The sequence below is a fragment of the Streptomyces sp. NPDC044704 genome (genome assembly GCF_056433525.1).
In genome coordinates this window covers 82,083-137,885 of sequence record NZ_JBWKGY010000005.1, presented here as the reverse complement: position 1 = coordinate 137,885, position 55,803 = coordinate 82,083, and the positions used below count along the sequence as shown (strand labels likewise).

Below are 55,803 nucleotides of genomic sequence, written 5' to 3'. Positions count from 1 at the left end.
GGCGAGCGCGGCGGCTATCCCGCCGGGTGAACGCCGCCGCCCCGAGAGCGGGGCCGCGACCGCGAACACGGCGACGAAGGCGGAGGCCAGCGCCCACCACGGCACGGCGGCGCAGGAGGCCACGGCGTGCCCGACAGCGGACAGCACGACGCAGACCGCGGCGAACACCGCGGCCCGGGTCGTCCGGAGCCCGGCTCCGGTGCGCGTCGTGTGGGGGGCAGTCATGGCCGGGCCATCATCGCACTGCGCTTAGGCCCTGCATACGGCAGGTACGGAAGGGACCCGTGCGTTCCGGCCTCCGGTCAGGCCGGGGTCAGCGAACGGGCGGTGCGCGCCCTGCGGCGGCCGCCGCGTACACCGCTCCGTGGGAATGCCGCATCGGCCGAATGAGGGCTCCGGCGGCCGCCGGGCGCTTACGGCCCGCCCGGGGCGGCAATAGGTAACCGTATGAGCATCTGGTGGTCTCTCCACTTGAGGCGCGAAGCCGCGAGCGTGCCGCTCGCCAGGCGACTGCTGCTGGGGACGATGGAGACCGCGGGGGTGGACCCGGACATCTCGTTCGACCTGTCGCTGGCACTGAGCGAGGCGTGCGCGAACGCGGTGGAGCACGGCGGCCGTGTCGCCGGCGCCGGCTGCGGGGTTCCGGGCGCGGGCGCCCACGACGGTTCCGGCGTCCCCGACGGCTGGGCCGACGCCGAAGGTGCGGGCGACGCGGACGACGCCGACGGGTCCGGGGCGTACCACGTCACGGCCTATCTGGACGGGGACCGCTGCCGCATCGAGGTGTCCGACTCCGGTCCGGGGTTCCCGGCCGCGACGGTGGCCCGCCGCAGACCCTCCCTGGCCGAGCACGGCCGCGGCCTGCACCTGATCGAGGAGCTCGCCGACCACGTCCGCTTCCGCAACCGGCCGGGCCGGGGAGCCGTGGTGAGCTTCGACAAGATGCTGAAGTGGCGCGACGACGCGCTGCTGAAGGTGTCGTAGCCGCCGCTTCCGTGAACGGAGCCGGCGCGGACGCGCCGGTGGGCGGGACCCCGCAGGAGGTCCCGCCCACCGTGAGCCGAAGGGGCGTCAGCCCTTGAGGCGCGCCATCCAGGCCTCGACCTCGTCCGAGGTGCGGGGCAGGCCGGCCGACAGGTTCCGGTTGCCGTCCTCGGTGACGAGGATGTCGTCCTCGATGCGGACGCCGATGCCCCGGTACTCCTCGGGCACGGTCAGGTCGTCGGCCTGGAAGTACAGCCCGGGCTCGACGGTCAGGCACATGCCCGGCTCCAGCGTGCCGTCGACGTACGCCTCGGTGCGCGCGGCGGCGCAGTCGTGGACGTCCATGCCGAGCATGTGGCCGGTGCCGTGCAGGGTCCAGCGGCGCTGGAGGCCGAGTTCCAGGACGCGCTCGACCGGGCCCTCCAGCAGGCCCCACTCGACGAGCTTCTCGGCGAGGACGTGCTGCGAGGCGTCGTGGAAGTCGCGGAACTTCGCCCCCGGCTTGACGGCGGCGATGCCGGCTTCCTGGGATGCGTACACCGCGTCGTAGATCTTGCGCTGGATGTCGGTGTAGGTGCCGTTGATCGGCAGGGTGCGCGTGACGTCGGCGGTGTAGAGGGAGTGGGTCTCCACACCGGCGTCGAGGAGGAGCAGGTCGCCGGAGCGGACGTCGCCGTCGTTGCGGACCCAGTGCAGGGTGCAGGCGTGCGGGCCGGCGGCGCAGATGGAGCCGTAGCCGACGTCGTTGCCCTCGACGCGGGCGCGCAGGAAGAAGGTGCCCTCGATGTAGCGCTCGGACGTGGCCTCGGCCTTGTCGAGGACCTTCACGACGTCCTCGAAGCCGCGGACCGTGGAGTCGACGGCCTTCTGCAGCTCGCCGATCTCGAAGGCGTCCTTCACGGCGCGGGCCTCGGAGAGGTAGACGCGCAGTTCCTCGTCGCGCTCCTTGGTCACCTTGTCGGTGAGGGCGGCCTCGATGACGGAGTCGTGCCCGCGCACGTTGCGGACCGGGCCCTCCGCCTCGGTGAGGGCGTCGGCGAGCTCGCGGACGTCCTTGGCCGGGATGCCCAGGAGCTGCTCGGCCTCGGCGAGGGAGTGGCGGCGGCCGACCCACAGCTCGCCCTGGCCGGACAGCCAGAACTCGCCGTTCTCGCGGTTGGAGCGCGGCAGCAGGTAGACCGTGGCGGTGTGGCCGGTCCCGCCGGTGGGCTCCAGGACCAGGACGCCGTTCTCGGTCTGGTCACCGGTGAGGTACGCGTACTCGGTCGAGGCGCGGAAGGGGTACTCGGTGTCGTTCGAGCGGGTCTTCAGCCGGCCGGCCGCGATGACGAGGCGCTCGCCGGGGAAGCGCGCGGACAGGGCGGCGCGGCGCTCCGCCGTGTGCCCGGCCTGGGCGATGGGTTCCAGGCCGCGCAGCTCGGTGTCGGCCCAGCCGGTGCGCATGCTCTCCGCGAGTTCTTCGCTGACGCCCGGGTACAGCCCGTTCTTGCGCTGCTTGTGCTTCTTCTGGGGCTGCTCTTCTTCCGGGGTCTCCGGGGTGAGCTCGTCAGCCACGTCTTCTCCTCAGCTGCTACGACATGCAGGTACCGGGTATGGACCTCATCCATCGTATGTGCGAAGAGAAGACGTCCGGCGGGACCTGTGACATATCAGTCAAACCGGACGATCGTCTTCCGGGGCCTCCCCCGAACGGCGGGTTCCCCCTCAGTCGAACCGGACGGCGAGCAGGACGACGTCCTCGTCGGGATCCGCGGAGGGCGCGGCCGGGTCCTCCCCCGGCAGTACGGTCCGCAGGATGTGGTCGCAGATCGAGGCCGGGTCGTCCCGGGCGGTACGGGGAACCCCCGCGGCCGCCGCGTGCAGCCGGGCGTACGCCCGGTCCATGGCGTCGCCGGTACGCCGCAACAGCCCGTCGGTGTAGAGCAGCACCGTTTCTCCGGGCGCGGGCTCGATCTCCACGCTCGGGGCCTCCCAGCAGGCGAGCATCCCCAGCGGCGCGGAGAGGGTGGTCTCCACGTACTCGGTGCGCCGCTCGCCGATGAGCAGCGGCGGGGCGTGCCCGGCCCCGGCCAGGACGATCTTCCGCGCGGCGGGCTCGCAGTAGGCGAACAGCGCGGTCGCCGAGCGGGCGGGCTCGGTCAGGCGCAGCAGCAGTTCGAGGTCGGACAGCACCGCGACGGGGTCCTCGCCCTCCATGACGGCGTACGCGCGCAGCGAGGCCCGCAGCCGACCCATGGCCGCGACGGCGCTCGGGCCGGAACCGGTGACGGATCCGACGGCCAGTCCCATGGCGCCCTCGGGCAGCGGGAGGGCGTCGTACCAGTCGCCGCCGCCGCGCGGTCCCGTGTGGTGCCGGGCCGCGAGCTGCACCCCGGCGATCCGGGGGAGCCGGCTGGGCAGCAGTTCCTCGGCGACGGTGGCCAGCCGGACGCGGGCGCGGTCCACCTCGACCATCCGGGCCAGGTGCTCGGCGGCGTGCCGCACGTACAGCCCGATGAGGTCGCGCTGCCGCTCGTTCGGCTCGGCCTGTTCGTCGTAGAGCCAGACCGCCGCGCCGAGCCGGCCGGTGGCGTCGGCGGTCAGCGGCAGCGCGTAGCTGGCCGCGTAGCCGAGCCGGGCCGCGACCTCGCGGTGGCGCGGGTCGACGGGGGGTTCGTAGCCGCCGGATCCGGGGGCCGCGGGCGCGCTGTCCGGCTCGGGGAGCACCTCGGAGCCGCCGTGGGCGTCCGGGAGTCCGTCGAGGATGCGGCCGTAGGAGGTGGCGCTGCGCGGCACGGTCTCGATGTGGCCGAGGTCCGCGCGACCGAGGCCGAGGCCGATGGTGGTGGTGGGGCCGAGGCCGTCGGAGGGTTCCAGGACCACCAGCCCCCGGCGTGCGCCGACGAGGGCGGCTCCGGCGCGCAGGAACTCCTGGAGGGAGGAGTCGAGGTCGCGGGCCCGGGCGAGGCGCTCGGTGAGCTCGTGCAGGGTGGTGAGGTCGGAGACCATGCCCGCCAGCCGGTCCTGGATGACGCTGCTCGCGGCAGGCGGAGCGGCCTGGGCGGGGGTGGTGCGTACGGGCGTGGAAGCGGGCGTGGGCGCCGGAGTCTGCGCTGACGCTGTAACTGCTGGATCGATTCCAGCCACTTTCGGCAGATGCGGGGCGCTCATGGCGTCCGCCTTTCCACCTGGTGCGATTCGCCATATAGCATCGCAAACCCCCAGATCGTGCTGCGCCGCCATCAATGGATCCACATCTACACGCACACGAGGAGCGATGTCCAGCATCGGACCAGCGGGAATCCTGGTGTCCGTGGGACGACAACTCACGGTCCAGCCAGGGCTAAAACTTGGCCGGAAAAAGCTGGAAGCGGACGGTTTTTGCGATCGACTGGGCGGGCGTCGTAGTGGCTTCGGGTACGTAATCGGTGGTGCCCAGGGTCAGTTGACGCCTCCCGGCACCGCCGGGAACCGCCCGGCACGGGCCGTCGTCCTTAGCGGCGGCAGCCGGTCTCGACACCGGTGCGGGTCGCGCTCCGCCCCCGCCGGACGTTTGATGGACCCGTAAGAAAACTGCACGAACCGTGTGAACCTGCTTCCGGCGGACAGTGACGCGAAACGTGTACGTGTGGTGAAACACCGCTCACATGGTGTGATGTGGCCCCTCGGCGTTCAACGGAAAGGAACGAGCGCTCATGCGCGAGATCCTCGGAAGGCGTCTCCAGCGGCTCCGCGACCGGTGGAAATCCCCGCGCGCCGTCTCCCGCTCCGCCTCGTCGCCCGAGGCCGCCGCGGGCCCGTCCCTGCTCGACGGGGCGCTCACCTGCGCCACGGTCTGGCAGTGGCCCATCCTCCCGGGCGTGGGCCGGGCCGGCGCCGAGAGCACGCGGTGCGCCTGCCCCGACCCCGACTGCGTGGTGCCCGGCGCGCACCCCTTCGACCCCGGACTGCTCGCCGCCACCACCGACGCCCGGATGGTGGCCTGGTGGTGGGCCAGGCGGCCCAGCGCCCCGGTGCTGCTGGCCACCGGTGGGGCGGCGCCGTGCGCGGTGAGCCTGCCGGCCGTCGCGGCCGCGCGTGCCGTCGGACGGCTGGACGCGCAGGGCATGCGGCTCGGGCCGATCGTCGCCTCGCCGACCCGGTGGTCCCTGCTGGTGGCCCCCTACTCGCTGGAGCGGCTCGGCGAACTCCTGTACGCCAAGGACCACGTGCCCTCCTCGCTGCGCTTCCACGGCGAGGGCGGCTACCTGTTGCTGCCGCCCTCGACCGCTTCGGGCGGCGGGCAGGTCTGCTGGGAGCGGGAACCCGCCGTGGGTTCCGGGGGTCCGTGGCTGCCGGAGGTCGAGGCGGTCGTGGACGCGCTCGTCGAGGCGAGCACCGGCGCCCCGGGCGGCGGAAGCCGGCTCGCGTACTGAGCTCGGCGGCCGCATCACTCGTACGGGTGCCAGGAGGGCCGGTTTCCAAGGGAATTGGGCGCGGGGATCTCCGCGCCCCTTTCCGGCGTCGCTATCTTCGGCGAATGAATCTCCGCCTGATCGGTATCGGCGCCGGTGTGCTGATCATCTTGTCGCTTCCTCTCGCCGGGGCGATCGCCGGGCCGGATTTCGCCGGTCAGGATGACGGAAAGGGCGGGGGTTTGCTCTCCTCGCTCGGCCTTTCCGACCCGTCCCGTACGCCGGACACCGCGCGGTCCGCCGAAGGTGCCGCCCGCCCGGCGCAGCCGGGGCCGGCCGAGCAGCCCCGTACGGATTCCCGCTGCGGTCCGGAACTCTCCTCCCCGCACGGGGTGGAGGCGCAGACCTGCGTCCTGGAGAGCGAGGGGCAGACCTGGGGCCGCAGTTACTACCGGAACACCAGCGGCCGGATCCTGGACGCCGTACTCACCGTCATGGGGCCGGCGGGGCGGACGGTACAGATCCGCTGCGCCGTGGGCGCGGGCGACGAGCCGGGTCTGTGCGAAACGCCCCGGGGTGAGTCGGTGGGTAAACCGGCCGACTACTCGGCCGTAGCGGAATTTGCAGTTCCGGATGATGAAGGGCAACTGCTCCTGCGGTCCGGGAGCAACTCACCGGAGCCGGGCGACGGTTGACCGCCGCCGGAAATGGAAGGGCCCGGTCGCTGGCGACGGGGGATGCACCAGCGACCGGGCTACAAGAACGGTAACAAGAGATCGCCGGTACGCAAATTCGATCTCTGATATTCGGACACCGATTTGCAGGCGATTAGCGGGAGTTGTGACGCCGGTCACCGGTCCCGCGGGGCCGGTGCGTCAGCTGAGCGTCACCTGGCGGTTCGTGAGCCCGCCGCGTGCACGGCGCTCCTCAGGGGTGAGCGGGGCGTCCGTGGCCAGGGCCGCGGCGAGCCGCTCCGCGAACTCGGCAGCGGGCTTCTCCACGTCGTCGGCGGAGACCCCGGTCGGCAGGTCCCAGACGGGGACGACCAGGCCGTGCGCACGGAAGGAACCCACGAGCTTCGTGCCCTCGCCGAGCGAGGAGGTGCCCGCCGCGTGCAGCCGCGCGAGGGCGTCGAGCAGCTTCTCCTCGGGGTGCGGCATGACCCAGCGCAGGTGGTTCTTGTCCGGCGTCTCGCACCAGTAGGCCGAGTCCACGCCGGCCAGCTTGACGGTCGGGATGGCGGCCGCGTTGGCTCGTTCCAGCGAGGCGGCGATCTCCGGAGAGGCGGCCTGGGCGCTTTCCGACTCCGGAATCCAGAATTCGAAGCCGCTGTGCACAACCGGCTCGAAAACGCCCTCCGGGTCCAGGAGATCCTGAAGTCGGCTGCCCTCGGCCGGAACCCGACGGGCCGGAACCGGCGTACCGGGTTCCGCGACGAGCGCGCGCTCCAGGGTGTCGGCCATGTCGCGGGCCAGGTCCCCGGTGGTCGAGTCGTTCTGCAGGCCGAGCAGGACGGAGCCGTCCTCGCGGCGCAGGGCCGGCCACGCCATGGGCAGTACGGTGACCAGCGTGACGGACGGGACGCCCTCGGGCAGCCCGCCCTTGAGGGTCAGCGGGATGGTGGCGGCGGGCACGAGTTCGCGCAGCGCCACCCAGTCGCACTCGCCCGGCAGTCCCTCGAACGGGCGCTGCACGTGCTCGGTGACGGCGTGCGCGGCGGCGGCGCCGTGGCAGGCCTTGTAGCGGCGACCGGATCCGCACGGACAGGGCTCGCGCGCGCCCACCACCGGGATCTCCCCGTTGTTGAGCTGCGGCTTCGCGGTCTTCGCGGCGGGGCGCTTCTTGGCCATCGTGGGTGTCTCCCGGTTGCGGCGGTACGGCGGTGTCTCTGGTCGCGAGCCTAGCCGTTCGTACCGCCGGAACCGGTGGGGTGCGGCCGGGAGCACGGTCGGCGTGCGCTCCCGGACGGCCGCCCGCGCGGATGACCGGTGCGGAGGGGGACCCGGCGGGATCCGGAGAGCGGGATCCGGGCGGGGAGTCCCTCGGATCGAGGGGGGTCCGTGAGGGGGATCCGCCTCACGGATCCAGATCGTCGAAGGCCGATGTGAAGCCGATGGCCGGGGCAGTGACGCGCGTAGCGAAATCGTCGTGCCGCGCCCCCCGGGCGACGATCACCCACACGGTGACCTCACCCGCCGCTCCGTCCCGGACGCCCCAGTCCTGGGCCAGGGCGCTGATGATGTTCAGCCCGCGGCCGCCCCGTGCGGTGACCGAGGGCGTGGCCGGGACCGGGCGGGTGGGTCCGCCGCCGTCCGTGACCTCGACCGTCAGCCGTCCCGCCTTGTCGACGCACCACGCGGCGCGTATCTGCCCGTCGCCGATGTCCCGCGCGCCCAGCGGCCGGCCGTGGCGGCAGGCATTGCTGAGCAGTTCGGAAAGGATCAGTACGGCATCGTCCACGACCGATTCGGACACGCCGCTGATGCGCAGTTGTTCGCGCATGCGGTGTCTCGCCTCCCCCACGCCCGCAGGACCATGGGACACGTCCATGCACGAAGACGTGGGCACTTCCTGTGCCATCACCAACGCCACCCCCGGAACCTCCTTAGCCCCACGCCATGGTCTGGATGCCCCAATGGCCTGGACCGGAAACCGCCGCGAGCGGGCCCTCTGACGCATTCATGACCAGTGACTGCGGAGCGGATGCGCCGGAGCACACCCTGTCACGTGCGGGTCTCGTGTGACGGGTGGGCAAATGGGGACGTCAGCGTCCTAGTTGTGACAGAACCTGACGTGGCCTGTTCGTGATGATCGCTTCTACACCCAGATCAGCGCATAGCTGAACATCTTCGGGTTCGTTCACGGTCCATACGTGCACGGAATGCCCCGCGGCCTGGAGCTTGCGGATGAAGCCGGGGTGGTTGCGCACGATCCGCATCCCGGGCCCCGCGATCCGCACCCCGGCGGGCAGCCGGCCGTCGCGCATGCGGGGTGAGATGAACTGCATCAGGTACACGGTCGGCACCGTCGGGGCGGCGGCCCGCACCCGGTGCAGGGAGCGGGCCGAGAAGCTCATGACCCGCACCGGGTGCGGGCCCTCGGCGGGCGGGGCGTCGAGGCCGAAGCGCTTGAGGAGGAAGAGTAGGCGTTCCTCCACCTGTCCGGCCCAGCGGGTGGGGTGCTTCGTCTCGATCGCCAGCTGGACCGGCCGGCCCGCGTCCGAGACCAGCTCCAGCAGCCGCTCCAGGGTGAGGACGGAGGTCCGCTCGGGGTCCGCGTCCCAGTCGGGGGACTCCTCGCGGTCCTTCCAGGAGCCGAAGTCGAGGGCGGTGAGGTCGGCCAGCTCCAGCGCCGAGACGGCGCCGCGGCCGTTCGACGTACGGTTCACCCGGCGGTCGTGGACCAGGACCAGATGGCCGTCCGCGGTCAGCCGGATGTCGCATTCGAGGGCGTCGGCGCCGTCCTCGATGGCCTTCCGGTAGGCGGCCAGGGTGTGCTCGGGGGCATCCTCCGAGGCGCCGCGGTGGGCGACGACCTGGATGGGGCGCGGCGTTGCGTGGGTCACCCGGTCATGGTGCCACCGAGGAGCGCCGACGCGTCGGGGCGAGTCCTGGGGATGCGCCTGAAATGCCGGAGATAAAGGATGGGGGAGACGCACAGGTCCGGCTTACAGTGCTCTGACGGGTCATGGGAAAGGCTTCGCCCTGGAACTTGTGCGGCACGTCGAACGTTTAGCCGAACCGATGTCGGGACGATATCGGTCGATTTCCAGCAGCTGTGTAAGCCGTGTGTGACGAGGAGAGAGCGCTGTGAGCACCGAGAACGAGGGCACCGCGGCCCCGACGCCCCCCGCGGCCCCGTCCGCACCCGCAGTGCCGGTGGCCGCTTCCACCCCCGCCCAGGCCCCGGCGCCGGCCGACGCGGCTCCGGGTGCTCCGGCACCGGCCGCCCCGGCTTCCGTACCGGGCGCCGAGCAGACCCAGCAGCTTCCGCCCACGCCGGCAGCTCCGGCAGCTCCGGCCGCCCCGCCGTACGCTCCGGAACCCGCTCCGGCCCAGGGTTACGACCAGGCTCCGGCCCAGGGCTACGCCCAGGCTCCGCCCCACGGTCAGCCGGCCCCCGCGGCCGCGTACGGCGCCGAGGGCTGGCCGCCTCCCCCGCCCGCGGTGCCCGCGTACGGGTCCGGCGGCCACGGTGGCGGCGCCTGGGGCGCCCCCCTCACCACCGACGGCACCCCGCCCCCCAAGCCCAAGGGCAAGGGCGGGCTCATCGCGGGCGTGCTCGTGGCGGCCCTCCTCGCGGGCGGCGTCGGCGGCGGCATCGGCTACTGGGCGGCCAACCGGAGCAACGACGGCTCCGGCTCGACCACCATCAGCGCGGGCAACACCCCGAAGGACCTGAAGCGGGAGGCGGGCTCGATCGCGGGCCTCGCCGCCTCCTCACTGCCCAGCGTCGTCACCATCGAGGCCTCGGCCGGGGACGGCGAGGGCGGCACCGGCACAGGTTTCGTCTACGACGAGCAGGGCCACATCCTCACGAACAACCACGTGGTCGCCTCCGCGGCGAACGGCGGCAAGCTCTCCGCCACCTTCTCCGACGGCAAGAAGTACGAGGCCGAGGTCATGGGCCGGGCCCAGGGCTACGACGTCGCCGTGCTCAAGCTGAAGAACCCGCCCGCCGGTCTCAAGCCGCTGGCGCTCGGCGACTCCGACAAGGTGGCCGTCGGCGACGCGACCATCGCGATCGGCGCGCCCTTCGGCCTGTCCAACACGGTCACCACCGGCATCGTCAGCGCCAAGAACCGCCCGGTGGCCTCCGGCGACGGCTCCGGCAGCAAGAACTCGTACATGAGCGCCCTCCAGACGGACGCCTCGATCAACCCCGGCAACTCCGGCGGTCCGCTGCTCGACAGCCGCGGCGCGGTGATCGGCATCAACTCGGCGATCCAGTCCGCGGGCAACGGCGGCTTCGGCGGCGGTCAGGCCGGGTCCATCGGCCTGGGCTTCGCCATCCCGATCAACCAGGCCAAGATCGTCGCCCAGTCGCTGATCAAGACGGGCAAGCCGGTCTACCCGGTGATCTCGGTCTCCGTGGACCTCCAGGCGAAGGTCGACGGCGCCAAGATCTCCGAGCAGGGCGCGGGGGCCAACGAGCTGGTCGACCCGAACGGCCCGGCCGGCAAGGCGGGCCTGAAGCCCGGTGACGTCATCACCGAGTTCGGCGGCAAGCCGGTCGACAGCGGCCCGACCCTGATCAGCATGATCTGGACGTACAAGCCGGGCGACACGGTCAAGCTGACCTACCAGCGCGACGGCAAGCCGACCTCGGTCGACATCACGCTCGGCTCGCGCGTCGGCGACAAGTAGCACCGCGGCCCCGCCGGTGGACCACGCGTCCAGACGGCGGGGAGGCTGGCTTGATGGGAGGGGCCGTGGGCGGGATTCCGCCTACGGCCCCTCCCAACATCTGCTTATGCTTCGAGGGTGTTCGATTCACGGCACATACGGACATTCCATGAAGTGGTCGCCGCGGGGTCCTACTCGGCGGCCGCCCGGGTCCTGGGGTACACCCAGCCCGCGATCACCCAGCAGATGAAGGCGCTCGAACGCGCCGTCGGCACCCCGCTGTTCACCCGCGTGGGCAGGAAGATGAAACTCACCGAGGCCGGCGAGTCCCTGGCCCGCCACGCGGAGTCCATCCTCGGCAGCCTCTCGGCCGCCGAAGCCCAGCTGAAGGCCTACACGCGCCTGCGCACCGGGCGCGTACGGGTCTGCGGATTCCCCAGCGCCAACGTCACCCTCGTCCCGGAAGCCCTCAGCGGGCTCGCCAAGAACCACCCCGGCGTCCAGGTCGAACTGCTCGAAGGGGAGCCTCCGGAGTCACTGCGCCGGCTCCAGCGCGGGGAGTGCGACATCACCCTGGCCTTCACCTACCCGGGCCTCCACGAGGAGGTTCCCGAGGACGTCGCCGAGGTCAGGCTGCTGGAGGACCAGCTGACGGTCCTGCTGCCGACCGGCCATCCGCTCGCCCGCCGCCGGGCGGTGCACCTGGGCGACCTCGCCGAGGAACGCTGGATCGCCGGCTGCCCCCGCTGCCGGGCGAACCTGCTGCACGAGTGCGCGGAGCTGGGCTTCGTCCCCGACATCCGGTTCGCGACCGACGACAACCTGGTGGTGCAGAGCCTCGTCGGACAGGGTCTGGGGGTGGCCATGATGCCCGCGCTGGTCCTGCCCTCGCTCTCCCTCAACCGGGTCTGCGGCCGCGTGCTGGAGCCGGCCGCCCGCCGCCACATCGCCGCGTACGTGTACCGCGACCACCTGCGGATCCCGGCGACGGCCGTGGTGCTGGACGAGCTGAAGCGGGTGGCCTCGAACCGCGTCGGCTGCTGACCGGCAGGGGCCGCGCGCCGCCCGATCCATAAGCGGGGCTTGGGATTTCAGGGCAGAACTGTCGTTGGACGTGATGGTCGGGCGGGCGGACGCTCGTCCCATGACCACCACCACGCCGGCCCGTACGACAGCGAGGATGGCCGCCCTCGTCAGTGACATACGCAGGGTCGTCGACCGGGGCCTGGCCCCCGACCTGACGGCCTACCTGGTCGGAGAACGCCTCGCCCCGCACCTGGGCACGCCCGATCTGCTCACCCCCGGACAGCGCGAGGGCCACCCCGACCGGTACCGGCAGCACATCCTGCACACCGAGCCGGACGGCAGCTTCTCGGTGGTCGCCCTGGTGTGGCTGCCCGGCCAAGAGACCTCCATCCACGACCACGTCTCCTGGTGCGTCGCCGGGGTCCACGAGGGCTCGGAGAGCGAAATCCGCTACCGGCTCGCCCCCGCCCCCTCCCCGACGGCGCCCGCACGGCTCGTGGCGACCGAGCAGGTGGTCAACGGCCAGGGCGACGTCTGCGGCTTCGCCCCGCCCGGCGACATCCACAAGGTCCGCAACTCCTGTCGTACGACGGCGATATCCCTCCACGTCTACGGTGCCGACGTGGCCCGCCTGGGCAGCAGCGTCCGGCGGGTCTACCCGGAGCCGGTGGACTGATGGCCCTGCTGAACCGCACCGTCCACCGGCCGGCGCGGGTGCGGCTGCTCGATGTTTCACGTGAAACGTCGACGTCCTGGCCGGGGTTGCTCCTGGCCGCCGCGGGCGCCCTGGTGGCCTGGTGCGTGCACCTGCTGGTCCCCACGGTGCCGATGCTGACCGCCGCCGTCGTGCTGGGGATCGCGGTCGCCCACCTCCCGGGCCTGCGCACCGTCGTACGGGGCCCCGCCCGCCCGGGCCTGTCCCTGGCGGGCCGGCGGCTGATGCGGATCGGCATCGTCCTCCTCGGCCTCGGACTGGGCCTGGACCAGGTCGTCCGGCTGGGCTGGGCGACCGTGGTGATGGTGAGCGCCGTGGTCGCGGCCACCTTCTTCGGCACGCTCTGGCTGGGCCGCCGCCTCGGGCTCCCGGGTGACCAGCCCCTGCTGATCGCCACCGGCTACTCGATCTGCGGTGCCTCGGCGATCGGTGCGGTCAGCCAGGTGTCGGGCAGCGACGAGGAGGACGTGGCTTCCTCGGTGGCCCTGGTCACCCTGTGCGGAACGCTCGCCATCGCGGTCCTCCCGCTGTTCCAGGGCCCGTTGGGGCTGTCCGACCCCGCCTTCGGCCGCTGGGTGGGTGCGAGCGTCCACGACGTCGGCCAGGTGGTGGCGACCGCGCAGACCGCGGGCCCCGGCGCGCTCGGCGAGGCGGTCCTGGTCAAGCTGATGCGGGTGGCCCTGCTGGCCCCGCTCGTGGCGGCCGTGGCCTTCTCGCTACGGGCCCGGCGACGCGGGGTGCGCACGTCCTCGGGCCGGCGGCCGGCCCCGGTTCCGCTGTTCGTGGCCGGGTTCCTGGCGGCGGCCGCGCTGCGCGCCACCGGCACGCTGCCCGACGTAGCGCTGGACTGGGCACACACGGCCCAGGAGGGCCTCCTGGCGGCGGCCCTGTTCGGCCTGGGGAGCGCGGTGCACCTGCCGACGCTGGCCCGGACGGGCGGGCGGGCCGCGCTGCTGGGGCTGGGGGCGTGGGTGATGGTGGCGGGGGTCTCGTACGTGGGCGTCGTGCTCACCGTATGACGCTTCGAAGCAGGGGGAGTTGGCCAATTCCTGGCCGGAACCGACCGAACGTTCAGGCTGCCCCCTGACATCTCGCGGCCCTCGTGCGACTCTGCCCCCGCAACCGGAACCACCGAACACCGCACGGCCAGAACTGCCGCACAGCCAGAACCACCGCATTGCCAGAACTGCCGCACAGCCGCACAGCCGATCCGCACCGACAGAGCTCTTCACCCCCACCCTGCCCGGGTCCGACCGGTCCGGGCACGGCAGAAGGAGTCCTGCGTGAATCGTCATCGCACGGCGGCGTCCGTCCTCCTCGCCACGGCCACCCTGCTCGCGGGGGCCCTGACGGCGGCCGGCCCGTCGGCCGCCGCGGAGCAGCCCGCCTCGTTCCGGCAGCAGCACAGCCAGGGTTTCTGGACCGCGGAGCGGATGCGTGAGGCCGTCCCGCTCGACGTGACGGCGGCCCCCGGTGCCGTCCGTACGGCGCCCTCGCCGGCCGGTCGGCCGACCCTCGTGGCCCCCACCCCCGCTTCCGGTCCGGCAGCCGGCCTGGCTTCCTCCCCCACGGCGTTCCCGCAGCCGGGTGGTGCCTGGACGGGCGGCGGGGCGGTCGTGAAGACCTCGGGCCGGGTCTTCTTCACCATGGGCGGCCGGACCGCCTCCTGCTCCGGCGACTCGGTCACGAGCGCCAACGGCAGCACGGTCATCACCGCCGGCCACTGCGTCAAGTACCAGGGCGCCTGGCACACCAACTGGGTCTTCGTCCCGGCCTACGACAACGGCAACGCGCCCTACGGCCAGTGGCCCGCGACGAAGACCTTCGCCACCGACCAGTGGGCGGCGAGCGAGGACATGAACATGGACGTCGGCCTCGCCGTCGTCGCACCCCTGAACGGCCAGAAGCTCAGCCAGGCCGTCGGAGCCCAGGGCATCCTCTTCAACGGGGGCTACAACAAGAAGATGTACTCCTTCGGCTTCCCCGCGGCCGCGCCCTACGACGGGACCAAGCTCGTCTACTGCAGCGGGAACAGCAACAAGGACTTCCTCCTCACCAAGGACCACGGCCTGGGCTGCAACATGACCGGCGGCTCCAGCGGCGGCCCCTGGTTCCAGGACTTCAACGAGGCGACCGGCCTCGGCACCCAGGTCTCGGTGAACAGTTTCGGCTACACCTTCCTCCCGAACCGGATGTACGGCCCGTACTTCGGCAATGAGGCCAAGGCGGCGTACGACAAGGCCCAGACGGCCTGACCCACCCCACTCCCACCCCGCTCGGAACACCCACCCCACCCACCCCCACATCCCGGTACTCTGTACCGGCCAGGTGGGTTGCCCGAGCGGCCTAAGGGAACGGTCTTGAAAACCGTCGTGGCAGCGATGTCACCGTGGGTTCAAATCCCACACCCACCGCAGGTGAACGACCCCTGACCAGGTCCAATGGTCGGGGGTCGTTCCTTTTCGCGTGACTGCTAGTGACCGAGCTTCCCCGTGGGTTCCCGATGGATCGGGCACGGGAGGGGCACCCGGATGGAGCAAGGGGGCACGGTGGACGAAGATCAGATGGCGCGGGCTGTGACGCGGGGCATGCACCAATATGACGCGGATCAAAGGGCGGTGGACCGTCGCCGGGTCCGAAAGATGGCTGTCTACCTGTGGCTTGCCGCGCTTGCCACGGGGCTCGTAATCCTTGGCTCTTTCGGAAAGCTCGGCTTCTAGCTAGCCCTTCGCCCGCGCTCCCGCCGGCCCTCCCCTGTTTGTCCGCCCTGTGGGCGACTCTGCCTACACACTGCACGCGCAGTCACAACCGGTGGCCGCGCGTGCAGGAGGCTACGTCCCAATCGGAGAGAAGATGCGTGGCGTGGATCGCACCTCTGTTCGAATTATTGCCGTGTCGGACAAGGTCAAGGACCTGCGGCCCGAACGTCCGTCATTGGCGCGGTAGTTGTCCGGGGCGGTCCGTGACTCCCTGGGCGACGATGGCCCGCGTGGACACCGTCTCGCCAGCCTTGCCCCAAGCGCTGTCTTTGAGCACGACCGTGCGGGAACCCAGCAGGCGCATGCTCTGCTTGTCGAAGATCCACTCAGTGCGCTCGTCCTTGTGGACCCGTGCGACCGCAACGCCCGTACGACCTGCGGCGTCCGTCGCCTCAGGCGCCAGGACGACACCCGGAATGCGCGCCGCCGCGCGGTAGAGCGCCGCACTCAAACCGGGCGGGGCCTGAACCCGCCCCAGCATGTCCCCGATGGCAACGAACGCCTGCTGATCTGGCCCGGTGGTCGAACCGGAGCCGGCGCCGTGCTGCTTCTCCGTGTCCTCGTAGATCAGCTTCAACAGCCGGTCGGGATCGGTCGGCAGCGATTCGAGGAATCGATAGGTCGGGGCGTTGAAATTCGGCGAAACCTCGGGGGGATACGTCTCGGACCCCGTTGCTGTGCGCTCCGCCCACCCTGCCGAGCCGTCGACCGAATGCCAATATTCGGCAGAGTCATCCGAGGGGATTCGCTCCATCTTCCCCCCTCCGCCCGGGATCTCGGAAAGGGTGACGGACTGTCCCACGGTCTTCGTGTACAGGAACTGCCCGTCGCGTACCACCGGAGCCGGCGCGGATCCGGCCGCCAGGGCGACGCGGTCCAGGAGCTGAACGGCCGCAGGCTCAAGGCGGGCGGCCTTGGCGGGTTCCGCCGGAGTGTTGTTGCTCAGAGTGAAGGTGACGGCCACCGCGCACGCCGCTGCCACCACCCCCAGAGAAACGACGAGGGGGCGCCTGGACCGCCTGCGTGCGGTCTGCTCCGCTTGTGCGATTTCGCGCATCAGATGCGCCTTGATCGGGCGTTGGGCGCGGAAGGGCAAGTCTCCATCGGAGATCCCGCCCAGGCGCCGCAGGAGTTCGTCGTGCTCGGATCGTTCGTTCCGTGCGTCATCAGCGGCGTTCACAGGTGCCCCTCCCGTGCGGTGCGAGACGTGGGCGCACGCCCCGCGGCTTGGTCCGCGGCCAGATTGGCGGTGGTGAGTTTGCGAAGGCGGCTGCGCGCCCGTGACAGCCGGGAACGAACGGTCGATTCACCGACACCGCAGGCCTTTGCCACTTCGCCATGGCTGAGTCCGGACCACACCGACAGGACGAGGACTTCACGGTCAGCACGTCGGAGCTGATCCAACGCGGCCAGCGCGGCCGCCGCCTCCGCCGTGTCCGTGATCCGGGACACCACACGGTCGGCCGGGTCCGGGACGGCATCCGGCAGGGGTAAGCGAGTCAGCGCCTCGCTGTGCCGCCGCGCGGCCCGACGGGTGTTGCGTATGACATTGGTGGCGATCCCGAGTAGCCAGGCGCGGTGACTTGTGACTCCGTCCAGCTTTCCCCGCAATCGCCATGCTTCGAGGAACGTGAGGGAGACGATGTCGTCCGCCCCCGCACGGTCGGAAGTCATACGGACGACATGCGCGTACACCGCGTGGGCGTGTGCGTCATAGAGCTCCGCGAACAGTTGCTGGTCCACACCCAGTAGTGTCCGCTCGCGGAAAGTCGCTGCATGTGACGTCAGTCACACCCTAAGGATGGGTTGGATCCGAGGTCTGTTCCATGCCGATACGTGGTGATCTGGGCGAGTGCCCCGGATGCCGCAACGCCACCTCAGGCTGTCCGGAAACCATGGCTATGACCTGATGATCACTTGAGGGGGTCTTATCTCGCTCATATGGTCATTTCCGACCGCATAGGTGAACAATCACAGCAGGGGACGCAGGTGGAAGACGGGCGAACAGCCGGGGTAGTCCTGGGAATTGCGGGCTTTAACGCGGCCCTGACCATTGCAGCAGCCGTCGTCACGTGGCAGGACGGCCCCACTCCGTGGGCGGCCGCAGCCGCGAGCTCCGTACTCGTCTTCCTCGTGCTTCTTCGCAAGCGCTGATGGTCGCGATCCGTGCGAGCAACTTGGGCATGTCCGTGATCAAGGAGTAGACGTTCCCTTGAAGCTTCCTTACCGCATAGCCGCCGCCGTCCTGGCCGGCCTGGCCCTCGTCGGTATGACCGCCGCGTAGAGCCACGCGTTCGCCCCTTCGGCCTTCACCTCCGCTTCCTTCGCGGGCGACGTCTCGCCCGAAACCGCTGCGCTGGCCAAGAACATTCAGGCACTAGGGGTCAGGTAGCTGGGGGTTCACATCCCGCACTCACCGCCGGGTCGGAGGGTGGGCAGCCGAATCGGGTGCCCGTCCTCCGTGTTTGGCTCTCGCTTTGGTGCGCTGCCATCGGTGCGGGAGTGGCCTTACCCGTTCTGACCTGGGGTTTAGCTGTCGGAAGATGCGGACGGGGAGACTGCGGCGCAGAATCGTGGCGATGGGGGTCCAGCGGCGACGGTGCCGCGTCCACTGCTTCTTGTCGAAAGAAGGAAGGTAACCCCATGGCTCTCGGAACCAGTCGAATAGGACGTAGGTGCACGATCGCGTGCGCATCCTCGCTGCTGATGCTGGCGGGAACCGTCGGCACCGCCGCGGCCGCCACCACGACCACACCCGCGCAAGCGGGCACACGGGCGGTGCTCCCGCAGGTGGCCGACCCCAACAAGGTCCTCCAGCTCGTCAACGAGGCGCGCACGGCGGCCGGTTGCCAGCCGCTCACGGTCGACCCCGCCCTCACGGCGGCGGCCCAGGAGTACGCCAACGACACGACCACCAGCCACACGGGTTCGGACGGCTCGAAGGTTGAGGACCGGCTGAAGAAGGCCGGGGCGACCTTCTCGGCCTCCGCCGAGAACATCGCCTGGGGTTCCGGCGACGAGAAGGTGCACGTGGACGGCTGGCTCAACAGCACGGGTCACGCGGGCAACATCAAGAACTGCAACTTCACCAAGACCGGCGTGGCGGCGTCGGGCGACAGGATCGTCCAGGTGTTCACCAACTGACAGGGACACCTGCACCACGGTGATGGGCGGCCCCCGACCGGATCGAACCGGTCGGGGGCCGCTCGCGTCAGGCGAACCAGACGACCATGCGGACGCCCTCGTCGCCGTGCAGGGCGGCCAGGGTGCGCATGACCGACCAGACGGCGCCCCAGTCGTGATCGGGGACGGCCTGTCTGCGGGTGAGGCGGCCGATGCGGAAGAGGCGGTCGCCGTCGGGCCACTCCGTGCCCTCGGGGTAGGTGCGGCCCGCGCGATAGAGGGCGCGGGGGTCGGTGATGCCGGCGAGCTCGGCGAAGCGGCTGAGGCCTGAGTTCCGTCCGTGCAGCCGCCAGGTCCCGTGCGGGGTCAGGCGGTACTCGTGGACGCAGTCGTCCACCTGGTCGGAGACCTCGTCCCAGTCCGCGGCCTCCAGCTCCGCCCAGGTGATCCAGGAGGCCCCCTTCACGTCCGGGCCCCAGGGCTCCATGTCGGCGAGGGTCTCCGGGGACACGTCGGGCGGCAGGCCGCGCTGGTCGGCGAGGGGGCGGAAGGAGGCGGTGTCGCGCATGCCGAACAGGGATCCGAAGGCCACGTAGGAGCGTCCGTTGTAGAGGTGCGCGAGGTCGATGGCTCCGCTCCAACTGCGGTCGTCCTCGTCCAGCCAGCGGTCCCAGCGGCACTCGATGAAGCCGTTCAGGTCTACGCCCATGCCCGGGATCGTTCCCCGTCGGGGTAACCGCGGCGAGGAGTTTTCCGGCTTGCGGGACGGGCCCCGGCGTGCGGGGCCCCGACGACAGAGCCCGGGCCTAGCGCTCGCGGTCCAGGGCGAGGGCGTCCCAGTCGAGGGTCAGGAGGGAGGGGTCGGCCGCGTCGCCGTCGGGGATCCGGGGTTCGTCCTGGAGCCAGGCGACGGTGAGCGCGGAGTAGTGGAGCGCCGGGTCGAGTCCGGAATCGACGGGCACCGAGGTGAGCAGGGCGACGCAGGTCACCGCGGGCAGGGTCTCCAGCGGGCCGAAGGCCCCACCGGGCAGGTCCGGCAGGTCCCGGCGGGGCGGAACGAGGTGGGCCGGGATGCCGGGGAACGCCTGCGCGGCCCGGTGGAGCAGCCCGCTCAGGTTCAGGTCGTTCAGGCGGGCGAACGGGTAGCCCTCGAGCATGTCGCCGTAGGTCGTGCGGAGGCGGATCTCGGCGACCTCGGCGGTCCGGCCGGAGGCGAGGCGGATATGGGACAGGGGCACGGTCGGGTTCCTCGGCGTGGTGGAAGGGCGGGTCGGCTCGGGGTCGGAGGTGTGTCCCACCCGCGACACCTAGTCGCGGAGCGCGTACATCTCCCCTACTCCGAAGGCGTTTTCCGGCTGGACGGGCATGCTCCACACCCGTTCTGTCGAGCGCCCCGGTGCTGGTCGTTCCATGATCTTGTCAGACCTGGATTTATGCCTTTTGGGCCTTTCGAGTGGTGTTTGTCGGAAGATCGGCGCGCGTCGTGGGGGCGGTCCGGTTGCGGCCACATCATGACGAATGTATTCAGATCCACCCGTCGGAACATCGCGAAATGAGGCGCTCGTCATGAACAACCGCAGCACCGTCACGTCGATCTGGACCACCGTCCTCGCCGCTCTCGTGGCGCTCCTCGGCCTCCTCGGCCTCGCCGCGAAGGCGGCCCCGGCGGCGGCTTCCGCGGTTGCCGTCCCCGCCGCCCCCGCCGTGCGCCGGCCGGCCGTCGTGGCGCGCCGGACGTGGCGGGCGATGATGCGGGGCGGATCGCTCCCGCCCACGATCAAGCAGCGGATCCGGGCCGAGGCCCACGGCAAGACCCCCTCCGTCCGCCGCTCGACCACCGCCGCCTCCCTCGCGGGGGCCACGAGTACCCCGGCCGGATCCGAACGAGCCGCGACCGTGACGACCTCACCGGCCGCTGTGGCGCACCGGAGCGGCGCGGGCCGGGAGCGGCTGGAGCTGGCGGCGTAGGAGAGCTCGCGCAGGACAGCCCGCGATGGTGCGGGCCCGGGAACCGTCCCGGAAGCGGAGTACGGGCGAGAGCGCGACCGCGAGTGCGCGGCAGCAGGACCGCAAGCGGCACAGGACGAGAAGCGGAAGCAGCAGGATCCGCAGGATCCGCAGGATCCGCAGGACCAGAAGCAGCAGAGCCGGCAGTACCGGCAGTACCAGCAGGATCGGCAGTACCGGTGTACCGGAGCAGCACGACCGGACGCAGCGGGGCCAGGCCCCGCAGGGTCGGGCGCAGGGGACCGGAAGACGTGGGGAACCAGAGCCGGCACAGGTTTGTCCGGGGTCGAAGACGTAGAAAGACGCAGGAAGTCGTAGGAAGACGCAGGAAGTAGAAGTCGCAGGAAGGCGAGGCGCTGGAGCCCGGTCGGTCACGGCCGTGGATCGCGTCGCGACGTGCCCCGGGAGTGGGTACGGCGGGATCGCCCCGGCGGGCGCCGGGGGCGTGCAGGGGGCGTGAAGCTTGGTACCGCAGGGCCGCAGGCCCGGGAGACGGTGGGGTTCCCGGATGGCGCGGCCCTTTTTGGCATGTCCGGGATGCGGAGGTTTGGCGTAACGCTTCCTCCCTTGTGCGGCAAGGGTTTCGCCGGGTTCCGGGGCGCTGAGCAGGGGCGGCGGCGGAGCGAAGAGGGTTTATCCGATGTTGGTCATGCTTGCGGGGGAATCGGCGGCTGCGGGGTGGTTCGCCGGGGATTCGGTGGGCAACTCTGGTCTCGCGACGTCGTCACCACACGGAACGACCGAGGCGGCCGGCCAACTGCCTCGTAGTACACCCGACTTCGGTTTTCTGGAGGATTCAGACATGGCAAGCATCCGTACCGCCCGCGTCATCGCCGCTGTCGCCGCTCTCCCCCTCGCCGTCGCCCTTTTCGGCGGGGTCGCCTCGGCCGACAACGGCTCCTTCGCGAACGACGGGTCGAATGCGAGCGTCGCCAGCATCATCGGCAGCGGTGTGGGCGGCAACAACAACGGCAACTCCTCCACCTCGCAGCAGGTGGCCACCGGCTCCGGTGCGTCGAACCAGAACAACACCGCGCAGGTCAACGGTTCGGCCTTCACGGCGATCCATCAGGCCAACTCGAACATCGCGGTGAACTTCTTCCCCTGGTGACCCGGTGCGCGGTGACCGCGTGACCCCCTGACCGAGTGACCCCGTGACCCGGTGCCCCGTGGCCGTGATCGTGGTCGCCGCAGTTCCGCGGGCCGCGCCCGCGCCGCATCAGCGCAGCGCCACCGACCGTTGAGAGCGCCCGTACGACCGGACCGGCTGGGGTCCGGTAGTGCGGGCGCTCCCGCGCGTCCGGGCCCCCGCCGTCCGGTGGGCACGCCCCGTTCTTCCCGGTGAGCTCCCGACGACCTTGACATCCACACCAAATCTGACGGACAGTCAGGTTCACTCGTCGATGTGATGCCGGGAGGCCCGCGCCGTGCACCTCGCCCCGACCGAAGGCCAGTTGCGGCTGCGTGCCGAACTGCGCGCCTACTTCAGGAACCTGCTGCCGGACGGGGTACCCGAAGAGCCGGCCGCCCAGCGCGCGGTCCTGCGCCGCATCGGCGCGGACGGGCTGCTCGGCCTCGGCTGGCCCGAGGAATACGGCGGCCAAGGCCGCGGCGCCGACGAGCAGTTCGTCTTCTTCGACGAGGCCTACCGGGCGGGCGCCCCCGTCTCGATGGTCACCCTCAACACCGTCGGCCCCACCCTCATGAAGTACGGGACCCAGGAGCAGAAGGACTACTTCCTGCCCCGGATCCTCCGGGGCGAACTCGTCTTCGCCATCGGTTACTCGGAGCCCGAGGCGGGCACCGACCTGGCCTCGTTGCGCACCCGCGCCGTCCGCGAGGACGACGCGTGGGTGATCGACGGCCAGAAGGTCTTCACCTCCAACGCCCAGAACGCGGACTGGATCTGGCTCGCCTGCCGCACCGACCCCGAGGCCCCGAAACACAAGGGCATCTCGATCGTCCTGGTGCCGACCGACAGCCCCGGCTTCGGCTGGACCCCGATCGACACCGTCGGCGGACTCACCACCACGGCCACCTACTACGACTCCGTCCGCGTGCCGGCCGGCCACCTCGTGGGCCCCGAGCACGGCGGCTGGGGCCTGATCACCAACCAGCTGAACCACGAGCGCGTCGCCCTCGCCGCCATCGGCATGCAGGCCGAGGACTTCTACGAGGCCGCGCTCCGTCACGCCCGTACCCCCGATCCGGTCAGCGGTGAGCGTCCGGCCGATCTGCCCTGGGTGCGGTCGCGGCTCGCCGAGGCACACGCGCGGCTGGCCGCCGTACGCCTCCTCAACTGGCGCCTCGTCCAGGACGTGGGCGCGGGCACCCTCGCTCCCGGCGACGCGAGCGGGGTGAAGTTCCTCGGCACCGAGTCCACCGTCGAGGTGTACCGGATGTGCCAGGAGGTGGTCGGCGAGGAGGCCCTGATCAGGGGGCCCGGGGCCTACGCGGCGGGTGAGCTGGAGCGGATGAACCGGGCCGCCCAGATCAACACCTTCGGCGGCGGGGTCAGCGAGGTCCAGCGGGAGATCGTCGCCATGATGCGGCTCGGCATGAAGGGGAGGAAGCGATGACCGGGGCACAGGCCGCCGAGGAAGCGGACCCGTTCCACCAGCGGCTGAGGACCTTCGAGGGGCGGCCCGCCGCCACCGGGGGCCGGGCCAAGGACGCGGTCAACGAGCCGATGATCCGCCACTGGTGCGAGGCCGTGGGGGACACGAACCCGGCCTACTCCGGGCCCGGCGCGATCGCCCCGCCCACCATGCTCCAGGCGTGGACCATGGGCGGACTGTCCGGCCACACCGACCGCTCCGCCGCCTACGAGGAACTGTTCGAGCTCCTCGACGGCGCGGGCTGCACCTCCGTGGTCGCCACCGACTGCGAGCAGGAGTACCTGAGGCCCCTGCGCCCGGGGGACGCGGTGACCTTCGACGCGGTGATCGAGTCGGTCTCGGCGCGCAAGACGACCAAGCTGGGCAGCGGGCACTTCGTGACGACCCGGATGGACGTCCACGCGAACGGCGAGCTCGCCGGTACGCACCGCTTCCGCATCCTCAAGTACGCCCCGGCGAGCACCGCAGGGCGCAGCGCCACGAAGCCGGGCGCCACGAAGCCGGTCACCGCACGACCGAGCACCGCGAACCCGGCCAAGGCAAACCCGGCCAAGGCAAACCCAGCCACCGCGAACCCGGCCGCCGCGATCCCGCCCCCCGCCCCCGAACGGCCCGCCGCCCGCCGGCCCCGCCCGGTGATCAACCGCGACAACCGGGGCTTCTGGGACGGGATCGCGGAACACCGGCTCCTCATCCAGCGCTGCACCGCCTGCGCCACCCTCCGTTTCCCCTGGCTCCCCGGCTGCAACGCGTGCGCGAGCCCGGACTGGGACACCGTCGAGGCCTCGGGCGCGGGCACGGTGTTCTCGTACGTCGTCATGCACCACCCGCCCTTCCCGGCCTTCGACCCTCCCTACGCGGTCGCCCTCGTCGAACTCGCCGAGGGAGTGCGGATGGTCAGCAACATCACCGGAGTCCCCTACGACAAGGTGCGCATCGGCATGCCCGTTCAGCTGGAGTTCCTGAGGGCGGACGAGGAACTGGAACTGCCCGTCTTCCGGGGGAGCGAGGGCTGATGGACTTCCACCCCACCGAGGAACAGGCCGCCGCGGCCGGTCTCGCCGCCCGCGTCTTCGGGGACCTCGCCACCCACGAACGCCTCGCCGCCGCGGGGACCGGCAGCGACGCCGAGCTGTGGAAGGCCCTCACCACCGCCGGGCTCACCGCCGCCGTCGAGGACGTGGGCCTGCTCGGCCTCGTCCAGCTGCTGGAGGAGCAGGGCCGCACCACCGCCCAGGTCCCGTACGCGGCGACCTGCGCGTACGGGATCCTGCCCGTCACCCGGCACGGCAGCGACGCGCAGCGCGCCCGGCTGCTGCCCGCGCTGGGGACGGGCGAGGCCGTGGCCTGCGGGGTCTTCCCCGCGCGCGGCCGCGTCACCGCTTCGCCGCAGGGGAGGCTCAGGGGCACCGCGCCCTTCGTGCCCTGGCTGCGGGACTCCACGCACGTCCTGGTCCCCGACGCCGGCCGGAACCTGTGGCTCGTACGGACCGACGCCCCGGGCGTGCGGATCTCCGCGGTGGAGACCACCGCCCCCTGGGCGGCCGGACGCCTCGACCTGACGGGTGCCGAGGGGGAGCGCCTCGGTGAAGGCCCGGAGGCGTACGAGGACACCCTCGCGGTCGCCCGTACCGCCTTCGCCGGTCTCCAGGCGGGCGTCTGCGCCGGCTCGCTGGCTCGGGCCGTGGAGTACACCTCCATCCGTGAGCAGTTCGGCCGGCCGCTGTCCACCAACCAGGCCGTCATGCTGCGCGCCGCCGACGCGTACATGGACACCGAGGCGATCCGGGTCACCGCGTACGAGGCGGCCTGGCGCATCGACGAGGGGCTCCCGGCCCGCGCCCACGCCCTCACGGCGGGCTGGTGGGCCTCGGAGGCGGGCAAGCGGGTCGTCCACGCGGGCCAGCACCTCCACGGCGGCATGGGCGCCGACCTGGACCACCCGGTGCACCGGCACTTCCTGTGGGGCCGCCAGCTGGACGCCTACCTGGGCTGCGGCAGCGAGCTGCTGGCCGAGCTGGGCACGCTCCTGTCCGAAGAAGGCACGGGACCGGACGCGGGGCCCGTGGCCGTCACGGTCCCCGCCCCGACCACCGAAGGGGACGACGCGTGAACGCCGGCGACATGCCGCTGAAGGCCGGCGACACGCTGGCCCCGCTGGAGATACCCGTGACCCGCACCCTGATCGTCGCGGGCGCCATCGCCTCCCGCGACTACCAGGACGTGCACCACGACGCCGAGCTGGCGAGGCAGAAGGGCTCCCCCGACATCTTCATGAACATCCTGACCACCAACGGCCTGGTCGGCCGGTACGTGACCGACCGGCTGGGCCCGCACACCGTCCTGCGCAAGGTGGCCATCCGCCTGGGCGCCCCCAACTACCCGGGGGACACCATGACCCTCACCGGCACCGTGACCGCCCTCGACGGCGACACCGCCGAGATCGGGATCGTCGGCGCCAACGGCCTCGGCCGGCACGTCACCGGCACGGTCACCGTGACCCTGCGTCCGGGGAGCGCCGCATGAGCGTGCGTACCCGCGACGACCTCGGCGGCCGGGCCGCCATCGCCGGGATCGGGGCGACGGAGTTCTCCAAGGACTCCGGCCGCAGCGAGCTCAAGCTCGCCGTCGAGGCGGTGCACGCCGCCCTCGACGACGCCGGGCTGACCCCCGCCGACGTGGACGGCATGGTCACCTTCACGATGGACACCAGCCCCGAGATCACCGTCGCCCAGGCGGCCGGCATCGGGGAGCTCTCCTTCTTCTCCCGGATCCACTACGGCGGCGGCGCGGCCTGCGCCACCGTCCAGCAGGCCGCACTGGCCGTCGCCACCGGCGTCGCGGAGGTGGTGGTCTGCTACCGCGCCTTCAACGAGCGCTCGGGCCGCCGCTTCGGCTCCGGCGTCCAGCAGCGCGAACCCTCGGCCGAGGGCGCGGCCCTCGGCTGGTCCCTGCCCTGGGGCCTGCTCACCCCGGCGTCCTGGGTGGCCATGGCCGCCCAGCGCTACCTGCACGCCTACCACCTCAGCCCCGAGGCCTTCGGCCACGTCGCCGTCACCGACCGGCGGCACGCGGCGAACAACCCCGCCGCCTACTTCCACGGCAAGCCCATCACCCTCGCCGACCACGCCGCCTCGCGGTGGATCGTGGAACCGCTGCGGCTGCTGGACTGCTGCCAGGAGACCGACGGCGGCCAGGCGCTCGTCGTCACCACCACCGAGCGGGCCCGGGACCTGCGGCAGGCGCCGGCCGTGATCACCGCCGCCGCGCAGGGCGCCGGCCGCCGCCAGGAGGGGATGACCTCCTTCTACCGCGACGACCTCACCGGCCTGCCGGAGATGGACGTGGTCGCCCGCCAGCTGTGGCGGACCAGCGGGCTGCGTCCCTCGGACATCGACGTGGGCATCCTCTACGACCACTTCACCCCCTTCGTCCTCATGCAGCTGGAGGAGTTCGGCTTCTGCGGTCCCGGTGAGGCCGCCGACTTCGTGGCCGCCGACGCGCTGCCGCTCAACACCCACGGCGGCCAGCTCGGGGAGGCCTACCTGCACGGCATGAACGGCATCGCCGAAGCCGTCCGCCAGGTGCGCGGCACCTCCGTCAACCAGGCGGCGGGAGCGGAGCACGCCCTGGTCACCGCCGGAACCGGGGTCCCGACCTCCGGGCTGATCCTCGGCGCCGACCGCTGACCCGCCGCCCCGGTGCGCCCCGACCCACGGGACGCACCGGGGTTCAGGCTCCGCAGAACGACTGGGTCCGCACGTACCCACCCAGGTTCTCGTCGTCGGTGCCGAGCAGCGCCCCGTCGGACCCGGGCAGGCATTCCACGGCCTCGACCTTGTACTGGGGGAAGGTCGCGAGCAGCCGCGCGGACGCCGCGAGGGTGACCCGTACGGTGCCCGCCGCCGACACGGTCACCCGGCCCGCGTCGCTCACCGCGGAGTCGAACGGGCCGTCGTCGCCGGCGTCCGCCGCCGAGCTCACGATGATCCGGCCGGAGCCGGTCACCGAGAGGTCGGAGACGTGCCGCGTTCCGTCCTCGGTGGGGTACGGCGCCCGGTACGGGCGGCGCGTCACCGAGCCGAACTGCGGCTGCCCCCACGGGGCGAACGTCAGGGGCGCCGCGTAGACGGTGGCCGGGCGGGCCGCGCCCGCTCCGCGGTCCGCCCACAGCGCGGCGAGCCTCCCGTTCTGCGAGACCAGCGCGAAGCTCTCGAAGTCGTCGCCCTCGCCGATCCCGGGCAGCGGGGCGTAGTAGACGACCGTCGCCGTGTCCCCGCTGACCCGCAGGCGGTAGACGATGCCGGTGCTCGCCAGTGCCACGTACTCGCCCGGCATCCCGGGGACCGCCTCGATGGCCTCCAGGTCGACGGGCTCCGCTCCGACCCAGGCGAGCGGGGAGACGTCTTCCGAGCCCTCCCGGTGGGTGATCCGGGACAGCCGCGGCCGGCCGGAGCGCTTGTTGTCGTGCACGACCAGCGCATGGACCCCGGAGCCGTCCTCGGTACGGCCCTCGTACGCGAGGCCGCTGACTCCGCTGAGGGTGTCGTCGCCGACCTTCTGCCAGGGGCCGTCCGCGGCCCCGGCCGGGGCCGCGCAGAGTACGGCCAGCAGCGTGGCCGCCGCGGAGAGCCAGGTCGTGCGGCGCAACATCGGAAGTTCCACTGGGGTCGCTCGCCTTCTTCGTCCGGCAGGCGCGAGAGCACGCGCCGGCGCCAGGCTATGGATCTTGGTGGGTGCGTTCCCAGCGGCGATTGGGCCGTTCGCCGGAGCGCGCGGGCGCACTCGGCGGGGGACGGTGGCGACCGCCGCCCTCCACCTTCAGGAGGTGGGACACGGCCCGGCCCTACAACCTGAGATGGACCCGCCTTCGGCACCTGCGGGCGATCCGGGGGGCGCCGTCCGCTTCTAGCGTGGAGCCATGACCACGCCTGTGTGCACGCTCGCCTCGAACCCGACGCCGTACCCGTCGTTCTCGGCGTACGTACGGACCCGCGGCACGGTCCTGATGCGCACCGCGCGCTCGCTCACCGCCAACCCGTGCGACGCCGAGGACCTGCTCCAGACGGCACTCGCGAAGACGTACGTGGCCTGGGACCGCATCGAGGACCACCGCGCCCTGGACGGCTACGTCCGGCGGGCCCTGGTCAACACCCGTACCTCCCAGTGGCGCAAACGCAAGGTGGACGAGTTCGTCTGCGACGAGCTCCCGGAGAGCGAGGAGCCGCCGGCCGCCGACCCCGCGGAGGCGCAGGCCCTGCGCGACGCGATGTGGCGCGCGGTGACCCGGCTGCCCGACCGGCAGCGGGCCATGGTGGTCCTGCGCTACTACGAGGACCTGAGCGAGGTGCAGACCGCCGAGGTGCTCGGAGTGTCGGTCGGCACGGTCAAGAGCGCCGTCTCCCGGGCCCTGGTCAAGCTCCGCGAGGACCCGGAACTCACCCCGGTGCGCTGAACGGCGCTGTTTCACGTGAAACAACCGCTGTTTCACGTGAAACAGCCCTTGTTTCACGTGAAACAGGAGGTCGGCCCCACACCGCCACACGCGACTGCGCACAGTGATCGGCAGAGCCGTTTGTACTCCCGGGTAGTGACATACCGCGTGGTACGTGCGCAGAATCTTCCCATTGTCGCGACGGAGCGACAGCGCCCACCGGGAGGACGCCCGTGCTCAGCACCATGCAAGAGGTACCGCTCAACATCAGCCGGATTCTGGAGCATGGCCGGAGGGTCCACGGCAAGTCCACCGTGACCACGTGGACGGGCGAGGCAGAGCCCCACCGCCGGACGTTCGCCGAGATCGGAGACCGCGCCGCACAGCTCGCCAACGCCCTGCGCGACGAACTGGGCGTCGAGCCCGGAAGTGTTCTGGCGACACTGATGTGGAACAACGCGGAGCACGTGGAGGCCTACTTCGCGATCCCGTCCATGGGCGCGGTCCTGCACACGCTGAACCTTCGGCTGCCTCCCGAGCAGCTGGTCTACATCGTCAACCACGCCGCGGACCGGGTCGTCCTGGTCAACGGAACCCTGCTGCCGCTCCTCGCGCCGCTGCTGCCGCACCTGCCGACCGTGGAGCACGTCGTCGTCGCGGGCATCGGCGACCGCTCCGCGCTCGACGGCCTCGGCGTGCGCGTGCACGAGTACGAGGAGCTCATAGAGGGCCGCTCCACCCGCTACGACTGGCCCGAGCTGGACGAGCGCCAGGCCGCGGCCATGTGCTACACCTCCGGCACCACCGGGGAGCCCAAGGGCGTCGTCTACTCCCACCGCTCCATCTACCTGCACTCCATGCAGGTCAACATGGCCGAGTCGATGGGTCTGAACGACAGGGACACCACCCTCGTCGTCGTCCCGCAGTTCCACGTGAACGCGTGGGGCCTCCCGCACGCCACCTTCATGACCGGCATCAACATGCTGATGCCGGACCGGTTCCTCCAGCCCGCCCCCCTCGCCGACATGATCGAGCGCGAGAAGCCCACCCACGCGGCGGCCGTCCCCACCATCTGGCAGGGGCTGCTCGCCGAGGTCACCGCCAACCCGCGCGACCTGACCTCGATGAAGCAGGTCACCATCGGCGGCGCGGCCTGTCCGCCCTCCCTGATGGAGGCCTACGACAAGCTCGGCGTCCGGCTGTGCCACGCCTGGGGCATGACGGAGACCTCCCCGCTCGGCACCATGGCGCACCCGCCCGCCGGGCTGAGCGCCGAGGAGGAGTGGCCCTACCGGGTCACCCAGGGCCGTTTCCCGGCGGGAGTCGAGGCCCGTCTCGTCGGCCCCGGCGGCGACCACCTGCCCTGGGACGGCGAGTCCGCGGGCGAGCTGGAGGTGCGCGGCACCTGGATCGCGGGCGCCTACTACGGGGGCGTTTCCGGCGAACCGGTCCGCCCCGATGACAAGTTCAGCGCCGACGGCTGGCTCAAGACCGGCGACGTCGGCGTGATCAGCCCCGACGGCTTCCTCACCCTGACCGACCGGGCCAAGGACGTCATCAAGTCGGGCGGCGAATGGATCTCCAGCGTCGAGCTGGAGAACGCGATCATGGCCCACCCGGAGGTCGCCGAGGCGGCCGTCGTCGCCGTCCCGGACGACAAGTGGGGCGAGCGCCCGCTGGCCACCGTCGTCCTCAAGGAAGGCGCCACCGTGGACTACGCGGGACTGCGCGCCTTCCTCGCCGGTTCGATCGCCCGGTGGCAGCTGCCGGAGCGCTGGGCCCTCGTCGAGGCGGTGCCCAAGACCAGCGTCGGCAAGTTCGACAAGAAGGTGATCCGCAAGCAGTACGCGGACGGCGCCCTGGACGTCACCACCCTCGCCTGACCGCCGTACCGGAAGGCGGGGCGGGTCAGCCGCGCGTGAGCCACGGCCGCAGCAGCCTGCTGACGGCGGGCATGGCCGCGTAGGTCATCAGGGTGCTGAAGACGACCGCGAACGCGGCCGTCCGCAGCACGAAGTGGAGGTCCACCAGGTACGGCCCGAGCACCGCGTTGCCCGCGAGCGAGATCGGGAAGATGGCCAGCCCCGAGCTGATCGCCATCTTCCACCGCGGCGGCGCGGGCCGGGTCGTACCCGGCTTGGCGAACCAGGTCTCCATGCCGTGCAGTTCGCGCCGGGCTATCTCGGTGTGGTGGTGGCCGAGGCAGTTCGAGAACCACTGCGCCCGCTCGGGCGAGTCCTGCCAGCGCTGGAACGCCTCCTGGTTGCGGAAGCGGTGCACGAGGAACCAGGGGCCGCCCTCCGCCGCGGGCCGGAACAGCCCGTACCCGAGGTGGTCCGGGAAGCCCGCCGCCGTCTCCAGGATCCCGTGCGCCCAGGCCTCGAACGTCTCCTCGTGGCCCGGGTCCACCTGCCGGGCTATCAGGAGGTTCACCTCGCCGTTGTCGGCGGGGACGGTCTGCTCGGACGTGTTGGTGAGGGCCATCGGCCCAGGATGACTAGTTGGTGCCGATCTTGGCCAGCAGGTCCACGATGCGGCCCTGCACGTCGGCGGTGGTGGCCCGCTCCGCGAGGAACAGCACGCTCTCCCCCGAAGCCAGCCGCGGCAGTTCGGACGCCTCGATCCCGGCGGTCGTGTAGACGACCAGCGGGGTGCGGTTCAGCTGCCCGTTCGCGCGCAGCCAGTCCACGATCCCGGCCCGCCGGCGCCGGACCTGCATCAGGTCCATGACCACCAGGTTGGGCCGCATCCGGGTCGCCAGTTCCACGGCGTCGGTGTCGGCACCCGCCCGCGCCACCTGGAGGCCGCGCCGCTCCAGCGCCGCGGTCAGGGCGGTGGCGATCTCGACGTGCTCCTCGATCAGCAGCACCCGCGAGGGGTGCTGCTCGCTGTCGCGCGGCGCGAGCGCCTTCAGCAGCACGGCCGGATCCGCGCCGTACGCCGCCTCCCGCGTGGCATGGCCCAGCCCGGCCGTGACCAGGACGGGCACCTCGGCGGCCACCGCGGCCTGGCGCAGGGACTGCAGGGCGGTCCGGGTGATGGGACCGGTCAGCGGGTCGACGAACAGGGCGGCGGGGAAGGCCGCGATCTGGGCGTCGACCTCCTCACGGGAGTGCACGATCACGGGGCGGTAGCCACGGTCGCTGAGGGCCTGCTGGGTCTGCGCGTCGGGCGCGGGCCACACCAGCAGCCGACGCGGATTGTCCAGCGGCTCCGGGGGCAGCTCGTCGTCCACGGGCCGCGGTACGGGCCGGTTGACCACCTCGACGGCGCCACCGGGGCCGTCCAGCGGCTCCGGGCCCTCGGCGGAGCCCGCCTCGGGTGCCCCTATGGCGAAGGCGCGCCCCTGGGGGGCCGGTTCGGACAGCCGGCGCCGCCGGCCGGAACCGGATCCGCCCAGGCCCGCGCCGGAGGTGTCGCCCGCGCCGGGGTCGACGGAGATGCCCTGGCCCAGGGTGCCGAGCGCGCGCACGCTGATCGGCTGCGCGGCGGCCGCCGGGGCGTCACCGGGCCGACGGGCACCGGGCAGAGCGGCGGGGCCGGGGGCCTCGTCGTCCTCGGCGGCGGTACGGGCCGCGGGGACGGGCCAGGCCGGGGCGGCGGGCAGCCCGCGGCGCCGGCCGGTCGGGTGCGCGGGGTCCTCGGCGCCCTCGGCGGCGGCCTCGGGGGTCTCCGGCTCGGCGCCGGCGGGAGCGCCGAGCACCCGGCGGCCACGGCGGCCGCCCGGCCCGTCGGCGTCGGCCTCGGCGGGAGCGGGGGCCCCGCCTGCCATGGCGGGGGTCTGCGGGGAGGCGGGGGCCGGCCCGGCGGGCAGTGCGAAGCCGCCCTCGGGCGCGAGGGGCCGGGGCGTGGCGGGGGCCGCGAGCCCGGCCGCCGGTACGGGACCGCCGGGCTGCGCGGGCGCGGCGGGCGGACCGCCCAGCGCCCGGCGGCGTCCGGCCGGATGCTCGGTCACCGGAACCGGGGGCACCGCCGGTACGGGCGGCAGCGCCGGCATGCCGGTGCCCTGCGGGGGCACGGGCCGGCCGGCCCCGCCCCGCGCGGCGTCCGCGCTGCCGTCGCCGTCCCGGCCGCGCCGGCGCCCGGTACCGAGTCCGGCGGGGTTCACCGGGGACTGCGCGAGCTCCGCCGGACCGGAGTCGGCGGGGCTGCCGTCCGCCCGGCGCCGCCCCGACGGCAGCGCGAGCGCGCCCCCGCCGTCACGGGCCCCGGGGGCCTTCGCCTCGTCCGCCCCGTCCTCCAGGAAGGCGTCGACTCCGCGCCGGGCCCGCCGCCCGCCGGGGCCGGGGGCGCCGTCGCCGCCCTCGGGAGCCGGCGGCTCCTCGGGGGGCTCCGGCAGGGTCACCGTCCCGGCACCCGTCCCGAGCGGCAGCTCCAGTACGTACGCCCCGCCGGGCGCGCCCGGAACCTCCACCGTCTGGAGGACCCCGCCGTGTGCGGCGACGATGCCCCGTACGACCGGCTCGTGCACGGGGGTGCCGCCCTCGTGCGGGCCGCGCACCTCGATCCGTACGACCTCGCCGCGCTGGGCGGCCGCGACCACGATGGTCGAGTCGCCGTAGCCGCTGCCCTGGGCGGTCTTGCCGGTGGCGTCCACCCCGGCGACGTCGGCGACCAGGTGCGCGAGGGCGGTCGCGATGCGCTCCGCGTCCACCTCGGCCTCGATGGTCGGGGCGTGGACGGCGAACTGCACCCGGCCGGGGCCGATCAGCTCGACGGCGCCGTCGATGCCGGCCGCGACGACCGTGTTGATCAGGACGTTCTTCTTCTTGAGCTTTTCGGCGCCGGCGTCGAGCCGCTGGAAGGCGAGCACGTTGTCGACCAGCGCGGTCATCCGCGAGTAGCCGGCGGCCAGGTGGTGCAGCAGCTGGTTGGCCTCGGGCCACAGCTGTCCCGCGTCGTCGGCGGCCAGGGTGGCCAGTTCGCCGCGCAGTTCGTCGAGGGGGCCGCGCAGGGACTCGCCGAGGACGGCCAGCAGCTGGGCGTGGCGCGCGGCGAGGGCGTCGTAGGCCCGCCGGTCGGTGAAGGTCATGACGGCGCCGACGAGGAGTTCCCCGTCCCGTACGGGCGAGGTGGTCAGGTCGACGGCGACGGGCTGTCCGGCCTTGTTCCACAGCACCTGCCCGCGGACGCGGTGCTTGCGGCCGCTGCGCAGGGTGTCGGCGAGCGGGGACTCGTCGAAGGGGAAGGGGGAGCCGTCGGCGCGCGAGTGCTGGACCAGCCCGTGCAGCTCGCGGTTGCCGAGGTCGGTGGCGCGGTAGCCGAGGATCTGCGCGGCGGCCGGATTGACGAGGACGACCCGGCCCTCGGTGTCCGTGCCGACGACGCCTTCGGCGGCGGCCCGCAGGATCATCTCGGTCTGCCGCTGGGAGCGGGCCAGCTCGGCCTCGGTGTCGACGGTCTCGGAGAGGTCCCGTACGACGAGCATCAGCAGCTCGTCACCGGTGTAGGCGGGCTGGGGCTCGCGGTAGGCGTCGCGGCCGTCGAGGTGGGCGCTGGTGACCTCGACGGGGAACTCGGTGCCGTCGGTGCGGCGCGCCGTCATCCGCTTGGGCTTGGAGCGGCCCTCGTCGTTGTCGCCGGGCCGGCGCATCGATCCGGGGATCAGCTTGGAGTCGAACTCCGGCAGCAGATCAAGTACGCCGCGTCCGACGAGCCCGGTGCCGGGACTCTCCATGACCGCGAGGGCGATCGAATTCGCGTTGACGACCGTGCCGTTGGCGTTGACGAGCAACAGCGCGTCCGGAAGGGCGTCGAGTATTGCTGCGAGGCGAGCAGCGCCTCGGGATGGCCTGCTGCTCACGACGAGCTTCCTCCCTGACCACGACTACCGGCATGTCACGGGAGGAGTCTAAGGGCACCGTCCCGCGGCGAGGTGGCGGATGGACGGGGGAAACCGTGCATCCGCCGCATCCTCCCAGGTCAGGCACTCGCACTCGGAAGCACAGGTTCCAGGTCGTTCCACCGGGCGATGTCGCATCCGTTCTTCCGGCGGAAGGTGCTGTCCACCTTCTCTCCGCGCCAGGTTCCGGTGACGCGGGCGGTCGCGGGACCGCCGTTCTGGAAGGTGCAGAGCTGCCGCTTCGGCTCGGGGGCGAAGGGGTTCTTGCCCTGCCGGGCGAACTCGTCGAGGCGGGCGCAGGCCTTCTTCGCCTCGGGGTGGCTGCCGCCGACGGGGTCGCACTCCAGCCGGTACTCGCCGTCGAGGAGGTGGTTGCCGGTGTCGGACACGGCGATGGTGAGCCGGTCGGGGGCGGCCGTCAGCAGTCGTGCCACCGGCAGGGACGGCAGCGGTGGCAGGGGGCCGGCGACCGCGGCGGCCAGGGCTGAGGTGACGGCGAAGGCGGCGAGACGCAGCATGGGGCACTCCAGGTCGTCCGTACGTCGTACGCCTCACCAACGACGCGCGCGCTCCGACGTTGCGTGCGGCCCCGGGGGTGTGCGGCGGACGTGTGCCGCACGTGTGTGCCGTCCCGGGGTGCGCGCACGCGGCTTTCGAGGCGGGGGGCTTAAGGCTTTGCCCTGCGGGCCCGGCTCCTTGTACCGTGGGAGCGGATTGGTGAGCGGCCCTGCGGCTGTGTCATCATCTGCACGCACCCTCGTACGCGGGGGTGTGCTGGAGGCGTCGCCTAGTCCGGTCTATGGCGCCGCACTGCTAATGCGGTTTGGGGCTTACCCCCCATCGAGGGTTCAAATCCCTCCGCCTCCGCACTCACGAAGCCCCGGTCCTCACGGACCGGGGCTTCGGTGCGTTCGGGGCACCTCGTCCGGGCACCTCGATCGGTTCGGGTCACCTCGGCCGGGGCACCTCGGTCGGCTCGCCTCGATCGGGTCGCACGCGCATCGGGCCGCTCGCGCGGGCTCCGGCGCGGCGACGGGCCCTGGAGGGTTTCGGCCGCCCCTGCGGGGGTAGCGCGAGCGCGGACCAGGCTTCCCCGAAGACGTACGGACGATCTTCTTCCGGGGCGTTTCCGCAGGTCAGGCGTGGTGGAGCTAATGGATTTCGCGTCCCGCCGAGGTCCATGTATTGTTGTTCTCGCAAGGCCAACGGGGCGCAAAACCCCGAGAAGCCCAAGCACTCGTAGCTTAACGGATAGAGCATCTGACTACGGATCAGAAGGTTGCAGGTTCGAATCCTGCCGAGTGCACAGCAAACGAAGGCCCCCCGGACATCGTCCGGGGGGCCTTCGGCGTCAGCCGGTACGCCCTCGCCCCCAGCCCCCGAGGACTGCGCATGACCGTGCACACCGCCACTCCGCTCACGCGGACGATCTCCGCGCCCGAGCGGGTCTGGTACGCCTCGTACGGGTCGAACATGCACGTGGACCGCCTCGCGGCGTACATCGCCGGCGGCACCCTGCCAGGGGCGGAGCGCGTCTATCCGGGCTGCCGCGACCACCGGGGGCCGGAGCGTTCCCTCGCGGTGGAGCTGGAGGGCTGCCTCTACTTCGCCACGGAGTCCACCGTGTGGACGGGAGGCCGGGCGTTCTACGACCCGGCGGCTCCCGGGCTGACGCGGGCGCGGGCGCACCTGGTGACGCCGGAGCAGATGTCCGACATCGCCGCCCAGGAGATGTACGAGGAGCCCGGCACGGACCTGGACCTGACGAAGGTGCTGCGCGACGGCCGCGACGAGGTGGGACCGGGACGGTACGAGACCCTGATCTGCCCGGGGGAGATCGAGGGCGTCCCCGTCCTGACGTTCACCGCGCCGTGGACCCTGCGGGACGTCGAGGTGCGCGCCCCGTCCGCCGCGTACCTGCGCTACCTGGCCGGCGGCCTGTTGCAGTCGGGGCCGTGGGAAGAGCCCGGGATCGCCGCGTACTTGTCCTCCCGCCCCGGCGCCGCCGGGCAGTGGACCGCGGCGCGGGTACTGGACCTGCTCAGGGGCGGCAACGGCTGACGTCCGGGCCGGAAGGTCCACCCCGACGGCCTTTGCGGTGCTTTGACATCGCCGTCGCTAGCCTTCGGAGGACAGCTGATCGTTTCGAACTTTCGAGGGGGGACCCATGGGTCTGTTCGGGAACGCGCACACCGTCGATCCGGTGTCGGCGCAGCGGGACTACGCCCGGCTGCTCGGCAACGGCGAGCAGGTGCACGCCGCCTACCTGCTGATCCGGGACACGATCCTGTTCACCGACCGGCGCCTGGTGCTGGTCGACAAGCAGGGGCTCACGGGCAAGAAGGTGGAGTACCACTCGATCCCGTACCGGAGCATCACGCACTTCTCCGTGGAGACCGCCGGCCACTTCGATCTCGACGCCGAGCTCAAGATCTGGATATCGGGCACGTCGGCACCGATCGAGAAGACCTTCACCAAGGGCGTCGACATCTACGAGGTGCAGGCGATCCTGACCCAGTTCGTCGCCCGCTGACGGCCACCGCGGCCGGGGCGGCGCGAAGGCGGCCCCGGCCGCGGCCGCCGGTCAGGCGAGGACGCGCGGCAGGCCCGTCACCGACATCACCAGCGAGTAGAGCGAGGTGGTGGCGGTGATGAAGAGACGGTTGTTCTTCGGGCCGCCGAAGGCGATGTTCGAGACGGGCTCCGGGACGCGCAGGCGGCCGATGAGGTCGCCGTCCGCCGCGTAGCAGTGCACGCCCGCGTCCATCGCGGCCGCCCACAGCCGGCCCTCGTCGTCGAAGCGGATGTTGTCCGGCCGGGGGCAGGTGGCGAAGACGCGGTCGCCGCTCAGCGTGCCGTCCGCGCCGACCTTGAAGGCGCGGATGTGGCCCGCGCGGGTGTCCGAGGCGTAGAGCTCGCTCTCGTCCGGGGAGAAGACCAGGCCGTTCGGGCCGAGGAAGCCGTCCGCGACGAGGCGGACCTCGCCGGTGGCCGGGTCGGCGCGGTAGAGGTTGCAGGCGCCGATCTCGCTCGGCGCCCGGTGGCCCTCGTAGTCGTTGGTGATGCCGAAGTCGGGGTCCGAGAACCAGATCGAGCCGTCCGAGCGGACCACCGCGTCGTTCGGGCTGTTGAGGCGCTTGCCGTCCCAGCGGTCGGCGATGACGGTGATCCGGCCGTCGTGCTCGGTGCGGGTGACGCGGCGGTTGCCCTGCTCACAGGTGATCAGACGGCCCTCGCGGTCGAGGGTGTTGCCGTTGGAGTGGCCCGCCGGGGAGCGGAACTCCGAGACCGCGCCCGTGACCTCGTCCCAGCGCAGCATCCGGTCGTTCGGGATGTCGCTCCACACCAGCTGGCGCCAGGCCGGCAGGTACAGCGGCCCCTCGGCCCAGCGGCAGCCGTCGTACAGCCGCTCCAGGCGCATGTCGCCGTTGGCGCAGCGTCCCGTGCGGAAACGGTCGTCCAGGACCTCGTACAAACCACGGTCGGCTATGCCTGACATTCTTCCCCCTGAAGTCCGAGTCGCCGAATTTTGTTCGGTGTGATGGTGAGATTGCAGGATCCGGTACCGTCTTCGCAAGAGCCGACGGCTCAGTGAGAGGAAGATCGCGTGGACGACATCGACCGGGCGCTCGTCCTGCGCCTCCAGCAGGACGCGGGCCAGTCGTACGCCGCCCTCGGCACCGCCGTCGGGCTGTCGGCGGGGGCGACCCACGAACGCGTGCGCAAGCTCCGCGAGCGCGGGGTCATCCGGCGGACCACCGTCGACGTCGACCCGGCCGCCGTGGGCAGCGGGGTGCTCGCCTACGTGATGGTCGACTCCCGTACCTGGATGGGCGAGTCCGGGCCGGCCTTCGAGGCGATCCCGGAGATCCAGGAGGCCCACGTCATCGCGGGCAGCGCCTCCGTCCTGGTCAAGGTCCGCACCTCCTCGACCGGGCAACTGCAGGACGTGCTGCGCCGGCTGTACGCGATCGACGGGGTCAGCGGCACGCACGCCACCGTCGTCCTGGACACCTTCTTCGAGCGGCCGCTCCCGCTGTGACCTGGCGGTGCACCGGCATCCGGTGGGACGGCGGGCGCCCCGCGATGGGATGGACCGGCCCCGCGGACCGCGTCAGCCCGCTCGCCCCCGGTCAGCGCCTCGCCTTCACCGCCCGGGGCGAGCGGCGCTGCCTGGGCGTGCGCCGGGCCGGGAAGCGGACCCCCTGCCCCACCGGCCTGGCCGTCCCGGGCCGCGTCGGGAACGCCCAGTGCCCCGAGTGCGCCCGCCTGGACCGGTCCTTCTCCGTCGCCGCCGACACCAACGCCGCCGATCCGCGCACCTACCGGGTCTACCTGGCGTGGTTCGGGCCGGACACCGTCAAGGTCGGCATCACCGCCGAGGAACGAGGCCCGGCCCGGCTCCTGGAACAGGGCGCGGTGACCTGGGCCTGGCTGGGGCGGGGCCCGCTGATGGCCGCGCGCCGCACCGAGGAGCTGCTGCGCGCCGCCCTCGGCGTGCCGGACCGGATCGCCTACGCCCGCAAGCGCGCCCTGCGCGGGCTGCTGCCGCCGGAGCCCGAGCGGGCCCGGGAGGTCGCCGCACTGCACGCCCGGGCCGTCGCGCTGCCCGGCTGGCCGGAGTCCCTGGAACGCGTGGAATGCGCCATCGCCGACCACGCCGGGCCGTTCGGGCTGGCCGGACTGCCCGCCCCGGCCCGGGCGATCACGGAGATGGTGCCCGGCGGGACGGTCGTGGGCCTGCTGGCGGGCGCGGCCGGCCCCGACCTGCACTTCACCGACGGGCTCGTGGTGGACGCCCGGCTGCTGGCCGGCTGGGAACTGACCGCCGCTCCCGAGGGCGCGGTCACCGACGTACCGCTCGCGGAAATCGCCCCGCCGGGGCCCGCGGCGGGCCAGGACGGGCTGTTCTGACCCCTGACCCCTGATCCCCGACCCCTGGGCCATGCCTTTGCGGCCGCGCCCGCCGAGGCCGTGATCAAGGTCAAAACTTGGATCCCTTTGGCCTTCCGGGCCCGATTCCGGTGGACATGCCGAAGCGGTCCGCAGAGGGTGGTGGGCATGAGCATCCAGCCTGTTCCGGCATTCGAACCGCCTTACGTGATGGCCGTCTTCAGCAATGTCCGCACCCCCGACGACAGCGGATATCCGGAGACCAACACCCGGATGAACGAGATCGTCGCGGAGAACCCGGGCTTCCTCGGCTACGAGTCCGCCCGGACCCCCGGCGGCCTCGGCATCACCGTCGCCTACTTCCGCGACCACGAGTCCCTCACCGTCTGGAGAGAGGACATGGAGCACCAGGCGGCCATGAAACAAGGCCGCGCCCACTGGTACGACAGCTACACCCTGCACGTCGCGACGGTCGAGCGGAGCCACGGCTTTGCCCGCAACGGCTGAGGCGGTCCGCGCCTTCCGCGAACGGCTCGGGCTGCCCGGACTGGTCGACGTGCACACGCACTTCATGCCCGAGCGGGTCCTGGCCAAGGTGTGGGACTACTTCGACGCGGCCGGCCCGCTGACCGGCGTCGCGTGGCCCATCACCTACCGCCACGAGGAGGAGCAGCGGCTGGCCCTGCTGAGGGAGTTCGGCGTACGGGCCTTCACCGCGATGGTCTACCCCCACAAGCCCGCCATGGCCGCCTGGCTCAACTCCTGGGCCGCCGGTTTCGCCGCCCGCACCCCCGACTGCCTGCACACCGCGACCTTCTTCCCGGAGGAGGGGGTGAGCGCGTACGTACGCCGGGCCCTCGACGCCGGGGCCCGCGTCTTCAAGGCCCACCTCCAGGTCGGCGGGTACGACCCGAACGACGAACTGCTCGACCCGGTCTGGGGGATGCTGACCGAGGCCGGGACCCCCATCGTGATCCACTGCGGTTCGGGACCCGCTCCGGGCAAGCACACCGGCCCCGGACCCGTCGCCCGGCTGCTGGCCCGCCACCCCCGGCTGCCGCTGATCGTCGCGCACATGGGCATGCCCGAGTACGACGCCTTCCTGGACCTGGCCGACCGGTACCCCGAGGTCCGCCTCGACACCACCATGGCCTTCACCGACTTCTCCGAGCGCTTCAGCGCCTTCCCGCCCGCAGACGTCGCCCGGCTCGCGGACCTCGGGGACCGCATCCTGCTGGGCACCGACTTCCCGAACATCCCCTACCCCTACGAGCACCAGCTGGAGGCCCTGGAACGGCTCGGCCTCGGCGACGACTGGCTGCGCGCGGTCTGCCACGACAACGGCGCCCGCCTGTTCCGCCTCCACTCCTGAAACCGGCCCGGGGCCCGTCCCCTAAGCCCGCCCCGTGACCCTCCGGCCGCGCCGGCGATTCTCAGGAGATTCACAGGAAGGCGCAAGAACGCTCTCAGAGGCGGCGGCCAGCGTGAACCCATGACTGCGACGACCACCTCCCACGCGTCCACGTCCACCGGCAACCCGACGGCCCTCGTGCGCCCCGACGGCGGACCCTGCCGGGTCCTCGTCGTCGACGACGAGGCCTCCCTCTCCGAGCTGCTGTCCATGGCCCTGCGCTACGAGGGCTGCGAGGTCCGCAGCGCGGGCGACGGGGCGGGCGCCGTACGGGCGGCGCGGGAGTTCCGCCCGGACGTGGTCGTACTCGACATCATGCTCCCGGACATGGACGGGCTGGCCGTCCTCGGACGGCTGCGGCGGGAGATCCCGCACGTCCCGGTGCTGTTCCTGACGGCCAGGGACTCGGTCGAGGACCGGATCGCGGGCCTGACCGCCGGCGGCGACGACTACGTCACCAAGCCCTTCAGCCTGGAGGAGGTCGTCGCCCGGCTGCGCGGCCTGGTCCGCCGCTCGGGGGCGGCCCAGGCCGCGCGCGGCGGATCCGTGCTCGCCGTCGGTGACCTGCGGCTCGACGAGGACAGCCACGAGGTGGTCCGGGGCGGCCAGGAGGTCCACCTGACCGCCACCGAGTTCGAGCTGCTGCGCTACCTCATGCGCAACCCCCGCCGGGTGCTCAGCAAGGCCCAGATCCTGGACCGCGTCTGGTCCTACGACTTCGGCGGCCAGGCCAACGTGGTGGAGCTCTACATCTCCTACCTGCGCCGCAAGCTGGAGGCGGGCACCGGCCTGCCCCCGCTGATCCACACCCGGCGCGGCGCCGGTTACCTGATCAAGCCGGCCGAGTAGTGCCCGTACGCCCCTCCCGGCCGGTACGCCTTCCCCGGCCCGGCCGCCCCTCACGGCCCGGCCGCCGGCCGTGGTCCCTGCGGACCCGGCTGGTGGTCTCGGCGGTGGCGCTGATCGCCGTGGTCGGCGCGGCCATCGGCACCGTCACCACCCTCGCCCTGCGCTCCTACCTGACCGACCGGCTCGACGAGCAGCTCGGCGTCTCCGTCGACATGGCCGTGCGCGGCCCCGGCGCGGGCAAGGCCGCCCGCGACAACAGCCTCGGCTTCGTCCTGGCCCCCGGCAACCCGCAGAACACCGCCGGGATCCGCCTCGACCCCGCCGGGAAGGTCCTCGGTACCGCCCGCAGCTCACCCGCCGACGGCTCCGCCCCCGACCACCTGCGCGCCCTGTCCGAGGCCCAGACCGAAGCCCTGGCCGGGGTCGCGCGCAAGGCCGCGCGCGGCAGCACCGCCCCCGTGGACCTGGAGCTCCCCGGCCTCGGCGGCTACCGCGCGCAGACCGCACCCGGCGGGAGCCTCGTCCTCGCGATCCCGCTGCGCGACGTGGATCGTACGGTGCACACCCTGATCGGCGTCGAGGTCTCCGTCACCCTCGCCGGGCTGATCGCGGCCTCCCTCGCCGGACAGGCCCTCGTCGGGGTCGCCCTGCGGCCGCTGCGCCGGGTCGCCGCCACCGCCACCCGCGTCTCCGAACTCCCCCTGCACAGCGGGGAACCCGCCCTGCACGAACGGGTCCCCGACGCCGAGGCCGACCCCCGTACCGAAGTGGGCCAGGTCGGCGCGGCCCTCAACCGGATGCTGGGCCACGTCTCCTCCGCCCTCACCGCCCGCCAGGAGAGCGAGACCCGCGTCCGCCAGTTCGTCGCCGACGCCAGCCACGAGCTGCGCACCCCGCTCGCGTCCATCCGCGGCTACGCCGAACTCACGCGCCGGGGACGGGAGGAGACCGGCCCCGACACCCGGCACGCGCTGGGCCGCATCGAGTCGGAGGCCACCCGGATGACCGGGCTCGTCGAGGACCTCCTGCTGCTGGCCCGGCTCGACGCCGGCCGCCCGCTGCCCGGCTCCGCCGCCGACACCGACCTCGCCCCCCTCGTCGTGGACGCCGTCAGCGACGCCCGGGCCGCCGGGCCGGGCCACCACTGGAGACTCGACCTTCCCGCCGAGCCCGTACCCGTGCACGCCGATCCGGCCCGGATCCAGCAGGTGCTGGTGAACCTCCTCGCCAATGCCCGCACCCACACCCCGCCCGGGACGACCGTCACCGCCCGTGTTTCACGTGAAACATCCGCCGTCCGGCTGCTGATCGAGGACAACGGGCCCGGCATCCCGCCCCAGCTGCTGCCCCACGTCTTCGAGCGGTTCGCCCGCGGTGACGCCTCCCGCTCCCGCGCGGCGGGCTCCACGGGCCTCGGACTCGCCATCGTCCACGCCGTGGTCTGGGCGCACGGCGGCCGCGTCGGCGTGCGCAGCGAACCCGGCCGGACCTCCTTCGAAGTGCGCCTCCCGCTCGCCGCGGCCACCCACGCACAGTCGGGTCACACGCAGTCGGGTCACGCACGGGCGGGTCACGCACAGCCGGGTCACGCACGGGCGGGTCACTCACAGACGAGTCACTCACAGACGGGGCACAGGCTCACCACACAGCGGTGACAGGGCGCCCCGCGAGGGTCGTCCCATGTCAACCGACGCCTCTCCCGGGGCCCTTCCGGCACGGGCGCCCCTCGCGCCCCTGCCCGGTGTGCCCGTGCTCGACGTGGTGATCCCGGTCTTCAACGAGGAGAAGGACCTGGGCCCCTGCGTCCGCCGGCTGCACGCCCACCTCACCCGCACCTTCCCCTACCCCTTCCGCATCACCATCGCCGACAACGCCAGCACCGACCGCACCCCCGAGGTCGCGGCCGCCCTTGCCGTCGGCTGCGCCGAGGTGCGCAGCACGCGGCTGGAGGAGAAGGGCCGCGGCCGCGCCCTGCGCACCGTCTGGTCCCGGTCGGAGGCGCCCGTCCTCGCGTACATGGACGTGGACCTCTCCACCGACCTGAACGCGCTCCTGCCCCTGGTCGCCCCGTTGATCTCCGGTCACTCCGACCTGGCGATCGGCACCCGGCTCGCCCGCTCCTCGCGGGTGGTCAGGGGAGCGAAGCGGGAGTTCGTCTCGCGGGCCTACAACCTGCTGCTGCGCTCCTCCCTCGCCGCCCGCTTCAGTGACGCCCAGTGCGGTTTCAAGGCCATCCGCCGGGAGGTGGCCGAGCGCCTGCTGCCGCTCGTGGAGGACTCCGGCTGGTTCTTCGACACCGAACTGCTGGTGCTGGCCGAGCGGGCCGGGCTGCGGATCCACGAGGTGCCGGTGGACTGGGTGGACGACCCGGACTCCACGGTCCACATCGCGCGCACCGCCGCCGAGGACCTCAAGGGGGTCTGGCGGGTGGGGCGGGCCCTGGCCGTCGGCGCGCTCCCGCTGGACCGGCTCGCCCGCCCCTTCGGGGACGATCCGCGCGACCGGACGGCCCTGCCCGGGGTCCCGCGCGGCCTGGCCCGTCAGCTCCTCGGCTTCTGCGCCGTCGGGGTCCTGAGCACGCTGCTCTACCTGCTGCTCTACTCCGCCCTGCGCGCGGTGGCCGGACCGCAGGGCGCGAACGCGGTGGCCCTGCTGCTGTGCGCGGTCGCCAACACCGCCGCCAACCGGCGGCTCACCTTCGGCGTGCGCGGCCGGGCCCGGGCGATCCGCCACCAGGCGCAGGGGCTGGTGGTGTTCGGCATCGGGCTGGCGCTGACCAGCGGTTCCCTCGCCGCGCTCGGGGCGGCCAGCGCCGAGCCCTCGCACGGCACCGAACTCGCCGTCCTGATCACGGCGAACCTCGCCGCGACCGTGCTGCGGTTCCTGCTCCTGCGGTCCTGGGTCTTCCCCGACCCGGCGCCCCGCGCCACGACCGAGCCGGCCGGCCCGGCCACCTCGACGACCCCGACCACCCCGACGACCCGGACCACCCCGCCGGCCCCGACCACCCCGACGACCCAGGAGGGCCCGTGACCACGGCCGCACTGCCGCTCTTCCCGCCCGCCGCACCCGTACCCGTACCCGGGACCGTCCGGGCGGCGGCCGAGCGGCCCCGCTGGGAGCGGCCCGCGTACACCGCCCTGCTCCTGTGCACGGCCCTGCTGCTGCTGTGGAACCTGGGGGCCTCGGGCTACGCCAACTCCTTCTACTCCGCCGCCGTCCAGGCCGGTTCGGAGAGCTGGAAGGCCTTCTTCTTCGGCTCCTCCGACGCCGGGAACTCCATCACCGTCGACAAGCCCCCCGCCGCCCTGTGGCCGATGGCGCTGTCCGTACGGCTCTTCGGACTCGGCGCCTGGCAGATCCTCGTGCCGCAGGCCCTGATGGGCGTGGGCACCACCGCGGTCCTGTACGCCTCCGTACGCCGCCAGTTCGGACCCGCCGCGGCCCTGCTCAGCGGCGCCGCGTTCGCGCTCACGCCCGTCGCCGCGCTGATGTTCCGCTTCAACAACCCGGACGCGCTGCTGACCCTGCTGCTGACCGTCACCGTGTACTGCGTCCTGCGGGCCCTGGAAGGCGCGCACACCCGGTGGCTGGTCTGGGCCGGCGTCGCGGTCGGCTTCGCCTTCCTGACGAAGACCCTCCAGGCCTTCGTCGTCCTGCCGCCGCTCGCCCTGCTGTACGCCGTCTGCGCGCCGGCCCGGCTGAGCCGCCGCCTGGGCCAGCTGCTGCTCGCGGGGCTGGCCGCGGTGGTGGCCGGCGGCTGGTGGGTGGCGGTCGTGGAGCTGTGGCCCGCCGCGTCCCGCCCGTACATCGGCGGCTCCCAGAACAACTCCTTCCTGGAGCTGACCCTCGGCTACAACGGCCTGGGCCGGATCAACGGGAACGAGACCGGCAGCGTCGGCGGTGGCGGCGGGCGCGCCGGTGGTGGCGGTGGGGGCTGGGGGGAGACCGGTGTCGACCGGCTCTTCTCGGCCAATGTGGGCGGTCAGATCTCCTGGCTGCTGCCCGCCGCGCTGGTCATGCTGGTCGCCGGGCTGGTGATCACCTGGCGGGCCCGCCGGGCCACCGACTCGCTGGAGGCCATGGCCCGCGCGGCGTTCCTGGCCTGGGGCGGAGGCCTGCTGATCACGGCCCTCGTCTTCAGCTTCATGCAGGGCATCTTCCACGAGTACTACACCGTCGCACTGGCCCCGTTCGCGGCCGCGCTGACCGGGATGGGCGTGGGCGTGCTGTGGGAGGAGCGGAGCTCCCGGGCGGCCGCGCTGACCCTGTCCGGAACCCTGGCCCTGACCGCGTACTGGTCCTTCGTGCTGCTCGGCCGCGCCTCCGGTTACCTGCCGGGGCTGCGCTGGGCGGTGCTGGTGGCGGGTGTGCTCGCGGCGGCGGCCCTGCCCTTCGCCGCCCGCTTCGGCCGCCGGGCCCTGCGCGCGACGGCGGCGCTGGGGCTGGCGGCGGCGCTGGCCGGGCCGTTCGCGTACTGCCTGACCACCGTGAGCACCGGCCACACGGGCTCCATCGTGACGGCCGGACCGGCCGTGGCGGGCGGCCGGGGCGGTCCGGGGGCCCCGGGCGGCCCCGGCGGAACGCGGCCGGGCTTCGGCCCCGGCGGCGAGGCCCCGCCCGGGGGCGGTACGGCCGGTGCGCCGGGCGGGGACGGCCGGGGCACCGTACGCGCCGACGGCCGGGTCGGCCCGGGCGGCCCGGGTACCGGCGGCGGCCCCGGCGGCGGTGCGGGCGGCCCCGGCGGGCTGCTGGGCGGGACCCGGGTCGGGGCCGAGGCGGAGGCCGCGCTGCGTGCGGACGCCGGCCGGTACACCTGGGCGGCGGCCGCCATCGGATCGCAGAACGCGGCGAGTTACCAGCTGGCTTCGGGGGAGCCGGTCATGGCGATCGGCGGCTTCAACGGCAGCGACCCCTCCCCGACCCTGGAGCAGTTCCAGGCGTACGTGAAGTCGGGCCGGATCCACTGGTTCATCGCCCAGTCCGGAGCCCAGCCCGGAGCCGAGGCCGGAGCCCAGTCCGGAGCCCAGCCCGGAGCGGGTGGGCAGACCCGGCCCGGTGCCGGCACGGGGGACGGCGGCGGTCCCGGCGGAGGAGGCGGCGGCGGCGCCCGCCCCGGCGGGGCCGCCGGATCCGCCATCGAGAACTGGGTGAAGGCGAACTTCGAGCCCACCACCATCGGCGGGACCACCTTCTACGACCTGACCGGCGCGTCCTGATCCGACCGGCACGGCGGAGGCACCCCCTAGCATCAAGAGGGCGGACCGGGCATTCCGGGCTGATCCCCCTGTGGTGAGGAGGGTGCCTCCATGGTGACCGAGGCCGATCCGGACGAGGCCAGGAGCAGTGTGTGGCTGGCCGTCAGGCCCGCGGCCCCCGCCAGACGCCGCAGCGAGGCCCCGTCCGGGCTGGACCGGGACCGGATCACGGCCGCCACCGTGCGGCTGCTCGACGCCGAAGGGCTGTCCCGCTTCTCCATGCGCCGCCTGGCCGCGGAACTCGGCGTCACGGCCATGTCCCTGTACTGGTACGTGGACACCAGGCACGATCTGCTCGAACTCGCCCTGGACAGCGCCCTGGGCGGGCTGCGGCTCCCGGCCGGACCGGCCGCGCGGGAGGACTGGCCGGACCGGCTGCGGATCCTGGCCCGCGGTTACCGGGGGCTCCTGGCGGAGCATCCGTGGGTGGCCCCGCTCAGCGCCGCCTACCCGAACATCGGCCCGCACGCGCGGGCCTTCGACGCGGCGCTGCAACGCCTGCTGGACGCCGCAGGCCTGGTGGGCACCGGTCGCACCGGCGCCCACCTGGCCCTCTCGCAGTTCCTGACCGGCTCCGGCCTGAACGGCTGCGGGGGTTCGGGCCGCAGGGCGCCCGAGGCGGACTTCGGCCTGGCCCTCGACGTCCTGATCGCGGGCATCGAGGCCAAGGCCGCCGACCGCACGGGACGCCGGGGCCACGACACTCCCTAGTGCCGTGGCCTTTCCGGTCGCGGCACTAGGACCCGGCCGGAGCCTCGGCCGTCTTCTTCAGCGCGTCGGCCGGAGCCTGCGCCGGGTCCGCCGGGGCGGACGTGGTGGAACCCGCGGCCGTCGGGGCGTGCGCGGCCGGCTTCGACTTGAGCGCGACCTCCTTGATGAACAGCACCAGCACCAGGGAGAGCAGCGCGAACGGGGCGGCGTAGAGGAAGACGTCGCCGACGCCGTGGCCGTACGCGGACTCGATGACGGTCCGGAACGGCGCGGGCAGCTTGTCGAGGTCGGGGATCCCGCCCCCGGCGGTGCCGCCGTGGCCCATGGCCGCGGCCTTCGGGCCGAGGGCGGTGAGGCCGTCCTGGACGTAGTGGGTGACGCGGTTGGCCATGACCGCACCGAGCGCCGAGACGCCCATGGCGCCGCCGAGGGAGCGGAAGAAGGTGACGACGGAGCTGGCCGCGCCGAGGTCCTCGGGGGCCACCTGGTTCTGGGTGGCGAGGACCAGGTTCTGCATCATCATGCCGAGACCGAGGCCGGTCAGCGCCATGTAGACGGCGATGTGCCAGTACGGGGTGTCGTAGCGCAGGGTGCCCAGCAGGCCGAGTCCCGCGGTGAGGAGCACGCCGCCGGAGACCAGCCAGGCCTTCCACTTGCCGGTCTTGGTGATGACCTGGCCGGAGACGGTGGAGGAGACGAAGAGACCGCCGATCATCGGGATGGTCAGGACGCCGGACATGGTGGGGGACTCGTTGCGGGCCAGCTGGAAGTACTGGCTGAAGAAGACCGTGCCGGAGAACATCGCGATGCCGACGAAGAGCGAGGCCGCCGAGGCCAGGCTGATGGTCTTGTTGCGGAACAGCCGCAGCGGGATGATCGGGTCGCTCGCACGGGACTCGACGAGGACGAAGAGCAGGCCGAGCGCCACCGCGCCGCCGGTCATCGCCCAGGTCTGCCAGGAGATCCAGGCGTAGGAGTCACCGGCCTGCGTGACCCAGATCAGCAGCAGCGAGACCGAGCCGCTGATCAGGAAGGCGCCCAGCCAGTCGACCTTGACGTCCCGGCGGACGACCGGGAGGTGCAGGGTCCGCTGGAGCACGATCAGCGCGATGATCGCGAAGGGCACGCCGACGTAGAAGCACCAGCGCCAGCCCAGCCAGTCGGTGTCGGTGATGACGCCGCCGAGGAGCGGGCCGCCGACGGTGGCGACGGCGAAGACCGCACCGAGGTAGCCGCTGTAGCGGCCGCGCTCGCGCGGGGAGATCATCGCCGCCATCACGATCTGGGCGAGGGCGGAGAGGCCGCCGACGCCGATGCCCTGGACGACGCGGCAGGCGATGAGCATGCCCGTGTTCTGGGACAGGCCGGCGACGACGGAGCCCAGGACGTAGATGACGAGGGATATCTGGACGAGCAGCTTCTTGCTGAAGAGGTCGGACAGCTTGCCCCAGAGCGGGGTCGCGGCCGTCATCGACAGCAGGGCCGCGGTCACGACCCAGGTGTAGGAGGACTGGGTGCCGCCGAGGTCGCTGATGATCTGGGGCAGTGCGTTGGAGACGATCGTCGAGGACAGGATCGCCACGAACATGCCGAGCATCAGCCCGGACAGCGCCTTCATGATCTGGGGGTGGGTCATGGGCGCGCCGTCGGACGTGGTCTCCGACCGGCCGCCTTCCCGCACACCGGTGGGTGTGGTCGTAGCCATGCGTTTCCTTAGTACTAGAAGCTCGATCGGAGTCGGGCCAGCAGGGTGTTGAGTACGTCGACGTCCTCGGCCGACCAGTCGGCGAGGGCCTTCTCCAGCGCGCCGGTGTAGCGCGCGCCGAGCTCTGCGAGCAGCGCGCTCCCCGCCGGGGTGAGGCGCAGGATCCGGCAGCGGCCGTCGCCCGGGTCGGTTTCCCGGTCGATCCAGCCGCGCTGGGCCAGGTGGGCCACGTGGCGGCTGGTCACCGAGATGTCGACGGCCAGGTACTCGGACAGCCGGCTCAGCCGCATCTCCCCGTGCCGGTCGAGCACGGTCAGGACGGCGGCGGAGGCGGGCGGGCAGTCGTGGGGCAGGATCCGGGCCAGGTCGCGCTTGACCGCCCCAATGCCGGTGAGCTGGCGGGCCAGCTCCTCGTAGCGGGTGGTGCTCTGCGCGGTCCACGTGGTCACCGGGTGCCCCCCATCTTGTTGCTTAGGGCAACCATAGAAGCGGATGGTTGCTACAGGCAAATGAATCCGGGGGGTCCGGCGGTAAAGGAATCGGAAAACCCGTCGGCGGCGGAAAACCCGCTAGGGTCCTGGGCCATGGCTGCGAACCACAACTCTCCCGAACCCGAGGGTGGCTACGACCCCGCGGGCAGTACGCAGATGTTCCGCGCGTTCGTCGAGGAGGCCGAACCGGCCCGCACCCCGTCCGTCCCGGGCGCCCGGCGGCGCCAGAAGGACCCGGCATCGAAGTCCGGGGCGGTGCTGGGGCTGGCCTTCGGCCTGCTCCTCGTGTTCGGCGCCGCCCTCTGGCTGGTCCTGCGCTGACCGCGCTGACCGCGCTGACCGCCCCCGGCCGACGGGGCACCGGTCATCGGGCCGCCCCTCGCCGGGCTGCCCGTCACTGGGTCCAGGAGGCCGTGACCTTCTGGGTCTCCACCCGCATGCCCAGCGGGACCCGCCACGCCTCCACGCACACCGTGTAGGTCTGGGTCTTCGAGGCTCCGGCCGCGATGGGGCCGGGCAGGGGCTGGCTGGTGGTGATCGTGGCCCAGTCGACGCCGAGGGCGCCGATGATGTGCGTCGCGAAGCTGACCGTGCCCGAACGGGCGGCGGTGCCGCCGGTGTTGGTGAAGGTGACCGTGACGCGTTCGCACCGGCGCTCGGACGCCGCCGCGCGGACCGGCGCGCTCAGCGACAGCTTCGCCGGGGTTGCGGGCGGCGGCGGGGGCGGCGCGGGCGTGCCGGTCCCGGGTCCGGGCTTGGGGTCCGGGGCCCCTGGAGGGGTGCCCGGGCCGCCCGGGGCCGGGGTGGTGCCCGGCTGCGCCGGCGGGGGGCCGCCGGGCGGGGCGGGCCGGCCCGCCTCCGGCGGGGTGCCGGGCGCGGGTGCGGAGCCGCCGGGGGCGGTGGCCGTCCCTCCGCCCTGGCCGGAGCCGCCGGGCGGCTGGGACCCCGGGGTGCCGGGCGTCGTAGGGGCGGTGTCGGACGGGGTGCCCGTCGCGGGGACGGACGCCGACGCGGAGGATTCCGCCGGGGTGCCCGCCCCGGGGGCCGCGAGCGGCTGGAACTCCACCCCGGCCCGGGGCGCGACGTTCTCCCCCGCGCCCCTCTCGGGTCCGGGGGCGGCCGCGCCCACGGCGACGTAGCCGTCCCGGGCCGGGCCGCCGCATCCGGTGAGGGCGGCGGCGGCCGTGCAGCACAGGGTGAGGGCGAGCGCCGCGCGAGATCCCGTTCGCATCGCGTCAGTTTTCCTGACGCCACATCAAATGGGAACCCGTTGCGCGGCGTTCAGCCTCCGGCCGGGACCCTCACTCGCCGATCAGACCGACGCGCAGCTGCGCGAGCGTCCGCGTGAGCAGCCGGGAGACGTGCATCTGGGAGATGCCGACCTCCTCGCCGATCTGCGACTGGGTCATGTTCGCGAAGAACCGCAGCATGATGATCTGCCGTTCCCTGGGCGGGAGTTTGGCCAGCAGCGGCTTCAGGGACTCGCGGTACTCAACACCCTCCAGCGCGGTGTCCTCGTACCCCAGGCGGTCCGCGAGGGAGCCCTCGCCGCCCTCGTCCTCCGGAGAGGGCGAGTCGAGCGAGGAAGCGGTGTAGGCGTTGCCGACGGCGAGACCGTCGACGACCTCCTCCTCGGTGACCCCGAGCACGGCCGCGAGCTCGGGGACGGTCGGCGACCGGTCGAGCTTCTGGGCGAGCTCGTCGCTGGCCTTGGTCAGCGCGAGGCGCAGTTCCTGGAGCCGGCGCGGGACGCGGACGGACCAGGAAGTGTCTCGAAAGAATCGTTTGATCTCGCCCACGACGGTCGGCATGGCGAACGTCGGGAACTCCACTCCGCGCTCGCAGTCGAACCGGTCGATCGCCTTGATCAGGCCGATGGTGCCGACCTGGACGATGTCTTCCATCGGCTCGTTGCGGCTGCGGAAGCGGGCCGCCGCGTACCGCACGAGCGGCAGGTTCAGTTCGATCAGGGTGTCGCGTACGTAGGTCCGTTCGGGGCTGTCCGCGTCCAGGGCGGCAAGTCGCTGGAAGAGGGAGCGGGAGAGGGTGCGGGTGTCGATGGCTTCCGAGCGGTCGGACACTGCCGGCTGCTCACGCTTGACAAGCGTGAGCACTTTGGAGCTGCCCTGGTCTACGGACATGCCACCCCCTTGAGGTCGCGGACGGTCGCGTCTTCTGCGCGCCCGTCGGAGGAACGCAGCCTCCACCTGAATACCGGAGGCGGGGCTGCGGCAAACGCGGTTCCAGCAGAATGTCACATGTCGGCAACACGCTGTAGCGTCATGTCGACAAGTATCTCCAGCGACAGAGCGCGGACCGAGCGGAATGAGCCGGTTCTGTAGGGAAACGCGGGAACGCCTCCACTCGAACCGGTTAGGCCTCGATCCTGTTTGCGGATCTCAGTCGGGCGAAGCTCCGGGCGAGCAGCCGGGAGACGTGCATCTGGGAGACGCCGAGCTCGGCGCTGATCTGCGACTGCGTCAGGTTGTTGTAGTACCGCAGGAGGAGGATCCGCTGCTCGCGTTCGGGCAGTTGTACGAGGAGGTGGCGGACGAGGTCGCGGTGTTCGACTCCGGCCAGCTCGGGGTCCTCGTAACCGAGCCGGTCGAGCAGGCCGGGCATGCCGTCGCCCTCCTGGGCGGCCTCCAGGGAGGTCGCGTGGTAGCTCCGGCCCGCCTCGATGCAGGACAGCACCTCGTCCTCGCTGATCCGCAGCCGCTCGGCGATCTCGGGCGTGGTCGGGGTGCGGCCGTGGAGGGTGGTGAGGTCCTCGGTGGCGGCGTTGACCTGGACCCACAGCTCGTGGAGCCGGCGCGGGACGTGGACGGTGCGGACGTTGTCGCGGAAGTACCGTTTGATCTCGCCCACGACGGTCGGCATGGCGAAGGTCGGGAACTGCACCCCGCGCTCCGGGTCGAAGCGGTCGATCGCGTTGATCAGCCCGATGGTGCCGACCTGGACGACGTCCTCCATCGGCTCGTTGCGGCTGCGGAAGCGGGCGGCCGCGTACCGGACGAGGGGGAGGTTCGCCTCGATGAGGGCCCCGCGCACCCGGTCGTGCTCGCTGGTGCCCGGCTGAAGGCCCTTCAGCTGCCCGAAGAGCACCTGGGTGAGGGCCCGGGTGTCGGCGCCCCGGCTCTGCGGCCGGGGGGCGGTCGGGGGCGCTTCCTGGGCGTCCTGCTGGGGTGGCACCTGAGGCGCAGTACTGGCCGGCACGGTCACGCCACCCCTTCAGTCAACTCATCTGTCAAAAGCGGTCATAGCATCACAAGAGATGTGCACTATGCGCAAGCACCGTATATCGCCGTGTTGAGGGCAAGTTGGGCATATAGGGACATTCTTTTCGAACAGTGGGAATGCAAAAGACCCCCCACCCGTCGGAGTGGGGGGCCGGGAAGTCCGGAAACCGCTTCAGCGTACGGGCTCAGCTCACCAGTTCGGTCATGAACTCGCCGATACCGGAGGCGGCATCCGAGATTCCCTGGAAGCCTATTTGTACAAAATCGGCAGCTTTGACCGGTTGGGTGATGATCACGTAGAGCACGAAGACGACGAGCGCGCCCACGACGATCTTCTTGGTGTCCATGAGCGGTGACGGCCTCCCCAACCGGTCCTGCAAAGTCGGGTGAGTCTAACCGGTCAACTTCGGACACTCACCTGCCCTTTAAGGACCAATGGCCTGGCCGTACGGGCCCTTTGCCGGTGGGTCCCCGGTCGCGGAAGGCGCAGGATTGAAGACGAGCCCACCGGTTCTGGCAGGAAACCGGTGGGTGAGGGACAGGGCCTCGCTGCGGGGTCCGAGCCGCAAGCTTCCCCCCTGACTGCGGCTCGGACTGGCAGGTTCCGTCCTCACCGGGGGAAGTGGCTTGTCCCCCCGATGCCACTTCCCCCGTCCCCACGTCGAAGGTCCCGACTCCGGTCGGGGCCTTCTTCGCATGCGCTGAGGCGCTACTCCAGCCCGCCGGCCAGGTCGGCGATCGGCTGGACGGGCGCGATCACGGGGGCGAGCTGGTTCGGCAGCTCCATCAGCTGGTTGAGCTGGTTGGCGCCCTCGCTGAGCTTCCCGCCGATCTCCTGCACGGAACGCGGCTGCGCGCCCTGCGGCATGCCCGGGGTCGCCGTCGGCAGGTCCGGGAGGGTGAGCGGGGCCAGGGGCGCGGCGGAGGCGGCAGGAGCGGCGAGGCCCGCGGCGGCCCCCGCGAGGGCGAAGGCGGCGAGCATGCGCTGGGTCTTGGTCATGCCGTGACAACGGCCGAGCGGGCGCCCGGTCACGCGGATGTCCCCCGGAGGGCCCCGCCGGACGGCCCGGCGGCGAGTGACCCAGGGGCCGACTGACCCAGTGGCCGACTGGGCCGAGTGGCCGACTGGGCCGAGTGGCCGACGGGCCCCGGGAACGCCGAGAGCCCCGACCCTTGCGGGGCGGGGCTCTCGGTTCAGAGCGGTAGCGGTGGGATTTGAACCCACGGATAGCTTGCACCATCACACGCTTTCGAGGCGTGCTCCTTCGGCCGCTCGGACACGCTACCGAGAGAGAGCTTAGCCCAAAGAGCACGCTGAGCTGAAATCCGTATCCGGGCTGCCATCCGGGCGGCCCCCCGGAGGCCCCTGCGAGCCCTCCGGAGCCCGTTTCACAGGTCCCGGAAGAAGTCCGTCAGCTGCCGCGCGCACTCCGCTTCGAGCACTCCGCGGATCACCTCCGGCCGGTGGTTGAGCCGCCGGTCCCGTACGAGGTCCCAGAGCGACCCCGCCGCGCCCGCCTTCTCGTCCCCCGCGCCGAACACCACCCGGGCCACCCGGGACTGCACGAGCGCGCCCGCGCACATCACGCACGGCTCCAGGGTGACGACGAGGGTGCACCCCGTGAGCCGCCACTCCCCGAGCCGGGCGGCCGCCCGGCGCAGCGCCAGTACCTCGGCGTGCGCCGTGGGGTCGCCGGTGGCCTCGCGCTCGTTGTGCCCGGAGGCGAGGAGTTCCCCGTCCGGGCCGAGCACGACGGCACCGACCGGCACGTCGCCGGCCGGTACCGCCAGGGCGGCCTCCTGGAGCGCCAGGCGCATGGAGTCCCGCCAGGGATCCCGTACGGGATCGGGGCCGTACGCGATGTCGTGCGCGGTGCTCACTAGCGGACGGCCTCCAGGACCTCGGTGGCGCCGAGCGAGTCGGCGATCTCCGAGAGGGCGTCCCCGTCGAGGGTCATCAGTTGTTTGTTGCTGACTCCGAGGTCGTCCAGCAGCAGGGGGTCGCCGAGCGGACCGGCCGGCAGCGGCTCGGCGCCGGTTCCCGTCCGCTCGTCCGCGTCGTCGTCCTCTTCCGCGAACGCCGAGACCGGTTCGTCCTCGCCGTCCTCGGTGCCGTCCAGGTCCAGTTCGTCGAGTTCGTCGTCCTCCTCGTCGCTGCCCAGCAGCTCTTTGGTCAGCATCGATCCGTAGGAGCTGCGGTCGGCTGCGGAGGCGTTCGATACGAAGTACCGGGGGTCCTCCTCGCCGTCCACGCGGACGACGCCGAACCAGGCGTCCTCCTGCTCGATGAGAGCGACCACCGTGTCGTCGTCGACAGCGGCGGAACGGGCGAGATCGATCAGATCACTGAGGGACTCGACGTCGTCGAGTTCCAGGTCGCTCGCTTCCCACCCGTCTTCGGTGCGCGCGAGCAGTGCGGCGAAATACACCGTGACTCTCCCACTGGTCATAGGCGTGCCGGTTGGAGGTCCCCCCGGCCGGAGGTTGGGGTGCGAACGGCCGTGACGCCTGCTGTTCCCACCCCGCCCAATCGGCATCGTGGCAGAAACAGCGGCTTTGCGAGAGGTCTTCCGCGCGGCGGCCGTGTCGCGGCGTCCGCCGCCACGCCGGTCGCCGGGCCGCTCACCATCGGAACGTACGCATCCGCATCTGCTGGCGCATCCGTGCCGCGCGGGCGCGCCGCGGCTGCACGCGGTCCCGGAGTTCCCGGGCCTCGTTCAGGTCGCGCAGGAACTGCGCGCGCCGCGCCCTGCGCTGCGCCGCGCTCTCGGGTGGCTCGTGCGGATCGCTCCCGGCACTGCTCCCGTCGCTCTGGTCACTCGCTCGGCTCGGCTGCGTCTCGGGCATCGGCCACCACCCCGGCTGGTCCGGTCGTCCTCCTCCGCCGGCGCGAAGCAGACCCCCCGGATTCCCACCTTCCCCCGGACGGCGCGATTGATGCCACCTTTTCCCAGATCGACCCAGGTCAGGGCTGCGGGGCAGGTTCCCGCCGGTTCCCTCGGGCCCCGGTTCCTCAGTCG

Annotated in this window: 56 protein-coding genes and 4 tRNA genes (2 of these 60 running past the window's edge); 33 read left to right on the top strand and 27 right to left on the bottom strand. The window is 72.3% G+C overall.

The annotated features are described in order from the left end of the window. On the bottom strand, positions 1-225 hold the 5' portion of the coding sequence (locus AC07B0_RS14510) for a hypothetical protein (protein WP_469377092.1). 588 nt of this gene lie to the left of the window's left edge; only the first 225 of its 813 coding nucleotides appear in the window; it begins with the start codon at positions 223-225; the stop codon falls past the left edge of the window. 222 nt (positions 226-447) lie between these two features. Here AC07B0_RS14510 and AC07B0_RS14505 point away from each other — a divergent pair, with 222 nt between their 5' ends. Next, on the top strand, positions 448-984 hold the full coding sequence (locus tag AC07B0_RS14505) for an ATP-binding protein (RefSeq protein ID WP_469377090.1): 537 nt from the start codon (positions 448-450) through the stop codon (positions 982-984). Positions 985-1,071: 87 nt separating this feature from the next. On the opposite strand, the gene AC07B0_RS14500 is transcribed toward AC07B0_RS14505, so the two are convergent. Together AC07B0_RS14500 and AC07B0_RS14495 are read right to left on the bottom strand one after the other, a co-directional pair. After that, the gene (locus tag AC07B0_RS14500) at positions 1,072-2,538 is read right to left on the bottom strand and encodes an aminopeptidase P family protein (RefSeq protein ID WP_469377088.1); all 1,467 of its coding nucleotides are present in this window, start codon (positions 2,536-2,538) and stop codon (positions 1,072-1,074) included. Positions 2,539-2,688: 150 nt separating this feature from the next. Further along, entirely contained in the window at positions 2,689-4,251 is a 1,563-nt protein-coding gene (locus tag AC07B0_RS14495) for a PP2C family protein-serine/threonine phosphatase (RefSeq protein ID WP_469377086.1), read from the bottom strand. Between the two features lie 407 nt (positions 4,252-4,658). On the opposite strand from AC07B0_RS14495, the gene AC07B0_RS14490 reads away from it, so the two are divergent. Both AC07B0_RS14490 and AC07B0_RS14485 read left to right on the top strand, forming a co-directional pair. After that, positions 4,659-5,378, top strand: coding sequence for a bifunctional DNA primase/polymerase (locus tag AC07B0_RS14490; protein ID WP_478898263.1), 720 nt, complete (start codon positions 4,659-4,661; stop codon positions 5,376-5,378). A 104-nt stretch (positions 5,379-5,482) separates the two neighbouring features. Further along, positions 5,483-6,052, top strand: a complete 570-nt coding sequence (locus AC07B0_RS14485) for a hypothetical protein (RefSeq protein ID WP_469377084.1) — start codon at positions 5,483-5,485, stop codon at positions 6,050-6,052. Between the two features lie 180 nt (positions 6,053-6,232). Here AC07B0_RS14485 and AC07B0_RS14480 read toward each other — a convergent pair whose 3' ends face one another. The 3 genes from AC07B0_RS14480 to AC07B0_RS14470 form a co-directional block, all read right to left on the bottom strand. Continuing rightward, complete coding sequence (locus AC07B0_RS14480; protein WP_356876115.1) at positions 6,233-7,207, bottom strand: DUF5926 family protein; 975 nt, start codon at positions 7,205-7,207, stop codon at positions 6,233-6,235. Between the two features lie 226 nt (positions 7,208-7,433). After that, positions 7,434-8,036 carry an ATP-binding protein gene (locus AC07B0_RS14475; RefSeq protein ID WP_356876117.1) on the bottom strand — a complete coding sequence of 201 codons (603 nt, stop codon included), beginning with the start codon at positions 8,034-8,036 and terminating at the stop codon, positions 7,434-7,436. 85 nt (positions 8,037-8,121) lie between these two features. Further along, positions 8,122-8,922, bottom strand: coding sequence for a glycerophosphodiester phosphodiesterase (locus AC07B0_RS14470; RefSeq protein WP_356876119.1), 801 nt, complete (start codon positions 8,920-8,922; stop codon positions 8,122-8,124). Positions 8,923-9,166: 244 nt separating this feature from the next. On the opposite strand from AC07B0_RS14470, the gene AC07B0_RS14465 reads away from it, so the two are divergent. The 6 genes from AC07B0_RS14465 to AC07B0_RS14440 all read left to right on the top strand — a co-directional run bounded on the left by AC07B0_RS14465 (position 9,167) and on the right by AC07B0_RS14440 (position 14,857). Then, positions 9,167-10,723 (top strand): S1C family serine protease, encoded by a 1,557-nt coding sequence (locus tag AC07B0_RS14465; RefSeq protein WP_469377081.1) that lies wholly within the window; start codon positions 9,167-9,169, stop codon positions 10,721-10,723. Between the two features lie 117 nt (positions 10,724-10,840). Next, positions 10,841-11,746: a LysR family transcriptional regulator gene (locus tag AC07B0_RS14460; protein WP_356876123.1), complete on the top strand. Its 906-nt coding sequence runs from the start codon at positions 10,841-10,843 to the stop codon at positions 11,744-11,746. Positions 11,747-11,846: 100 nt separating this feature from the next. Then, positions 11,847-12,404, top strand: coding sequence for a cysteine dioxygenase family protein (locus AC07B0_RS14455; protein WP_356876125.1), 558 nt, complete (start codon positions 11,847-11,849; stop codon positions 12,402-12,404). Beyond that, on the top strand, positions 12,404-13,462 hold the full coding sequence (locus AC07B0_RS14450; protein WP_469377078.1) for a YeiH family protein: 1,059 nt from the start codon (positions 12,404-12,406) through the stop codon (positions 13,460-13,462). The genes AC07B0_RS14455 and AC07B0_RS14450 overlap by 1 nt, the downstream gene beginning before the upstream one ends. A 264-nt stretch (positions 13,463-13,726) precedes the next feature. After that, the gene (locus AC07B0_RS14445; RefSeq protein ID WP_356876129.1) at positions 13,727-14,698 is read left to right on the top strand and encodes a trypsin-like serine peptidase; all 972 of its coding nucleotides are present in this window, start codon (positions 13,727-13,729) and stop codon (positions 14,696-14,698) included. Positions 14,699-14,770: 72 nt separating this feature from the next. Further along, a tRNA-Ser gene (locus AC07B0_RS14440) sits at positions 14,771-14,857 on the top strand. A 517-nt stretch (positions 14,858-15,374) separates the two neighbouring features. Here the strand turns inward: AC07B0_RS14440 and AC07B0_RS14435 are convergent. Next, on the bottom strand, positions 15,375-16,382 hold the full coding sequence (locus tag AC07B0_RS14435) for a CU044_5270 family protein (RefSeq protein WP_469377076.1): 1,008 nt from the start codon (positions 16,380-16,382) through the stop codon (positions 15,375-15,377). Then, the gene (locus tag AC07B0_RS14430) at positions 16,379-16,945 is read right to left on the bottom strand and encodes an RNA polymerase sigma factor (protein ID WP_469377074.1); all 567 of its coding nucleotides are present in this window, start codon (positions 16,943-16,945) and stop codon (positions 16,379-16,381) included. Before AC07B0_RS14430 ends, AC07B0_RS14435 begins: the two co-directional genes overlap by 4 nt. Positions 16,946-17,908: 963 nt before the next feature. Here AC07B0_RS14430 and AC07B0_RS14425 point away from each other — a divergent pair. Then, the gene (locus AC07B0_RS14425) at positions 17,909-18,346 is read left to right on the top strand and encodes a CAP domain-containing protein (protein ID WP_478898259.1); all 438 of its coding nucleotides are present in this window, start codon (positions 17,909-17,911) and stop codon (positions 18,344-18,346) included. A 67-nt stretch (positions 18,347-18,413) separates the two neighbouring features. Here the strand turns inward: AC07B0_RS14425 and AC07B0_RS14420 are convergent, their stop codons facing one another. Next, positions 18,414-19,034 (bottom strand): hypothetical protein, encoded by a 621-nt coding sequence (locus tag AC07B0_RS14420; RefSeq protein WP_478898257.1) that lies wholly within the window; start codon positions 19,032-19,034, stop codon positions 18,414-18,416. Between the two features lie 97 nt (positions 19,035-19,131). Beyond that, complete coding sequence (locus AC07B0_RS14415; protein ID WP_478898255.1) at positions 19,132-19,563, bottom strand: hypothetical protein; 432 nt, start codon at positions 19,561-19,563, stop codon at positions 19,132-19,134. A gap of 328 nt (positions 19,564-19,891) precedes the next feature. Between AC07B0_RS14415 and AC07B0_RS14410 the strand changes: the two genes are divergently transcribed. The 7 genes from AC07B0_RS14410 to AC07B0_RS14380 all read left to right on the top strand — a co-directional run bounded on the left by AC07B0_RS14410 (position 19,892) and on the right by AC07B0_RS14380 (position 26,639). Next, positions 19,892-20,293 (top strand): DUF6344 domain-containing protein, encoded by a 402-nt coding sequence (locus tag AC07B0_RS14410; protein ID WP_478898253.1) that lies wholly within the window; start codon positions 19,892-19,894, stop codon positions 20,291-20,293. Positions 20,294-21,134: 841 nt separating this feature from the next. After that, positions 21,135-21,443: a hypothetical protein gene (locus tag AC07B0_RS14405; RefSeq protein ID WP_356876143.1), complete on the top strand. Its 309-nt coding sequence runs from the start codon at positions 21,135-21,137 to the stop codon at positions 21,441-21,443. Between the two features lie 316 nt (positions 21,444-21,759). Beyond that, the gene (locus tag AC07B0_RS14400; protein WP_356876145.1) at positions 21,760-22,911 is read left to right on the top strand and encodes an acyl-CoA dehydrogenase family protein; all 1,152 of its coding nucleotides are present in this window, start codon (positions 21,760-21,762) and stop codon (positions 22,909-22,911) included. After that, positions 22,908-23,966, top strand: a complete 1,059-nt coding sequence (locus AC07B0_RS14395) for a bifunctional MaoC family dehydratase N-terminal/OB-fold nucleic acid binding domain-containing protein (protein ID WP_478898252.1) — start codon at positions 22,908-22,910, stop codon at positions 23,964-23,966. Before AC07B0_RS14400 ends, AC07B0_RS14395 begins: the two co-directional genes overlap by 4 nt. Next, entirely contained in the window at positions 23,966-25,063 is a 1,098-nt protein-coding gene (locus tag AC07B0_RS14390) for an acyl-CoA dehydrogenase family protein (RefSeq protein WP_478898250.1), read from the top strand. Before AC07B0_RS14395 ends, AC07B0_RS14390 begins: the two co-directional genes overlap by 1 nt. A 17-nt stretch (positions 25,064-25,080) precedes the next feature. Then, a complete protein-coding gene (locus AC07B0_RS14385) occupies positions 25,081-25,476 on the top strand; it encodes a MaoC family dehydratase (RefSeq protein ID WP_356876251.1) in 396 nt (131 codons plus the stop codon). After that, positions 25,473-26,639, top strand: coding sequence for a lipid-transfer protein (locus tag AC07B0_RS14380; protein WP_478898248.1), 1,167 nt, complete (start codon positions 25,473-25,475; stop codon positions 26,637-26,639). Before AC07B0_RS14385 ends, AC07B0_RS14380 begins: the two co-directional genes overlap by 4 nt. Positions 26,640-26,682: 43 nt before the next feature. On the opposite strand, the gene AC07B0_RS14375 is transcribed toward AC07B0_RS14380, so the two are convergent. Next, positions 26,683-27,603, bottom strand: a complete 921-nt coding sequence (locus AC07B0_RS14375; RefSeq protein ID WP_469377053.1) for a hypothetical protein — start codon at positions 27,601-27,603, stop codon at positions 26,683-26,685. Positions 27,604-27,871: 268 nt separating this feature from the next. On the opposite strand from AC07B0_RS14375, the gene AC07B0_RS14370 reads away from it, so the two are divergent. Beyond that, entirely contained in the window at positions 27,872-28,405 is a 534-nt protein-coding gene (locus tag AC07B0_RS14370; RefSeq protein ID WP_356876153.1) for a SigE family RNA polymerase sigma factor, read from the top strand. Between the two features lie 212 nt (positions 28,406-28,617). Beyond that, on the top strand, positions 28,618-30,267 hold the full coding sequence (locus AC07B0_RS14365; RefSeq protein WP_478898246.1) for a long-chain fatty acid--CoA ligase: 1,650 nt from the start codon (positions 28,618-28,620) through the stop codon (positions 30,265-30,267). 25 nt (positions 30,268-30,292) lie between these two features. Here AC07B0_RS14365 and AC07B0_RS14360 read toward each other — a convergent pair whose 3' ends face one another. From AC07B0_RS14360 to AC07B0_RS14350, 3 genes are all read right to left on the bottom strand, one after another. Beyond that, complete coding sequence (locus tag AC07B0_RS14360; protein ID WP_467295885.1) at positions 30,293-30,868, bottom strand: antibiotic biosynthesis monooxygenase; 576 nt, start codon at positions 30,866-30,868, stop codon at positions 30,293-30,295. A 13-nt stretch (positions 30,869-30,881) separates the two neighbouring features. Then, positions 30,882-34,187 carry a response regulator gene (locus AC07B0_RS14355; RefSeq protein ID WP_478898244.1) on the bottom strand — a complete coding sequence of 1,102 codons (3,306 nt, stop codon included), beginning with the start codon at positions 34,185-34,187 and terminating at the stop codon, positions 30,882-30,884. A gap of 119 nt (positions 34,188-34,306) precedes the next feature. Further along, positions 34,307-34,744, bottom strand: coding sequence for an SSI family serine proteinase inhibitor (locus AC07B0_RS14350; protein WP_467295881.1), 438 nt, complete (start codon positions 34,742-34,744; stop codon positions 34,307-34,309). A gap of 258 nt (positions 34,745-35,002) precedes the next feature. Between AC07B0_RS14350 and AC07B0_RS14345 the strand changes: the two genes are divergently transcribed. The 4 genes from AC07B0_RS14345 (at position 35,003) to AC07B0_RS14330 (ending at position 36,759) form a co-directional block, all read left to right on the top strand. Next, positions 35,003-35,093, top strand: a tRNA-Ser gene (locus AC07B0_RS14345). Positions 35,094-35,459: 366 nt separating this feature from the next. Next, a tRNA-Arg gene (locus AC07B0_RS14340) sits at positions 35,460-35,532 on the top strand. 86 nt (positions 35,533-35,618) lie between these two features. Beyond that, positions 35,619-36,287, top strand: coding sequence for a histone deacetylase (locus AC07B0_RS14335; RefSeq protein ID WP_478898242.1), 669 nt, complete (start codon positions 35,619-35,621; stop codon positions 36,285-36,287). Between the two features lie 106 nt (positions 36,288-36,393). Continuing rightward, positions 36,394-36,759, top strand: coding sequence for a PH domain-containing protein (locus tag AC07B0_RS14330; protein ID WP_356876165.1), 366 nt, complete (start codon positions 36,394-36,396; stop codon positions 36,757-36,759). A gap of 51 nt (positions 36,760-36,810) precedes the next feature. Here the strand turns inward: AC07B0_RS14330 and AC07B0_RS14325 are convergent, their stop codons facing one another. Next, positions 36,811-37,725: an SMP-30/gluconolactonase/LRE family protein gene (locus AC07B0_RS14325; protein WP_467295877.1), complete on the bottom strand. Its 915-nt coding sequence runs from the start codon at positions 37,723-37,725 to the stop codon at positions 36,811-36,813. Positions 37,726-37,833: 108 nt separating this feature from the next. Between AC07B0_RS14325 and AC07B0_RS14320 the strand changes: the two genes are divergently transcribed. The 9 genes from AC07B0_RS14320 to AC07B0_RS14280 all read left to right on the top strand — a co-directional run bounded on the left by AC07B0_RS14320 (position 37,834) and on the right by AC07B0_RS14280 (position 47,348). Beyond that, the gene (locus AC07B0_RS14320) at positions 37,834-38,268 is read left to right on the top strand and encodes an Lrp/AsnC family transcriptional regulator (protein WP_467295876.1); all 435 of its coding nucleotides are present in this window, start codon (positions 37,834-37,836) and stop codon (positions 38,266-38,268) included. Between the two features lie 44 nt (positions 38,269-38,312). Then, entirely contained in the window at positions 38,313-39,140 is an 828-nt protein-coding gene (locus tag AC07B0_RS14315) for a DUF2797 domain-containing protein (protein ID WP_478898240.1), read from the top strand. Between the two features lie 147 nt (positions 39,141-39,287). Further along, the gene (locus AC07B0_RS14310; RefSeq protein WP_478898238.1) at positions 39,288-39,626 is read left to right on the top strand and encodes an antibiotic biosynthesis monooxygenase family protein; all 339 of its coding nucleotides are present in this window, start codon (positions 39,288-39,290) and stop codon (positions 39,624-39,626) included. Next, entirely contained in the window at positions 39,610-40,491 is an 882-nt protein-coding gene (locus tag AC07B0_RS14305; RefSeq protein WP_478898236.1) for an amidohydrolase family protein, read from the top strand. The genes AC07B0_RS14310 and AC07B0_RS14305 overlap by 17 nt, the downstream gene beginning before the upstream one ends. A gap of 120 nt (positions 40,492-40,611) precedes the next feature. Beyond that, positions 40,612-41,379 (top strand): response regulator transcription factor, encoded by a 768-nt coding sequence (locus AC07B0_RS14300; protein WP_356876177.1) that lies wholly within the window; start codon positions 40,612-40,614, stop codon positions 41,377-41,379. A gap of 89 nt (positions 41,380-41,468) precedes the next feature. Next, entirely contained in the window at positions 41,469-43,034 is a 1,566-nt protein-coding gene (locus tag AC07B0_RS14295) for a sensor histidine kinase (RefSeq protein WP_478898504.1), read from the top strand. A 25-nt stretch (positions 43,035-43,059) separates the two neighbouring features. Next, positions 43,060-44,412 carry a bifunctional glycosyltransferase family 2/GtrA family protein gene (locus AC07B0_RS14290; RefSeq protein ID WP_478898235.1) on the top strand — a complete coding sequence of 451 codons (1,353 nt, stop codon included), beginning with the start codon at positions 43,060-43,062 and terminating at the stop codon, positions 44,410-44,412. Next, entirely contained in the window at positions 44,409-46,598 is a 2,190-nt protein-coding gene (locus tag AC07B0_RS14285) for a glycosyltransferase family 39 protein (RefSeq protein ID WP_478898233.1), read from the top strand. The genes AC07B0_RS14290 and AC07B0_RS14285 overlap by 4 nt, the downstream gene beginning before the upstream one ends. Positions 46,599-46,688: 90 nt before the next feature. Further along, positions 46,689-47,348, top strand: coding sequence for a TetR/AcrR family transcriptional regulator (locus tag AC07B0_RS14280; RefSeq protein ID WP_469377037.1), 660 nt, complete (start codon positions 46,689-46,691; stop codon positions 47,346-47,348). A 25-nt stretch (positions 47,349-47,373) separates the two neighbouring features. Here the strand turns inward: AC07B0_RS14280 and AC07B0_RS14275 are convergent, their stop codons facing one another. Beyond that, positions 47,374-48,984 carry an MDR family MFS transporter gene (locus AC07B0_RS14275; RefSeq protein ID WP_467296038.1) on the bottom strand — a complete coding sequence of 537 codons (1,611 nt, stop codon included), beginning with the start codon at positions 48,982-48,984 and terminating at the stop codon, positions 47,374-47,376. Between the two features lie 83 nt (positions 48,985-49,067). Then, positions 49,068-49,502 carry a MarR family winged helix-turn-helix transcriptional regulator gene (locus AC07B0_RS14270; RefSeq protein WP_478898230.1) on the bottom strand — a complete coding sequence of 145 codons (435 nt, stop codon included), beginning with the start codon at positions 49,500-49,502 and terminating at the stop codon, positions 49,068-49,070. Between the two features lie 135 nt (positions 49,503-49,637). Between AC07B0_RS14270 and AC07B0_RS14265 the strand changes: the two genes are divergently transcribed. Further along, entirely contained in the window at positions 49,638-49,865 is a 228-nt protein-coding gene (locus AC07B0_RS14265) for a hypothetical protein (protein WP_356876187.1), read from the top strand. 73 nt (positions 49,866-49,938) lie between these two features. Here AC07B0_RS14265 and AC07B0_RS14260 read toward each other — a convergent pair whose 3' ends face one another. From AC07B0_RS14260 to AC07B0_RS14215, 10 genes are all read right to left on the bottom strand, one after another. Beyond that, the gene (locus AC07B0_RS14260) at positions 49,939-50,775 is read right to left on the bottom strand and encodes a hypothetical protein (protein ID WP_478898228.1); all 837 of its coding nucleotides are present in this window, start codon (positions 50,773-50,775) and stop codon (positions 49,939-49,941) included. Positions 50,776-50,845: 70 nt separating this feature from the next. Continuing rightward, a complete protein-coding gene (locus AC07B0_RS14255) occupies positions 50,846-51,685 on the bottom strand; it encodes an RNA polymerase sigma factor SigF (protein WP_356876191.1) in 840 nt (279 codons plus the stop codon). A 232-nt stretch (positions 51,686-51,917) separates the two neighbouring features. Continuing rightward, positions 51,918-52,760: an RNA polymerase sigma factor SigF gene (locus tag AC07B0_RS14250; protein ID WP_356876193.1), complete on the bottom strand. Its 843-nt coding sequence runs from the start codon at positions 52,758-52,760 to the stop codon at positions 51,918-51,920. A 208-nt stretch (positions 52,761-52,968) separates the two neighbouring features. Next, the gene (locus AC07B0_RS14245) at positions 52,969-53,130 is read right to left on the bottom strand and encodes a hypothetical protein (protein WP_356876195.1); all 162 of its coding nucleotides are present in this window, start codon (positions 53,128-53,130) and stop codon (positions 52,969-52,971) included. 362 nt (positions 53,131-53,492) lie between these two features. Next, positions 53,493-53,783: a hypothetical protein gene (locus tag AC07B0_RS14240; RefSeq protein ID WP_356876197.1), complete on the bottom strand. Its 291-nt coding sequence runs from the start codon at positions 53,781-53,783 to the stop codon at positions 53,493-53,495. A gap of 200 nt (positions 53,784-53,983) precedes the next feature. Further along, positions 53,984-54,070 (bottom strand) — tRNA-Ser (locus AC07B0_RS14235). Positions 54,071-54,172: 102 nt separating this feature from the next. Next, a complete protein-coding gene (tadA, locus tag AC07B0_RS14230; RefSeq protein WP_356876257.1) occupies positions 54,173-54,601 on the bottom strand; it encodes a tRNA adenosine(34) deaminase TadA in 429 nt (142 codons plus the stop codon). A 62-nt stretch (positions 54,602-54,663) separates the two neighbouring features. Next, the gene (locus tag AC07B0_RS14225) at positions 54,664-55,212 is read right to left on the bottom strand and encodes a tRNA adenosine deaminase-associated protein (RefSeq protein ID WP_356876199.1); all 549 of its coding nucleotides are present in this window, start codon (positions 55,210-55,212) and stop codon (positions 54,664-54,666) included. A gap of 193 nt (positions 55,213-55,405) precedes the next feature. Further along, positions 55,406-55,630 (bottom strand): hypothetical protein, encoded by a 225-nt coding sequence (locus AC07B0_RS14220; protein ID WP_356876201.1) that lies wholly within the window; start codon positions 55,628-55,630, stop codon positions 55,406-55,408. A gap of 166 nt (positions 55,631-55,796) precedes the next feature. Next, positions 55,797-55,803 carry the end of a universal stress protein gene (locus AC07B0_RS14215; protein ID WP_356876203.1) on the bottom strand. The gene runs 941 nt beyond the window's last position, so only the last 7 of its 948 coding nucleotides appear in the window; its start codon lies off the right edge, out of view; its stop codon occupies positions 55,797-55,799.

Coding starts and splice junctions, on each gene's coding strand:
- AC07B0_RS14505 (WP_469377090.1), top strand. CDS start 448: ATGAGCATCTGGTGGTCTCTCCACTTGAGGCGCGAAGCCGCGAGCGTG.
- AC07B0_RS14495 (WP_469377086.1), bottom strand. CDS start 4,251: ATGCTGGACATCGCTCCTCGTGTGCGTGTAGATGTGGATCCATTGATG.
- AC07B0_RS14490 (WP_478898263.1), top strand. CDS start 4,659: ATGCGCGAGATCCTCGGAAGGCGTCTCCAGCGGCTCCGCGACCGGTGG.
- AC07B0_RS14485 (WP_469377084.1), top strand. CDS start 5,483: ATGAATCTCCGCCTGATCGGTATCGGCGCCGGTGTGCTGATCATCTTG.
- AC07B0_RS14480 (WP_356876115.1), bottom strand. CDS start 7,207: ATGGCCAAGAAGCGCCCCGCCGCGAAGACCGCGAAGCCGCAGCTCAAC.
- AC07B0_RS14475 (WP_356876117.1), bottom strand. CDS start 8,036: ATGCGTCAGAGGGCCCGCTCGCGGCGGTTTCCGGTCCAGGCCATTGGG.
- AC07B0_RS14455 (WP_356876125.1), top strand. CDS start 11,847: ATGACCACCACCACGCCGGCCCGTACGACAGCGAGGATGGCCGCCCTC.
- AC07B0_RS14450 (WP_469377078.1), top strand. CDS start 12,404: ATGGCCCTGCTGAACCGCACCGTCCACCGGCCGGCGCGGGTGCGGCTG.
- AC07B0_RS14425 (WP_478898259.1), top strand. CDS start 17,909: ATGCTGGCGGGAACCGTCGGCACCGCCGCGGCCGCCACCACGACCACA.
- AC07B0_RS14420 (WP_478898257.1), bottom strand. CDS start 19,034: ATGGGCGTAGACCTGAACGGCTTCATCGAGTGCCGCTGGGACCGCTGG.
- AC07B0_RS14410 (WP_478898253.1), top strand. CDS start 19,892: ATGAACAACCGCAGCACCGTCACGTCGATCTGGACCACCGTCCTCGCC.
- AC07B0_RS14405 (WP_356876143.1), top strand. CDS start 21,135: ATGGCAAGCATCCGTACCGCCCGCGTCATCGCCGCTGTCGCCGCTCTC.
- AC07B0_RS14395 (WP_478898252.1), top strand. CDS start 22,908: ATGACCGGGGCACAGGCCGCCGAGGAAGCGGACCCGTTCCACCAGCGG.
- AC07B0_RS14390 (WP_478898250.1), top strand. CDS start 23,966: ATGGACTTCCACCCCACCGAGGAACAGGCCGCCGCGGCCGGTCTCGCC.
- AC07B0_RS14380 (WP_478898248.1), top strand. CDS start 25,473: ATGAGCGTGCGTACCCGCGACGACCTCGGCGGCCGGGCCGCCATCGCC.
- AC07B0_RS14375 (WP_469377053.1), bottom strand. CDS start 27,603: ATGTTGCGCCGCACGACCTGGCTCTCCGCGGCGGCCACGCTGCTGGCC.
- AC07B0_RS14370 (WP_356876153.1), top strand. CDS start 27,872: ATGACCACGCCTGTGTGCACGCTCGCCTCGAACCCGACGCCGTACCCG.
- AC07B0_RS14360 (WP_467295885.1), bottom strand. CDS start 30,868: ATGGCCCTCACCAACACGTCCGAGCAGACCGTCCCCGCCGACAACGGC.
- AC07B0_RS14350 (WP_467295881.1), bottom strand. CDS start 34,744: ATGCTGCGTCTCGCCGCCTTCGCCGTCACCTCAGCCCTGGCCGCCGCG.
- AC07B0_RS14335 (WP_478898242.1), top strand. CDS start 35,619: ATGACCGTGCACACCGCCACTCCGCTCACGCGGACGATCTCCGCGCCC.
- AC07B0_RS14330 (WP_356876165.1), top strand. CDS start 36,394: ATGGGTCTGTTCGGGAACGCGCACACCGTCGATCCGGTGTCGGCGCAG.
- AC07B0_RS14325 (WP_467295877.1), bottom strand. CDS start 37,725: ATGTCAGGCATAGCCGACCGTGGTTTGTACGAGGTCCTGGACGACCGT.
- AC07B0_RS14315 (WP_478898240.1), top strand. CDS start 38,313: ATGGGATGGACCGGCCCCGCGGACCGCGTCAGCCCGCTCGCCCCCGGT.
- AC07B0_RS14310 (WP_478898238.1), top strand. CDS start 39,288: ATGAGCATCCAGCCTGTTCCGGCATTCGAACCGCCTTACGTGATGGCC.
- AC07B0_RS14300 (WP_356876177.1), top strand. CDS start 40,612: ATGACTGCGACGACCACCTCCCACGCGTCCACGTCCACCGGCAACCCG.
- AC07B0_RS14290 (WP_478898235.1), top strand. CDS start 43,060: ATGTCAACCGACGCCTCTCCCGGGGCCCTTCCGGCACGGGCGCCCCTC.
- AC07B0_RS14280 (WP_469377037.1), top strand. CDS start 46,689: ATGGTGACCGAGGCCGATCCGGACGAGGCCAGGAGCAGTGTGTGGCTG.
- AC07B0_RS14275 (WP_467296038.1), bottom strand. CDS start 48,984: ATGACCCACCCCCAGATCATGAAGGCGCTGTCCGGGCTGATGCTCGGC.
- AC07B0_RS14265 (WP_356876187.1), top strand. CDS start 49,638: ATGGCTGCGAACCACAACTCTCCCGAACCCGAGGGTGGCTACGACCCC.
- AC07B0_RS14260 (WP_478898228.1), bottom strand. CDS start 50,775: ATGCGAACGGGATCTCGCGCGGCGCTCGCCCTCACCCTGTGCTGCACG.
- AC07B0_RS14255 (WP_356876191.1), bottom strand. CDS start 51,685: ATGTCCGTAGACCAGGGCAGCTCCAAAGTGCTCACGCTTGTCAAGCGT.
- AC07B0_RS14245 (WP_356876195.1), bottom strand. CDS start 53,130: ATGGACACCAAGAAGATCGTCGTGGGCGCGCTCGTCGTCTTCGTGCTC.
- AC07B0_RS14240 (WP_356876197.1), bottom strand. CDS start 53,783: ATGACCAAGACCCAGCGCATGCTCGCCGCCTTCGCCCTCGCGGGGGCC.
- tadA (WP_356876257.1), bottom strand. CDS start 54,601: ATGCGCCTGGCGCTCCAGGAGGCCGCCCTGGCGGTACCGGCCGGCGAC.
- AC07B0_RS14220 (WP_356876201.1), bottom strand. CDS start 55,630: ATGCCCGAGACGCAGCCGAGCCGAGCGAGTGACCAGAGCGACGGGAGC.